The organism is Kitasatospora sp. NPDC085879 (genome assembly GCF_040686255.1).
GTDB lineage: Bacteria > Actinomycetota > Actinomycetes > Streptomycetales > Streptomycetaceae > Kitasatospora.
In genome coordinates this window covers 1-57,671 of the sequence record NZ_JBFBJZ010000030.1, presented here as the reverse complement: position 1 = coordinate 57,671, position 57,671 = coordinate 1, and the positions used below count along the sequence as shown (strand labels likewise).

At 73.9% G+C, this 57,671-nt stretch carries 42 protein-coding genes and 6 pseudogenes (1 of these 48 running past the window's edge); 14 read left to right on the top strand and 34 right to left on the bottom strand.

The window, feature by feature from the left end:
* Nucleotides 1-1,972 carry the 5' portion of a hypothetical protein gene (locus AB0P35_RS22870; protein ID WP_363513432.1) on the bottom strand. The gene continues 689 nt to the left of window position 1, outside the view, so the window shows 1,972 of its 2,661 coding nt (coding positions 1-1,972); its start codon is at nt 1,970-1,972; its stop codon lies beyond the left edge, outside the window.
* Nucleotides 1,973-2,342: 370 nt separating this feature from the next.
* Between AB0P35_RS22870 and AB0P35_RS22865 the strand changes: the two are divergent.
* Nucleotides 2,343-2,791: pseudogene (locus AB0P35_RS22865) on the top strand (IS5/IS1182 family transposase); the annotation flags it as partial.
* Between the two features lie 462 nt (nt 2,792-3,253).
* Here AB0P35_RS22865 and AB0P35_RS22860 read toward each other — a convergent pair.
* The 5 genes from AB0P35_RS22860 to AB0P35_RS22840 form a co-directional block, all read right to left on the bottom strand.
* Complete coding sequence (locus tag AB0P35_RS22860) at nt 3,254-3,559, bottom strand: protease inhibitor I42 family protein (protein WP_363513429.1); 306 nt, start codon at nt 3,557-3,559, stop codon at nt 3,254-3,256.
* Between the two features lie 466 nt (nt 3,560-4,025).
* Nucleotides 4,026-5,672, bottom strand: coding sequence for a C1 family peptidase (locus AB0P35_RS22855; protein WP_363513426.1), 1,647 nt, complete (start codon nt 5,670-5,672; stop codon nt 4,026-4,028).
* Between the two features lie 429 nt (nt 5,673-6,101).
* Entirely contained in the window at nt 6,102-7,373 is a 1,272-nt protein-coding gene (locus AB0P35_RS22850) for a sigma-70 family RNA polymerase sigma factor (protein WP_363513423.1), read from the bottom strand.
* Nucleotides 7,370-7,732: a YciI family protein gene (locus AB0P35_RS22845; RefSeq protein WP_095871101.1), complete on the bottom strand. Its 363-nt coding sequence runs from the start codon at nt 7,730-7,732 to the stop codon at nt 7,370-7,372. The genes AB0P35_RS22850 and AB0P35_RS22845 overlap by 4 nt, the downstream gene beginning before the upstream one ends.
* A gap of 114 nt (nt 7,733-7,846) precedes the next feature.
* Nucleotides 7,847-8,410 (bottom strand): TetR family transcriptional regulator C-terminal domain-containing protein, encoded by a 564-nt coding sequence (locus tag AB0P35_RS22840; protein WP_363513420.1) that lies wholly within the window; start codon nt 8,408-8,410, stop codon nt 7,847-7,849.
* 73 nt (nt 8,411-8,483) lie between these two features.
* On the opposite strand from AB0P35_RS22840, the gene AB0P35_RS22835 reads away from it, so the two are divergent.
* Both AB0P35_RS22835 and AB0P35_RS22830 read left to right on the top strand, forming a co-directional pair.
* A complete protein-coding gene (locus AB0P35_RS22835; RefSeq protein ID WP_363513417.1) occupies nt 8,484-9,641 on the top strand; it encodes an FAD-dependent monooxygenase in 1,158 nt (385 codons plus the stop codon).
* Nucleotides 9,642-9,761: 120 nt separating this feature from the next.
* Nucleotides 9,762-12,272, top strand: coding sequence for an ABC transporter substrate-binding protein (locus AB0P35_RS22830; RefSeq protein ID WP_363513414.1), 2,511 nt, complete (start codon nt 9,762-9,764; stop codon nt 12,270-12,272).
* On the opposite strand, the gene AB0P35_RS22825 is transcribed toward AB0P35_RS22830, so the two are convergent.
* Nucleotides 12,260-13,306 (bottom strand): serine hydrolase domain-containing protein, encoded by a 1,047-nt coding sequence (locus AB0P35_RS22825; protein ID WP_363513411.1) that lies wholly within the window; start codon nt 13,304-13,306, stop codon nt 12,260-12,262. The two genes, AB0P35_RS22830 and AB0P35_RS22825, sit on opposite strands and share 13 nt — an antisense overlap.
* 321 nt (nt 13,307-13,627) lie before the next feature.
* On the opposite strand from AB0P35_RS22825, the gene AB0P35_RS22820 reads away from it, so the two are divergent.
* The 3 genes and pseudogenes from AB0P35_RS22820 to AB0P35_RS22810 all read left to right on the top strand — a co-directional run bounded on the left by AB0P35_RS22820 (nt 13,628) and on the right by AB0P35_RS22810 (nt 14,640).
* A complete protein-coding gene (locus AB0P35_RS22820) occupies nt 13,628-13,903 on the top strand; it encodes a DUF6400 family protein (RefSeq protein ID WP_363513408.1) in 276 nt (91 codons plus the stop codon).
* Nucleotides 13,890-14,108, top strand: a pseudogene (locus AB0P35_RS22815) (hypothetical protein); the annotation flags it as partial. The gene AB0P35_RS22820 and the pseudogene AB0P35_RS22815, both read left to right, overlap by 14 nt.
* A 130-nt stretch (nt 14,109-14,238) precedes the next feature.
* Nucleotides 14,239-14,640: a PPOX class F420-dependent oxidoreductase gene (locus AB0P35_RS22810; protein WP_363513405.1), complete on the top strand. Its 402-nt coding sequence runs from the start codon at nt 14,239-14,241 to the stop codon at nt 14,638-14,640.
* A gap of 101 nt (nt 14,641-14,741) precedes the next feature.
* Here AB0P35_RS22810 and gap read toward each other — a convergent pair whose 3' ends face one another.
* From gap to AB0P35_RS22795, 3 genes are all read right to left on the bottom strand, one after another.
* Entirely contained in the window at nt 14,742-15,740 is a 999-nt protein-coding gene (gap, locus tag AB0P35_RS22805) for a type I glyceraldehyde-3-phosphate dehydrogenase (RefSeq protein WP_095871107.1), read from the bottom strand.
* A gap of 169 nt (nt 15,741-15,909) precedes the next feature.
* On the bottom strand, nt 15,910-16,857 hold the full coding sequence (locus AB0P35_RS22800) for a DJ-1/PfpI family protein (protein ID WP_363513402.1): 948 nt from the start codon (nt 16,855-16,857) through the stop codon (nt 15,910-15,912).
* Nucleotides 16,858-16,974: 117 nt separating this feature from the next.
* A complete protein-coding gene (locus AB0P35_RS22795; protein WP_363513399.1) occupies nt 16,975-17,883 on the bottom strand; it encodes an aldo/keto reductase in 909 nt (302 codons plus the stop codon).
* Between the two features lie 76 nt (nt 17,884-17,959).
* On the opposite strand from AB0P35_RS22795, the gene AB0P35_RS22790 reads away from it, so the two are divergent.
* Nucleotides 17,960-18,943, top strand: a complete 984-nt coding sequence (locus tag AB0P35_RS22790; RefSeq protein WP_363513396.1) for a helix-turn-helix domain-containing protein — start codon at nt 17,960-17,962, stop codon at nt 18,941-18,943.
* Nucleotides 18,944-19,090: 147 nt separating this feature from the next.
* Here AB0P35_RS22790 and AB0P35_RS22785 read toward each other — a convergent pair.
* Nucleotides 19,091-19,406 (bottom strand): annotated as a pseudogene (locus AB0P35_RS22785) (phosphoesterase); the annotation flags it as partial.
* Between the two features lie 228 nt (nt 19,407-19,634).
* Between AB0P35_RS22785 and AB0P35_RS22780 the strand changes: the two are divergent.
* A complete protein-coding gene (locus AB0P35_RS22780; protein ID WP_363513393.1) occupies nt 19,635-20,045 on the top strand; it encodes a VOC family protein in 411 nt (136 codons plus the stop codon).
* A 120-nt stretch (nt 20,046-20,165) separates the two neighbouring features.
* The gene (locus AB0P35_RS22775) at nt 20,166-22,568 is read left to right on the top strand and encodes an excinuclease ABC subunit UvrA (RefSeq protein ID WP_363513390.1); all 2,403 of its coding nucleotides are present in this window, start codon (nt 20,166-20,168) and stop codon (nt 22,566-22,568) included.
* 86 nt (nt 22,569-22,654) lie between these two features.
* Here AB0P35_RS22775 and AB0P35_RS22770 read toward each other — a convergent pair whose 3' ends face one another.
* Both AB0P35_RS22770 and AB0P35_RS22765 read right to left on the bottom strand, forming a co-directional pair.
* On the bottom strand, nt 22,655-23,398 hold the full coding sequence (locus AB0P35_RS22770; protein WP_363513387.1) for an SOS response-associated peptidase: 744 nt from the start codon (nt 23,396-23,398) through the stop codon (nt 22,655-22,657).
* A 95-nt stretch (nt 23,399-23,493) separates the two neighbouring features.
* Nucleotides 23,494-24,276, bottom strand: coding sequence for a polysaccharide deacetylase family protein (locus AB0P35_RS22765; protein ID WP_363513384.1), 783 nt, complete (start codon nt 24,274-24,276; stop codon nt 23,494-23,496).
* A gap of 217 nt (nt 24,277-24,493) precedes the next feature.
* Between AB0P35_RS22765 and AB0P35_RS22760 the strand changes: the two genes are divergently transcribed.
* Complete coding sequence (locus AB0P35_RS22760) at nt 24,494-24,937, top strand: nitroreductase family deazaflavin-dependent oxidoreductase (protein ID WP_363513381.1); 444 nt, start codon at nt 24,494-24,496, stop codon at nt 24,935-24,937.
* A 7-nt stretch (nt 24,938-24,944) separates the two neighbouring features.
* Here AB0P35_RS22760 and AB0P35_RS22755 read toward each other — a convergent pair whose 3' ends face one another.
* The gene (locus AB0P35_RS22755; protein WP_363513378.1) at nt 24,945-25,949 is read right to left on the bottom strand and encodes a YdcF family protein; all 1,005 of its coding nucleotides are present in this window, start codon (nt 25,947-25,949) and stop codon (nt 24,945-24,947) included.
* A 106-nt stretch (nt 25,950-26,055) separates the two neighbouring features.
* Nucleotides 26,056-27,264, bottom strand: coding sequence for an FAD-dependent monooxygenase (locus AB0P35_RS22750; RefSeq protein ID WP_363513375.1), 1,209 nt, complete (start codon nt 27,262-27,264; stop codon nt 26,056-26,058).
* A gap of 179 nt (nt 27,265-27,443) precedes the next feature.
* Between AB0P35_RS22750 and AB0P35_RS22745 the strand changes: the two genes are divergently transcribed.
* Nucleotides 27,444-28,442 (top strand): TetR/AcrR family transcriptional regulator C-terminal domain-containing protein, encoded by a 999-nt coding sequence (locus AB0P35_RS22745; protein WP_363513372.1) that lies wholly within the window; start codon nt 27,444-27,446, stop codon nt 28,440-28,442.
* A 125-nt stretch (nt 28,443-28,567) separates the two neighbouring features.
* Here AB0P35_RS22745 and AB0P35_RS22740 read toward each other — a convergent pair.
* The 19 genes and pseudogenes from AB0P35_RS22740 to AB0P35_RS22650 form a co-directional block, all read right to left on the bottom strand.
* Nucleotides 28,568-28,975: pseudogene (locus AB0P35_RS22740) on the bottom strand (cupin domain-containing protein); the annotation flags it as partial.
* A 55-nt stretch (nt 28,976-29,030) separates the two neighbouring features.
* The gene (locus AB0P35_RS22735; protein ID WP_363513369.1) at nt 29,031-29,489 is read right to left on the bottom strand and encodes a GreA/GreB family elongation factor; all 459 of its coding nucleotides are present in this window, start codon (nt 29,487-29,489) and stop codon (nt 29,031-29,033) included.
* 35 nt (nt 29,490-29,524) lie between these two features.
* Complete coding sequence (locus AB0P35_RS22730) at nt 29,525-30,322, bottom strand: family 1 encapsulin nanocompartment shell protein (RefSeq protein WP_363513572.1); 798 nt, start codon at nt 30,320-30,322, stop codon at nt 29,525-29,527.
* Nucleotides 30,323-30,345: 23 nt separating this feature from the next.
* Nucleotides 30,346-31,353, bottom strand: coding sequence for a Dyp-type peroxidase (locus tag AB0P35_RS22725; RefSeq protein WP_363513366.1), 1,008 nt, complete (start codon nt 31,351-31,353; stop codon nt 30,346-30,348).
* Between the two features lie 166 nt (nt 31,354-31,519).
* Nucleotides 31,520-32,155 carry a DUF1345 domain-containing protein gene (locus AB0P35_RS22720; protein WP_363513363.1) on the bottom strand — a complete coding sequence of 212 codons (636 nt, stop codon included), beginning with the start codon at nt 32,153-32,155 and terminating at the stop codon, nt 31,520-31,522.
* An 833-nt stretch (nt 32,156-32,988) separates the two neighbouring features.
* Nucleotides 32,989-33,198: a hypothetical protein gene (locus AB0P35_RS22715; RefSeq protein WP_363513360.1), complete on the bottom strand. Its 210-nt coding sequence runs from the start codon at nt 33,196-33,198 to the stop codon at nt 32,989-32,991.
* Between the two features lie 126 nt (nt 33,199-33,324).
* Nucleotides 33,325-33,948, bottom strand: a complete 624-nt coding sequence (locus AB0P35_RS22710; protein WP_363513357.1) for a LuxR C-terminal-related transcriptional regulator — start codon at nt 33,946-33,948, stop codon at nt 33,325-33,327.
* Nucleotides 33,945-34,568, bottom strand: a complete 624-nt coding sequence (locus tag AB0P35_RS22705) for a response regulator transcription factor (RefSeq protein WP_363513354.1) — start codon at nt 34,566-34,568, stop codon at nt 33,945-33,947. The genes AB0P35_RS22710 and AB0P35_RS22705 overlap by 4 nt, the downstream gene beginning before the upstream one ends.
* 176 nt (nt 34,569-34,744) lie before the next feature.
* Entirely contained in the window at nt 34,745-37,732 is a 2,988-nt protein-coding gene (locus tag AB0P35_RS22700) for an AAA family ATPase (protein ID WP_363513351.1), read from the bottom strand.
* A gap of 29 nt (nt 37,733-37,761) precedes the next feature.
* Complete coding sequence (locus tag AB0P35_RS22695; protein WP_363513348.1) at nt 37,762-37,956, bottom strand: hypothetical protein; 195 nt, start codon at nt 37,954-37,956, stop codon at nt 37,762-37,764.
* A 68-nt stretch (nt 37,957-38,024) separates the two neighbouring features.
* Nucleotides 38,025-41,018, bottom strand: coding sequence for a type 2 lanthipeptide synthetase LanM family protein (locus AB0P35_RS22690; protein ID WP_363513345.1), 2,994 nt, complete (start codon nt 41,016-41,018; stop codon nt 38,025-38,027).
* Nucleotides 41,019-41,236: 218 nt separating this feature from the next.
* Nucleotides 41,237-41,920 carry a response regulator gene (locus AB0P35_RS22685; RefSeq protein WP_363513342.1) on the bottom strand — a complete coding sequence of 228 codons (684 nt, stop codon included), beginning with the start codon at nt 41,918-41,920 and terminating at the stop codon, nt 41,237-41,239.
* Between the two features lie 89 nt (nt 41,921-42,009).
* Nucleotides 42,010-44,565: a sensor histidine kinase KdpD gene (locus AB0P35_RS22680; protein ID WP_363513339.1), complete on the bottom strand. Its 2,556-nt coding sequence runs from the start codon at nt 44,563-44,565 to the stop codon at nt 42,010-42,012.
* Nucleotides 44,566-45,114: 549 nt separating this feature from the next.
* Nucleotides 45,115-46,218 (bottom strand): aldose epimerase family protein, encoded by a 1,104-nt coding sequence (locus AB0P35_RS22675; protein WP_363513336.1) that lies wholly within the window; start codon nt 46,216-46,218, stop codon nt 45,115-45,117.
* A 39-nt stretch (nt 46,219-46,257) separates the two neighbouring features.
* Nucleotides 46,258-47,271, bottom strand: a complete 1,014-nt coding sequence (locus AB0P35_RS22670) for a LacI family DNA-binding transcriptional regulator (RefSeq protein ID WP_363513333.1) — start codon at nt 47,269-47,271, stop codon at nt 46,258-46,260.
* Between the two features lie 37 nt (nt 47,272-47,308).
* Nucleotides 47,309-48,360, bottom strand: a pseudogene (locus AB0P35_RS22665) (ABC transporter permease).
* Nucleotides 48,357-49,325, bottom strand: a complete 969-nt coding sequence (locus AB0P35_RS22660) for an ABC transporter permease (RefSeq protein WP_363513330.1) — start codon at nt 49,323-49,325, stop codon at nt 48,357-48,359. Before AB0P35_RS22660 ends, AB0P35_RS22665 begins: the two are co-directional and overlap by 4 nt.
* Nucleotides 49,322-50,951 (bottom strand): annotated as a pseudogene (locus AB0P35_RS22655) (sugar ABC transporter ATP-binding protein). Before AB0P35_RS22655 ends, AB0P35_RS22660 begins: the two are co-directional and overlap by 4 nt.
* Before the next feature lie 91 nt (nt 50,952-51,042).
* Nucleotides 51,043-52,131, bottom strand: a complete 1,089-nt coding sequence (locus AB0P35_RS22650; RefSeq protein WP_363513327.1) for an ABC transporter substrate-binding protein — start codon at nt 52,129-52,131, stop codon at nt 51,043-51,045.
* Nucleotides 52,132-52,552: 421 nt separating this feature from the next.
* Between AB0P35_RS22650 and mutA the strand changes: the two genes are divergently transcribed.
* The 3 genes from mutA to meaB are packed head-to-tail and all read left to right on the top strand — an operon-like array spanning nt 52,553 to nt 57,632.
* Nucleotides 52,553-54,436, top strand: coding sequence for a methylmalonyl-CoA mutase small subunit (gene mutA, locus AB0P35_RS22645; RefSeq protein WP_363513324.1), 1,884 nt, complete (start codon nt 52,553-52,555; stop codon nt 54,434-54,436).
* Nucleotides 54,433-56,631, top strand: coding sequence for a methylmalonyl-CoA mutase (gene scpA / locus AB0P35_RS22640; RefSeq protein WP_363513321.1), 2,199 nt, complete (start codon nt 54,433-54,435; stop codon nt 56,629-56,631). The genes mutA and scpA overlap by 4 nt, the downstream gene beginning before the upstream one ends.
* An 11-nt stretch (nt 56,632-56,642) precedes the next feature.
* Nucleotides 56,643-57,632, top strand: coding sequence for a methylmalonyl Co-A mutase-associated GTPase MeaB (gene meaB / locus AB0P35_RS22635; RefSeq protein WP_095871136.1), 990 nt, complete (start codon nt 56,643-56,645; stop codon nt 57,630-57,632).
* Nucleotides 57,633-57,671: the final 39 nt, after the last annotated feature.

The following is a 57,671-nucleotide window of genomic DNA, read 5'->3' as shown; positions in this document are numbered from 1 at the left end:
CGGCGGTGCGCACCAGGGCGTGGCAGCGTACGCAGAAGCGCCAGCCCGTGTCGTGCGGCGGTGTCTGCGGCGGGCTGTCGGGGTGCGGCAGCACCAGCCCCGGCGTGCCCGGGGCGGTCGGCTCGTGCGTGGCGCCGCCCGGGCACAGGCTAGTGCTGTCCCCGTTCCAGAAGAGCGTGGCGCACTTGCGGCAGCGGTGCCACTGTGCCTGGTGGTGCGCGTCTTCCGGGATACCGTGGGCCAGGCTGTAGTTCCGCAGGCCGTCGGAACGGTGCGGGCCCTGACCGGCCCAGCAGACTCCGTGCGCACCGGTGCCGTTGGTGTCGTGGAACAGTGCGGCGCACCGGACGCAATGACGCCAGTCCGATTCCCGGGGTACGCCGTCGGCGGCATCGTACGGCAGTGTGAAGGTGAAGCCCAGTGGCACGTGACTCTCCCGGGTACCGTCGCCGGGCCCGCGCGGACAGGCGCCGATCCGGGGGCTGAAGAGGAAGTCGGTGCGGTAGGGACCGGGCTGCCCAGGCCGGTCCTTGCTGATGAGATACGTGCCGTACGCGGGGTCTCCGGGGCGCGACTGCTCCGACCAGCGTTCCTGTGAAGCGTTCACGAAGACGTACATCCGGCCCTCGTGGCTGAACGCGCCTCCGGGGGTCTCCAGGCTCTTGGTGACGCCGACGGGCGGCTCGGCGGTGAGTGGGTCGAACTCCTTGTCGTTCCTCATGACCGGATGGAGCCGGAATCCTCCGGGTCTGGAAAGCGGACAGAGGCCTTGGTGGGCGCTGCCGTTCCAGAAGAGGCCGTGGCAGGTCGCGCAGTAGCGCCACTCGGGTTGTCCGGAGCTCGGGGACGCGCCTTGGACATCGTTGGGAAGGTAGAACATCCAGCTCTGCGGGTCGGCCGAGTGCGTTCCGCCCACGGGGCAGACGGTACCGGCGCCGCTGGCCCCGGGGGCGTGGAAGAGGCCGTGGCAGTTGCTGCAGTAGCGCCAGTCGGGCTGGCCGGTGGAGTCAGTGGCACCCTGGTGGTCGTTGGGGAGGAAGAACCGCCAGCTTTCCGGGTGATGGCGGTGCGGTCCTCCGGCAGGACACACGGATCCGCTGGTGGACCCGCCAGGAGCCCAGAACAGACCACCGCACTTGTCGCAGTAACGCCAGTCGGGCTGGCCGGTGGAGTCAGTGGCACCCTGGTGGTCGTTGGGCAGGATGAAGTTCCATCCGACAGCAGCGTGCCGCACGACACTGGACCGTTGTACGGCTGTGTCGTCGGTCCAGGCGACGAGGTCGGAGTTCCGGGGGTTGCCGCCGGGGCACACCGATCCAGCCGCACCACCGTTCGGTCCCCAGCCGAGGGAGTGGCACTTGCGGCAGAAGCGCCAGTCGGCCTGCCCGACGCCGGCGTGGCCGCCTTGCTGGTCGTTGGGTAGGACGAAGTTCCACCCCGCCGCGGCGTGCTCGCCGCCGGCCGGGCAGGCGCTGTCCGCGGTCGAGCCGTCGGGGGCCCGGAACAAACTGTGGCAGCGGTCGCAGAGGCGCCAGTCGGGCTGGCCGGTGGAGTCGGTCGCGCCCTGGTGGTCGTTGGGGAGGAAGAATCTCCAGCTTTCGGGGTGGTACCAGTGCTCACCGCCTTTGGCGCAGACGGAGCCGGCGGTGCTCCCGCCGCCGGCCCAGAAGAGGGTGTGGCAGCGGTCGCAGAAGCGCCAGTCGGGCTGGCCGGTGGAGTCAGTGGCACCCTGGTGGTCGTTGGGCAGGAAGAACGTCCAGCCTGCCCAGCGGTGTTCACCGTTGTCGGTGGTGGCGACATCGCCGAAGAAGAAGTAGAGACGGCCGTCACCGTGCTCGGCGTTGGCGCCGAGGTCGATACCCTCGACCGTCCAGCCGTCGGTGACGTTCGGTAAGGGCCAATCCTCGGGATCCCGGCTGCCGGTCAGTTGGGCGATTCGTTCGGTGTGGAGCCACTCCACGCGCTCTGCCATGGTTCCACGATGCCTCTGCCGCCCCACATCGGCACGCGGGCACGCGGGCACGCGGGCACGCGAAGTGGGACCCACAGGCGGGGGTTGCGTCCGAGGCTTCGAGACAGTGCTGCCATCGGCTTCCACGTGCCGTCAGAGGACGTTCGCATCGCTGGCGTGCAGGTTTGGGCGGTCTTGGCCTCCACCCGCGGAGTGCCCTCTTGAGGCTCTTGCCCGAGATGTCGCCGCCGCTCAAGTGTCGGCGCCTCTGCAGTTCATCCTGTTTCGACCTGAAGGCTCCTGTCCGGTTCGAAAAGGTCCCGCGAGTCCATCATCGGCCCACTCGACCGAGTGATAGCCAGGACCAACTCCCGGATGCACCGGTTCGGTTATGACGAACCTGCCGCAACGTAGGGCCTACCCGAGCGACCTGCCAGATGCCTGCCGGGTTCTGATGGAGCCGGTCCTGACCGCCTGGCCGGCCGAGTGCCAGAAGACCTCGCTGGGGTTCGGAGGGAAAGCCGCCGACCTACGGGAGTGATGAACGCGGTCCTGCACCGGGATCGCCTGACGCTACCTCACGGCGCAACCTCCCTCCCCGCGCCACCGTGTTCTCACACTTCAGCGCAAGGACTGCCGACGGCACGATCGAGAAGCTCGGCGTCCGACTGCACCGCTTGGCCCGAGAGAACGAAGGCCGGGATGCCGAGCCGACGGCCCGCGTGATCGACGCCCAGAGCGTGAAGGCCGAAGGCCGCACCTAACGTGCCCACCCAGACTCAGGGCATCGACGCCGGCAAGAAGATCGTCGGCCGCAAGCGCAGCATCGCTGTCGACACGCTCGAACTTCAGCCCCTCAACCAGGTCGCGCAGTTGCCGTGCGGTGACTTGGCCGAGACAGGGATACACCGGTCCGCACCAGGTCCGCAGATGTAGCACAGGATCCGGCGTCGGGCCGCAGCCACCAGGTGACGTCGACGGCCAGTACAAGCCGGTCGTCCACCGCGCGGAGCAGCCGCACCGCCGCAGCCCATCGGCGTCCAGGCAAGCAACCACAGGTCAGGGCGTCTTAGCGCCCGCCGCGGCATCGCCGATGCTCGCACACCAGGGAGAGTCCACCAGCGCAAGCAAGGACATCGTCGCGGAAGGCGCGGCCGGGAGTCTGGAGTCGCGGTCACCGTCCCGGTGACGGTCGCGGTCCTTGTCGCCGCCCACCTGGAGATCCACTGGGGTAGGCGCAGCCGGCCGGGGCAGCGGACCGATCCGGTGCCCCGGATTGACACGTGCGGGCGGCTGTCGGATTCAGTCAGCGAACATGACGACGACGGCTCGCCGTTCGATCGGTTCGGGATCCCATTGGCGTCGGAGTCCGAAACTGAGCCGAAGGGGCTCTGTGCCAAACAGGTCGAGGCGGAATATTCGCATTCCACCGCCACCTGCCAGCCGCTCGGCAGAGCGGATTTCTTCAAATAGCGATCCGGCTACGCGGGCGCGATCGTTTTCACCCTCGAGCTCCCATCGATATCCAGTTGTAGGCGATTCCGGTAGTACGATCTCAACCGATCCGTCGAACGCAGTTACTTCAGAGGTCGGGCCTTCGCGGGTCATCTTCTGTCTCCATCTGAGGCCTCATGCACCCTGCCTCCACTCGGGAGGTTCGCCGTGTTTCCGCATCATGAGACCGGTCGATCACTCGGTGACATCGCGGGGTGACACTCCTGTTGCGCTGTCACTTCAGGCACCTCGAACCTCTGATGTCGCGCCATCCGAGTACACCGCGTCCCCTGCACCGAATGGCCCCTGGGGCTGCAGTCCTTTAGGGAAGCCTACATCCGGCACTGCAACGCGTGCTTGCCCAGGGACTTCGAGACGGGCACCTACCCGGGTCCACCGGCCGAACGGCCGGCCCTTCTTCGTGGCACTCGGTCAGCGTTGCGTCGCGGTCAGGCATGAGGGCCTTGCCGGTCACCGATATGGATGTCGCAATCCACACCGGGCCGGAAGGCCCTCACTCATTTTCAAGACCTCAGACCCGGGATCCAAAATCGGTGGAGCACCTGGCCACAAGGCCGGATCACTGATACCAGAAGTTGTCTCTGACGGTTCCGTTGATGCCGGTCCACCACAGTTCCATGCTGTTGGGGATACGGGACACCGCCGAGACACCGCCGGTGAGCGAAGCGCTCCCCTCGGGAGCCAGCTCATAGCGCTGCCACTGGCCGCCGTCGTACCAGTACGCGGCCTGCACAGAGCCGTTCGCGCCCGTCCACCACAGCTCCATGCTGTTGGGGATGCGCGACACCGCCGAGATACCACCGGTCAGCGAGGCCGATCCGGCACCCGCCAGCTCGTAGCGCTGCCACTGGCCGCCGTCGTACCAGTACGCGGCCTGCACCGAACCGTTCGCGCCCGTCCACCACAGCTCCATGCTGTTGGGGATACGGGACACCGCCGAGACACCGCCGGTGAGCGAAGCGCTCCCCTCGGGAGCCAGCTCATAGCGCTGCCACTGACCGCCCTCGTACCAGTACGCGGCCTGCACCGAACCGTTCGCACCGACCCACCACAGCTCCATGCTGCCAGGAATACGGGATACCGCCGAAATACCACCGGTCGGCGAAGCACTCCCCGCGGGAGCCAGCTCATAGCGCTCCCACTGACCGCCCTCGTACCAGTACGCGGCCTGCACCGAACCGTTCGCACCGACCCACCACAGCTCCATGCTGCCTGCGATGCGCGACACCGCCGCGATACCACCGGTCAGCGAGGCCGATCCGGCACCCGCCAGCTCGAAGCCCTTCCAGCCGCCCGGAACGAGGACTCCCTCGATTCCGAACATCGGGAAGCGATTGAGTGAGCCGTCCGGGTCGCGGTCGCTGCTTGTTTCATCGATACCGCACTCGCCGTATCCGATCCGGAAGAACCCGTTGTCCCCCCAATTCGGGCCCCACGAGTTCTTTGCGATCCAACAGCGATCGGCGTCCGAATATCCCACAATCTCGACGCAGTGGTAGCCGGCGTGGTCGCCCGTCAGGTGCCGATAGACTTCGCCGTGAAGAGGGAAGAAGTCATCGTAGACATGAAAAACAGCGCACACGGGTCCACGCGACGCCAGCCACTGCTTCCGCTCTGCCATGGATGTCAACGTCGAGAATCCGCTGGGCCGGTACAGCTGCTGGTCACGGTTGGGGTGCACCCGGCAGCTCGGGTTGTCTGCGGCGTCGAACGCACTGGCGTAGGGGAAAAGCGCTTCTGTCGTGATGCCGCGGCGCTGTGCCTCACTAATGGCATCCGACGGCCACCAGCCCCCGCAGCTGGTCCCGTGCGAAGAACAGAAGTGAAGGTCGGCCTCGCTTAAGTCGACCACCTCGCCTGCCGCGATGGATACCAGCGACTCGGTGGTTGCACATACGCAGAAGGACACACACGAGCCGCAGTTGAGTTGATCCTTGACCGGGGAGACATGGTTTCGCCCGCCGACATTGCGCCAGTCAAAGGCAGAAGGAAGACCCGCGATCGCAGTAGTAGCACGTGGACGCGCGGCGATCTCGGCCAAGGCCTGCCGGTCGATTACCACGCCGAGCAGCTGCCTCCTGCTGTCGTCATCGAGGGATGTGATGTTGTTCTCGGCCACAGTCCAATTGGCACTTGATCCCTTGATCAGATTCCGCAGCTCTTTCAGATCAGGCACAGGCATGGAGACTCCCTGGAGATCGATCATTTCCCGACACATTCGAGTACCGGATGGGCGTGAAGCAGTGGTTCAACGCCCCGTTGGGCCGCTCGGCATCCCAGCCGTGAGATCGGGCCAGGCCCTAACAAAGAGGTCCGCAGACGACCCACTGGCCATGCTCAGCCGCGCAACGATCCCACGCCGCCTGGTTAGCCCAAGCAGGGCAGCGGCAGTTACGGCAAATGATCTCTTTCATCCTGGATTCTCCCAGGTCAGGAGAGTGTGGACGGCGCCAGTGGTCCGGCCGATCCGGTTGGTCGAGCACCGGGACCGCCGGGACTCGAGTCGGGCGAGTGCTCCCTCACCGGGGGTCGACGACGCCTTTGTACCTGTGTCCTCGCCGTGGCCGCTACGGCGCTTTCGCCCGCGCCTCGTCGTCGGCCCTGCCGAACGCGGCACTGCCCTGCACCGCTCGGATCACAGCTCTCGACGCGATCGGGCGAGCCGTTCCGTCAGGAACTCCTGCTCGGCACGGTTCTCGGTCAGCTCCAGCGCCCGGCGGTAGGCGATCGAGGCCTCCTCCGGGCGGCCGAGGCGGTGCAGCAGGTCCGCCTTGATCGCGGGCAGGTACTGGTAGCGCGCGAGCCGGCCGTCCTTCTCCAACTCCGCGACCTCTTCCAGGGCCTGCGCCGGCCCGGAGACCATCGACACCGCCACCGTGCGGTTCAGTGCCACCACCGGTGAGGGCCACACCGACATCAGCGCGTCGTACAGGGTCACGATCTGCGGCCAGTCCGTCCGGTCGAAGGACGGTGCCTCGGCGTAGAGGGAGGCGATCGCCGCCTGCAGGACGTAGCGGCCCGGTCGCCCGCCGCGCAGCCCGTCCACGATCAGGTCGTGTGCCTCGGCCAGTGCCGAGCGGTCCCAGAGCGATCGGTCCTGGTCCTCCAGTCGCAGCAGGCGACCGCCGGCGTCGACCCGGGTGGCGCGCCGGGCGTCGGCGACCAGCAGCAGGGCGAGCAGCCCCCGCACCTCCCGCTCGTCGGGCATCAGTTCACGCAGCATCCGGGCGAGCCGCAGCGACTCGTCCACCAGGTCGTTTCGCACCAGCGATGCGCCGGACGGCGCGGTGTGCCCGGCGGTGAACAGCAGATGGATCACCCCGAGCACCGCGCGCAGTCGATCCGGCAGCTCGGCCGCCCCCGGTATCCGGAAGGGGATCCGCGCGGCCGAGATCTTCTTCTTCGCCCGGGTCATCCGGGCGGCCATCGTCGACTCCGACACCAGGAGCGTCCGAGCGATGTCGGCGGTCGTCACCCCGCACACCAGCCGCAGCGTGAGCGCCACCTGTGCCTCCTGCGCCAACGCCGGATGGCAGCACATGAAGATCAGCCGCAGCCGCTCGTCCGGCACCACGTCCTCCGGGTCGTCGGCGGCCGGTTCGTCGTCGGCCTCGTCGTCCTCCGTCTCCTCGGGCTCCACCAGCAACGGGAGTTTCGAGCGGAGGGTCTGCTCGCGCCGCACCGCGTCCATCGCGCGGCGCTTGGCCGCGGTGACGAGCCAGGCCTCCGGATTGTTCGGGATCCCGTCGCCGGCCCAGCCCGCCAGGGCCGCGGCATAGGCCTCCTGCACGCACTCCTCGGCCAGGTCCAGGTCGCGCGCGACGCGCGCCGTCGCGGCGAGCACCAGGGCCCAGCCGCGACGGTGCGCGTCCGCCACCGCCGCCTCGACGTCTGCCGGGGGCGTCACGCCGCGCCGCGCCGATCCGCGACGAAGCCGCCTTCGAGGGGCCGCACCTCGACCCCGCCGCCCTGCTGCGTGGCGGGATTGGCCCGAGCGATCTCCAGAGCGGCGTCCAGGTCGGGCGCCTCGATGACGGCGAAGCCCGCGATGACCTCCTTCGCGTCGACGAACGGGCCGTCCGTCACCACGTCGCCACGGATCGAGGTCGCGGTGTCGGCGGCCGGCTGCAGCGCGAAAGCCGCAACCAGGGCGCCGGACTTCACCATGTCCTCGAAGTGGCGGTCATGGGCCTCACGCGCGCCGGGGACGGCCTCGGCCTCCTCGCCGGAGGCCTTCGCGTAGATGAGGATCGCGTACTGGGCCATGGTGGCCGTCCTTCCAGGTGGCTGTTGTTGTCCGACATCCTTACGTCGAACGGCCGACGCCGATTCGACAGCCCTCCGCGGGATTTCTTCGGCGGGTACCCCGCCGACCTGCCGTCACGCCTGGCGCAGGGCGGCGGCGACCAGGCCTTCGATCGCGTCGTGCGGCACGTCGCCGCCGCTCACCAGTCGGTCGAAGACCAGTCCGTCGATGCAGGTCAGCAGGGTGTGGGTACGGCTCTCGGGATCGGCCACGCCGTGGGTGGCGAGGAAGAGCCGGACGGCCTCGCGGCCGGCGTTGTCGCGGGGGACGAGGATCTCGCGCAGTTCCGGGTCGCGCACGCTCTCGACGGCGCAGGCGTGGCGGGCGAGCGAGCGGCGGCGGCCCTCGCCGGTGAGGCGTCGTTCGGTGAGCCGGGCGATGCCGGCCACCAGTTCTCCGGCGGTGCGGATGGGCGGGAACTGCTCGGCCGTCGCCTGCAGTTCGGCCTGGTCGAGGTGGACGAGGCGTGTGACGAGTCCGGTGAGCAGCGCGGCACGGGTGCGGAAGTACGCCGAGGTGGTGCCGATCGGCACGGCCGCACGGCGGTCGACCGCGCGGTGGGTGAGGCCGCGGATCCCTTCGTCGGCGAGTACGTCGAGTGCCGCGTCCGCGAGGAGGGTGCGCCGGTCCGTCGTCATGGCTCCTTTCTACACCTGTAGAGGTTCGGCTAGGGTCGGCCTTCTACAGATGTAGAAGAACTGGGGGTTCGGCATGGGCGGCACGGCAGTGGTCGTCGGTGGTGGCATCGGCGGGCTGGCCTCCGCGATCGGTCTGCGCCGCATCGGCTGGGAGGTGACGGTCGTCGAGCGCGCGTCCGTGCTCGACGACGCGGGCGCGGGCATCTCGCTCGCCGCGAACGGTCTGCGGGCGCTCGACGAACTCGGGGTGGGCGGGCCGGTCCGGGCGGCCTCGCGGGGCCAGTACAGCGGCGGCACCCGGACACCGCGGGGCGGTTGGCTGGCCCGGATGGACGGCACGGCGCTGGAGCGGGCGGTGGGCACGCCGATCATGGGCATCCCGCGGGCCACCCTGCACCGGCTGCTCCGCGAGGCGCTGCCCGCCGATTCCCTGCTGATCGGCGTGGAGGCCGGCCCGGTCCGGCAGCTCGGCCCCGGGACGGTCCGGGTCGAGTGCGGCGGCACGGCCCTGGACGCGGACCTGGTGGTGGCGGCCGACGGCATCGGCAGCAGGGTGCGCGGCCTGCTCTTCCCGCACCACCCGGGCCCTGTCCACAGCGGCTCGGCGGTGCTGCGCGCCGTCACCGAGCGGCCGGTCGACCTGCGCACCGACTTCGAGCTGACCTGGGGTCACGGCGCCGAGTTCGGCCACATCGCCTTCCGGGACGGGCGGGCCGAGTGGCACGCCGTCCTCGGTCTGCCCGCCGGGACGCGGTTCGCCGACCCGCTGGCCGAACTGGCCAGGCGGTTCCACGGCTGGCACGACCCGATCCCCGCCCTGCTCGACGCGACCCGGCCCGGCTCGGTGCTGCACCACGACGTCCGTGAACTCCGCACGCCGCTCGCCTCGTTCACGGTCGGCCGGATCGCGCTGCTCGGTGACGCGGCGCACGCCATGACCCCCGACCTGGGGCAGGGCGCCTGCCAGGCGCTGGAGGACGCCGTCACCCTGGCCGCCGCGCTCGCCGACGAGCGCACCGTCGAGGCCGCGCTCGCCCGGTACGACACCGAGCGCCGGCCGCGCAGCCAGGCGGTCGCGCGGGCCGCCCGGCAGGCCGGGCGGATGGGCCACCAGCTCTCCCGCCCGTCGGCGGTCGCCCTGCGGAACACAGTGATGCGGCTGACACCCTCCCGGGCCGCCGTGCGCATGATCCTCCGTCACCACGACTGGGTGCCGCCCCGGCTGGGCTGACCCGGCCGACCAGGGCGGCAGGCTGATCTGCGTGCCGTCCGTGTACGCCCGGGCGCAGATCGATCACAGCACGCGCAATCCCTTCCCGGGACCGCCACCGGGCCCCCTACAGTATGCGCCGTGACCCAGGACGACGCGGAACTCATCGCCGGCCGCTACGAGCTGATCGAACGGATCGGGCAGGGCGGCATGGGCCGCGTCTGGCGCGGGACGGACCGGCACCTGTTCGGTCGGGAGGTCGCCGTCAAGGAGATCCTCTTCCCGCCCGGACTGGAGGACAACGAGCGCGCCATGCTGCTCCGCCGGTTCACCGGTGAGGCGCGGGCCGCGGTGATCCTGAACCACCCCGGCATCATCACGATCCACGACGTGGTCGAGCACAACGGCTCACCGGCCATCGTCATGGAGTTCGTCCGCGGCCGCTCCCTCGCCGCCGAGATCCGCGAGCTGGGCCGGCTGCCGGTGCGGCGGGTCGCCGAGATCGGCGCGGCGATGCTCGGCGCGCTCGCCGAGGCGCACGGCGCCGGGATCGTGCACCGCGACATCAAGCCGGACAACGTCCTGCTGACGAAGGACCGGGTCGTCCTCACCGACTTCGGCATCGCGCACCTGGCGGACGCGACCACCAAGCTGAGCCACAGCGGCACCGTCATCGGCACCCCGCACTACATGCCACCGGAGCAGCTGGAGGGGAAGCGGCCGACCGCCGCCAACGACCTGTGGGCGCTCGGAGCCACGCTCTACCACGCGGTGGAGGGCCGGACGCCCTTCGAAGCCGAGGGCCTGCACGCCCTCGCCATCGCCATCTTCACCCAGCCGCACCGGCCGCCGGTCGTGGCCGGCCCGCTCGGCCCGGTGCTGGAGGCGCTGCTCGCCAAGGACCCGGCGGAGCGGGCGACCGTCGCGCGGGCCGAGGAACTGCTGGCGGCGGTGCTGCGGGGTGGCGACACCACGGCGGCGGCCGGGCCCGTGCCCGATCCGGCGCCGCCCGTACGGCGGACACCCACGACACTGGACTCCGTCCCCGGGCCGGCGGACCGTCAGCTGCCGCCCCCGTCCCACGAGGTGCCGGCGGCGGAGTCCGTCGAAGACGTCCCCGAGGAGCCTGCGGACGGGCCTGCCGGGGAGCCTGCCGCCGGGCCGGCCGTTCCCGCCCCGGCGCCGCCGAGCACTCCCCCGGCCGTGCCCCCGCACCTGCCGCGGGGCCGCCCGGTGCCGGACAACCCGTACGCCACTCCCCCGGCTGCCGAGCTTCCGCGGCAGGCCGGCGACAGCACGCCCGCCGACGGGATGCCGACCGAGACCCCGGAGGCGTACCGCTTCGAGGAGTCGCCGGCTGGGCGGCCGGTGCGGCGGTCGGCCGGCCGGAAGGCCACGGTGCTGGCGGTGGCGCTGGCGACCCTGGCCGTCGGCGGCATCCTCGCCTGGACCCTCACCCGGGACTCCGGCCGCGGCAGCGGCGGCAACGGCGGCAACAGTGCCGACGGCGGCCGCTCGTCGAACGACACCGCCACCACCACGGTGGTGATCGGCGTGGACGCACCGCTCACCGGCAGCCTCGCGAGCTTCGGCGCCGGGATCAGGAACTCGGCCGACCTCGCCGTCAGGACGGCGAACCGCCGCGCGTACGTGCCCGGTGTCACCTTCGAGCTGAAGGCGCTGGACGACCAGGCCCAGCCGCAGACGGGTCAGCAGAACGCCAATGCGTTCGTCTCCGACAGCCGGGTGCTCGGCGTGGTCGGCCCGCTGAACTCGAGCGTCGCGCAGTCGATGCTGCCCACGTTCTCGACGGCCGGGCTGGTCGACGTCTCGCCGGCCAACACCAACCCCGTGCTCACGCTGGGCAGCGACTGGCTGAAGGGCGCGAAGGCGCGCCCGTGCTCCGTCTACTACCGCACCACCACCACCGACGCCCTGCAGGGGCCGTTCGCCGCCCGGTACCTCGTGAAGGTCGCGAAGAAGACGAGGTTCTTCGTGATCGACGACAAGAAGACCTACGGCACCGGCCTCGCCGACGGGTTCACCGGCGAGGTCGCCGCGCTCGGCGGCACGGTCGTCGGCTCGGAGCACGTGGACCCGGGCGGCCACGACTACGGCACCCTGGCGGCGAAGGTCCGCGCCAGCGGCGCCGAGGCGGTGTACTACGGCGGCGAGTACCCGGACGCGGCCCCGCTCTCCCAGCAGCTCAAGGAGGGCGGCGCAACGGTGCCGCTGGTGGGCGGCGACGGCATCTTCGACACCGAGTACACCCGCCTGAACACCCGGGCCGAGGGCGACCTGGCCACCTCGGTGGGCGCCCCGACGACCGAGCTCAGCGGCGGGAACGCCTTCCTGACCGACTACCGGGCCGCCGGGTTCCCGGAGGAGGCCGGACAGTACGGCGCCTACGCGTACGACGCGGCCTGGGCCGTCATCGAGGCGGTCAAGTCCGCGGTGGAGGCGAACGGCGGCACCCTGCCGTCCGACGCCCGGTCCAAGGTGGTGGGTGCCATGGCGGGCGTCTCCTTCGACGGCATGACCGGACCGGTCGCCTTCGACGACTACGGCGACACGAAGAACCGGCAGCTCACCGTCTACACGGTGCAGGGCGGTGCCTGGCACTCCGTCAAGACCGACACCTACCTGCCCTGATCGGCCGCCCGGTCCTGCAGGGCGCGCAGCAGGGCCGCGGCGGGCCCGTCCACCGACCCGCTGGTGTTGCCGAGCACGGCGACGGCGACCCCGGTCTCCGGGTCGAAGCCGGTGTACGAGGCGAAGCCGCCCGTCCCGCCGTTGTGCCAGATCTGCAGCCGGCCGCCCTGGCGGGGGTGCAGCCGGTGCGCCATCCAGCCGAGGTGGGCCCAGGAGATCGGGCTGGTGCGGTGTTCCACCTGCCGGGTGAGGGCGATCGCCTCGGCGAGGCCGCCGGGGGCCCCGCCCAGCTGGGCGCGGAGGAAGGCGGCGAGGTCGGCGGCGGTGGAGCGCAGGGCCCCGGCGCCGGCCAGGTCGGCGAGGTGCCAGGGCGCGGCCGGGCGGCGGCGTGCGGTGTGGCCGCCGGCGAGCCGGCCGGACGCCTCCGGGCCGGGGGTGACGGCGGTGTCGGCGAGCCCGAGCGGCCGGCAGACCTCGCGGCGGACGAGCTCGCCGTAGTCGGTGCCCGCCCGCCGGGCGAGGGCGAGGCCGAGCAGCCCGACGCCGAGGTTGGAGTACCGGAAGGTGCGGCCGGGCACCGAGCGCAGCGTCGTCCGGGCGAGCCCGGCGAGCAGCCGCTCGGCGGTGCACCCGGCGTAGGGGTCGGCGGCGCGGGGGTTGAGCAGGGCGGGCAGCAGCATGCCCCGGGGCAGGCGCGGCAGGCCCGAGGTGTGGGTGGCCAGCTGCTGCAGGGTGATCGGCCGGCCGTCCCGCTCGGGGACGGTGCGGCCGGGCAGCAGCGCGGCGAGCGGTTCGTCCAGGGCGGCGGCGCCGGCGAGCACCGTGCGGGCCAGTACGAGCGAGGTGAAGACCTTGGTGACCGAGCCGATCTCGAAGACGGTGTCCGGCCCTGGTGCGCCCTGCAGCGCGCCGCCGGCCCGTCCGGCGCCGTGGATCTCCACCGAGCCGTCCGCGATGCCGACCACCACGGCGCCGACCTGCCGCTCCACCAGCCGGTCTGCGGTCCGCCGGACGAGGTCCCCGAGCTCTGCCATGTCCGCCACCCTATGCGGGGGCCGTCCGCCCACCGGTCCGCCGGTATGAGGAAGCTCACCCTCCCCCGTCGTCCGCCAGGCGTACACCTCCGGGCTGATCCGGCCCGCGGGCCGCTCCGACGAAGGACGGACCCGCCGCGACACCCTGAGGGGTCCTCACCTCGGCGGCCCGGTCGGTGGCCTGACGGACCGCCGCCCGACGGGACGACAGCCCCGACACTTCGCCCACGGAGCACCCGGCCGCGACGGGCGTCTCACCTGTTGAACAGGTGTGCACAGCACTCTTGACACGGAAGAAAGGGTTACCTAAGTTCTGCTGGCATGTCTCCGCAGTCTTCGCACCACACCGAGGACGCCGACCGCTCCGAGCCGTCGGTGGCCTTCGTCTTCGACATCACCGCCGACGAGATCCGCCGCCGGTCGCTGGCCGCCGCCTCCCTCGGCCCCACCCGGGACATCGCCGAGGAGGAGCGCCGCGAGGCCGAGGCCTACGCCCTGCTGTACTCCGGCCTCGACGCCGAGCAGCAGCGCCTCTACGACGACCTGGTCACGGCGGGGGTCCTGCCCATGGAGGAGCGGGCCGATGCTGCCCATTGACCCGCAGGCCGACATCGGTCGCCGCGCGTGGATCGCCTGCCCCGAGTGCGACGACGCCCGCGACTGCGTGCCCTGCGGGGAGCGCCGCTCCTGCTCCGAGCACTGGCGCTACCTGATCTCCAACACCGGGAGCCTGCTCCACCTGCAGTGCCCCGCGTGCACCCACGTGTGGGACCACGAGACGGGCTTCGGCGCGACCCGCTCCGCGCTCGGCCAGGTGCCCGGTCCGCGCCGGTCGGAGCCGGCCTCCGGCGTCCTGCCGGAGGAGGATCCCGGGGCGGCCGGCCGGCAGCCGTCCGACACACCGTGATCCACCGCGCTCTAGACTGCGCGGCATGAACGCCACGCCGGATGACCGGCTCGAACGCCTCGTCCGCCTCGCCTCCGGCAGCTACCTGCTGGTGACCACGTACAAGAAGGACGGCACGACCGTGCCCACCCCGGTCTGGGTGGTGCGTGACGGCGACGCCCTGGGCATCTGGACGGTCGCCGACTCCTGGAAGGTCCGCCGCATCCGCAACCGGGCCGACGTGCTGGTCGGCCCGTGCGACGTCCGCGGCCGGCCGACCGGCGAGCAGGTGCCCGGCACCGCCGAGATCTGCGGCCGGGAGAAGACCGCCGCCTACCGCACCCTGCTGCGCCAGAAGTACGGCCTGCTCGGTGTGCTCACCCTGCTCGGCAGCAAGGTGCGCCGCGGCGACCGCGGCACCGTCGGCATCCGGATCACGCTGACCTGAGCCGCACCGCCCCGAGCCGGGCGGCGGCACGCCGGAGGGGGTGACCGGGCGGCTCCCGGTCACCCCCTCCGCGGCATCGGCCGCCCGGCGTGCCTGCGAACTCAGTCGCGGGCGAGCAGCTCCAGGGTGTCGATCACCCGGTTGGAGAAGCCCCACTCGTTGTCGTACCAGGCGACCACCTTGACGTGCTTGCCGTCCACGCGGGTGAGCGCGGCGTCGAAGATCGACGAGGCGGGCTGGCCCGTGATGTCGCCGGAGACCAGCGGCTCGTCCGAGTAGTCGAGGATGCCCTTGAGCTTGCCGTCGGCGGCGGCGCGGTAGGCGGCGAGCACCTCCTCGCGGGTGACCTCGCGGGAGACCGTGGTGTTCAGCTCCACGATGGAGCCGACCGGGACGGGCACCCGGATCGAGTCGCCCGACAGCTTGCCGTCGAGCTGCGGCAGGACGAGGCCGATCGCCTTGGCGGCACCGGTGGTGGTGGGCACGATGTTCACACCGGCGGCGCGGGCACGGCGCATGTCGCGGTGCGGGCCGTCCTGGAGGTTCTGCTCCTGGGTGTAGGCGTGCACGGTGGTCATGAAGCCGTGTTCGATGCCGGCCAGCTCGTCCAGCACGGCCGCCAGCGGGGCCAGCGCGTTGGTGGTGCACGAGGCGTTCGAGACGATGACGTGCTCGGCGGGGTCGTAGGCCTCGGTGTTCACGCCGTAGGCCAGCGTGACGTCGGCACCGTCGGAGGGGGCGCTCACCAGGACGCGCTTGGCACCGGCCTTGATGTGCGCGCGGGCGGCGTCCGCCGCGGTGAACCGGCCGGTGGACTCCAGGACGATGTCGACACCGAGCTCCGCCCACGGCAGGTCGGCCGGCTCGCGCTCCGCGAGGACCTTGATCCGGCGGCCGTCGACCACCAGGTCGGTGCCGTCGATCTCGACCGGGCGGCCGAGCCGGCCCAGCGCACTGTCGTACTTGAGCAGGTGCGCGAGGGACTCGGGAGCGGTGAGGTCGTTGATGGCGACGATCTCGAGCTTGCTGTCGCGCTCCAGCAGCGCACGCAGGGTGTTGCGTCCGATGCGGCCGAATCCGTTGACGGCGATGCGAGTCATGGAGAGTCCTTTCGTTTCGTCCCGCCGTCCATGCTCGGCTTCCGGACGCCGCACGGACAGTGGCTCGGATGCCAGCGCACGCAAGGATCTCGCCAGAAGGTTCGCCAGCGACCGCAAGGATCCCGCCACGGCCGCCGCGCGGACGACCTCAGGCCGAGAAGCGGACGCCTCAGGCCGAGAAGGTGTGCCGGTACTCGGTCGGCGAGGTGCCGAGGATCCGCTGGAAGTGCAGCCGCAGGTTGGCGCCGGTGCCGAGGCCGACCCGGTCGGCGATCTGCTCCACCCCCAGGTCGGTGCGCTCCAGCAGCTCGCGGGCGAGGTCGACGCGGGCCCGCAGCACCCACTGCATCGGCGTGTAGCCGGTGTCCTCCACGAAGCGGCGCGAGAAGGTCCGTGCCGAGACCCGCGCGTTGCGGGCCAGCGCCTCCAGGGTCAGCGGTTCGGCGAGGTGCGCCAGCGCCCACTCGCGGGTGCTCGCGAAGACGTCCCCGAGCGGCTCGGGGACGCTCCGCGGCACGTACTGGGCCTGCCCGCCGCTGCGGTACGGCGCCGCCACCAGCCGGCGCGCCACGTGGTTGGAGAGCCCGACGCCGTGGTCGCGTCGCACCAGGTGCAGGCAGAGGTCGATGCCGGAGGCGGCGCCCGCCGAGGTGAGCACGTCGCCCTCGTCCACGAACAGCACGTTCTCGTCCACCCGCACCAGCGGATGCCGCGCGGCCAGTGCCTTGCTGTAGTGCCAGTGGGTGGTGGCCCGTTTGCCGTCGAGCAGGCCGGTCGCCGCCAGCGCGAACGCGCCGGTCGAGATCGCCGCGAGCCTGGTGCCCCGTGCGTGGGCGGCCGTCAGCGCGGCGACGACCTCGGCCGGCGGCTCGGTGGTGGCCGGCTCCCGGTAGCCGGGGATGAAGACCGTGTCCGCCTGCTCGAACGCCTCCAGGCCGTCCGCCACGTGGTACGAGAGGCCGTCCCCGCCGGTCACCAGCCCGGGCGCGGCGCCGCAGACCCGCACCTCGTACGGCATGCTCGGCCGGTTGGAGAACACCTGCGCGGGGATCCCCACGTCGAGCGGCTTCGCCCCCTCCAGCACCAGCACGGCGACATGGTGGTTCTTCCGGCCCATCGGAACTCCTCGTGCACACTCCGCGGCCACCGGTCGTCCGCTCCCCCGCCGGTGTCCCGAACACCAGCTGTCGCAAGCATCCTGCCACCCCCGTCCGCGGGCGGGCCCCGGCACGGCTCAGTCCGCCCGCCGGTGGAGGGCGTCGAGGACGGCCAGGTCGTCGGCGGTGAGGCGGAGAGCCGCCGCGGCCACGTTGGCGGTGAGGTGGTCCGGGTCGCCGGTGCCGGGGATGGCGAGGACGTGCGGTCCGCGGTGCAGAGTCCAGGCGATCCGCACCTGGGCGGGGCTCGCGCCGTGCCGACGGGCCACGGCCAGGACCTCGGGCGGCTCCTCGCCGGTGGCCCCGCCCTGGCGGCCGGCGCCGGCGATCGCGTAGAAGGGGACGAAGGCGATTCCCAGGTCGCCGCAGGCGCGGAGCAGGGCGTCCTGGTCGGGCGGGCCGCCGATGCCGTACGGGTTCTGCACGCAGACCACCGGCGCGATCGCCGTGGCCTCGGCGAGGTGGGCGGCGGTCACGTTGGACAGGCCCAGGTGGCGGACGAGCCCGGCCTCGCGGAGTTCGGCGAGGGCGCCGAAGCGCTCGGCGATCGGGTCGGTGCCGACGATCCGCAGGTTCACGACGTCCAGGTGCTCGCGGCCGAGTTGGCGCAGGTTCTGCTCGACCTGGCCGCGCAGCTGTTCCGGGCCGGCGTGCTTCTGCCAGCGGCCGGAGAGGTCGCGGCCGGGGCCGACCTTGGTGGTGATCACGAGGCCGTCCGGGTAGGGCGCCAGGGCGGTGTTGATCAGCTCGTTGGCCGAGCGGAGCGGCGAGAAGTAGAAGGCGGCGGTGTCGATGTGGTCGACGCCGAGGTCGACGGCGCGGCGCAGCACGGCGATCGCCTGCGCGCGGTCGCGCGGCACGGCGCCGGGTACGAGGGCGGCGCCGGTCTGCGGCAGGCGCATGGCGCCGAGGCCGAGGCGGTTGACCGTCAGGTCGCCGAGGGTCCAGGTGCCCGCCGCGGCCGCGGTGATGGTCTGTGAGGTCATGCCGGGCATCCTCCGCGGGGCCGTAGAGTGGCCGCCATTGATTCGGGCATAGCCGAATCCGGGGGTGGGGGTGCGGGTGGCGGAGGGCCTGGTCTTCTCGGTACGGGATCTGGCGCACATGCGGTTCGCCGTGTCGCCGATGTGGGAGGTCGGGCCGAGCCTTCGGCTGCTGCGCTCGGGGGTGGACCATCCGGTGCACCGGCGCTGGGTGGAGCAGGTGCGGCCCCGGCTGGCGGCCGTGGGCCTGGGGCGGCTCGCCGAGCTGGTCCCGCCGTCGGGCTACGTCCCGGACTTCCTCAACCCGACGCCCGTCGCGCCCTCCGCCGACCTGGCCGCGGAACTCGACGCCATCCTGGCCACCCCGGCGGAGCGGGTCCGCCGGGACCTGGACCGGCTGCGGCGCGAGCAGCGCGGGCTCGGCCCGCGCGCCGAGGCGCTGTACGCCCGGCCGGAGGCCCGGCTGGCCGGGGTCGCCGAGGAGATCCGGCTGTACTGGGAGCTGGCGCTGGCCCCGTACTGGGCGCGGATCCGCGCCGTGCTGGACGCCGACGTGGCGCACCGGGCGCGGCAGGTCGCGGAGCGCGGCGCGGCGCACCTGCTGGGCGGCCTGCACGCCTCGGTCCGCTGGGACGAGGACACCCTGCGGTTGCTGCGGCGCCCGGGTGCGCTCTCCCGGGCCACGGCCGGGCAGGGGTTGCTGCTGATCCCCTCGGTCTTCACGGGGCCGACTCCGTTCACCCGGGTGACCCCGCCGGACCCGCCGCAACTCGCCTATCCCGCACGGGGGATCGGGCACCTGTGGGAGACCGCGTCCGGCGCCGGCAGCGAGGCCCTCACCGCCGTCCTGGGCCGCACCCGCACCCGTCTGCTGGTCGAGCTGGACACCCCCGCCTCGACCACCGAGCTGGCCCGCCGCACGGGTATCTCCCCCGCCGCGGTCTCCGAGAACCTCACCGCCCTCCGCAACGCCGGCCTGGCCACCGCCCACCGCGCGGGCCGCTCCGTCCTCTACGCGCGCACCGCCACCGCCGACGCCCTCCTCACCGCTGCGACGGGCTGAGGCGGCACGGCCGCCGCGCTGCCTGCCGTGAGGCCGGTCGCGACGGCCGGCCCGCCGGCCCGCCGTCAAGGGACGGCCGGCCACCGGGCGCTCCCCGCACCGGATCCGGCGCTTTCTCACCGCTCGCGGCCCGGCACGGGCCTGCGCTCAGCCCCGGACGGACAGGAAGATCGGATTGGTGAGCGCCACCATCGGCCCGAACGGCAGCTCGGGGCCCATGGAGTTGCCCTTGCCGGGGCTGCCGTCCGCCCGGGGGTGCCGCACCTCGGCCCCGCACATAGCCGGCCAGGGAGGCGGTGGTCCGCCACCGCACGGTGCCGACGCCCGAGGCGGGCAGCGACGCCTGGTGCAACTGGCCCTCGTCGGTGAGCAACCGGACGGTGCCGCCGGGCACCCCGGAGACCGCGAGCCGGATGTCGACCGGGGTGTCGGCGGCCACCGTCAGCCGCTCCCCGACACCGGCCGCCCGCCCGCCCCCGGTCTCCTGCCCCTGCTGTGCCACGACCGTCCTCCGTCCGCCGAGGGTCCGTACCGGACACCTACCCGTCCGGGTGAACGCCGAGGACGACCGGACGAGCCGGCGGACCACCGCCGGATGACGATTCCGCGCGCCCGGGCCCGCCGGAGCGACTGCCGGACCGGTCAGGAACGGAGAAGCACCTGCCGGAGGGCCGGGGCTAGCGTGGCGGCCATGGACATCACCATTCACTGGACCTTCCTCCCGCACACCGACCCGGACGCCTCCGTGGCCTTCTACCGCGACCTCCTCGGCTTCGAGGTCCGCAACGACGTCGGCAACGGCGCGATGCGCTGGATCACGGTCGGCCCGGCCGGGCAGCCCGGCATGTCGATCGTCCTGGAGCCGCCCGGCATGGACCCCGGTATCACCGAGGACGAGCGCCGCACGATCACCGAGATGATGGCCAAGGGCACCTACGCCCGCATCACCCTCGCCACCTCCGACCTCGACGGTGTCTTCGACCGGCTGAAGTCCGGCGGCGCCGAGCTCGTCCAGGAGCCGACCGAGCAGCCCTACGGCGTCCGCGACTGCGCCTTCCGCGACCCGGCGGGCAACCTGGTCCGCTTCAACGAGGTCCGCTGAGGCAGCCTGCGAGCGAGCCCGGGAAAGAGCACCGGGCACCCGGCCCGAAGGTGATTGGATCGGGTCGGCCGACGACGGCGGGGACCGCTCCGGCGGTCCCCGCCCGACAGAGGGAGAGACATGAGCAAGGCCCCGAGGACGGACACGCAGCCGCCTGCGCAGCACGGTGCCGACAGCCACGACCTGATCCGCGTGCACGGCGCGCGCGAGAACAACCTCAAGGACGTCAGCATCGAGATCCCGAAGCGCCGGCTGACGGTGTTCACCGGCGTCTCCGGCTCGGGCAAGAGTTCGCTGGTGTTCAACACCATCGCGGCGGAGTCGCAGCGGCTGATCAACGAGACCTACAGCGCGTTCGTGCAGGGCTTCATGCCGACCCTGGCACGGCCCGAGGTCGACGTCCTCGACGGGCTGACCACCGTGATCACCGTCGACCAGCAGCGGATGGGCGCCGACCCCCGCTCCACGGTCGGCACCGCGACCGACGCCAACGCGATGCTGCGCATCCTGTTCAGCCGGCTCGGCACGCCGCACATCGGCCCGCCCAGCGCGTACGCCTTCAACGTGCCCTCCGTCCGGGCGAGCGGCGCGATCACCGTCGAGCGCGGCGCGCGGAAGGCCGTCAAGGCGACCTTCAACCGCACCGGCGGCATGTGCCCGCGCTGCGAGGGGCGCGGCGCGGTCTCCGACATCGACCTCGACCAGCTGTACGACGACTCCAAGTCGCTCGCCGACGGCGCGATCACCGTCCCCGGCTACAAGGCGGGCGGCTGGAACTACCGGCTGTACAGCGAGTCGGGCTTCTACGACCCGCAGAAGCCGATCCGCGAGTACACCGAGAAGGAGCTGCACGACTTCCTGCACCACGAGCCGGTCAGGATGAAGATCGCGGGCATCAACATGACCTACGAGGGCCTGATCCCGCGGATCCAGAAGTCGATGCTGGCCAAGGACCGCGAGGGGATGCAGCCGCACGTCCGGGAGTTCGTCGACCGTGCGGTCACCTTCACCACCTGCCCCGAGTGCGAGGGCACCCGGCTCAGCGAGGGCGCCAGGGCCTCCAAGATCGGGCGGATCAGCGTCGCCGACGCCTGCGCGATGGAGATCAGGGACCTGGCGGCCTGGGTCCGCGGACTCGACGAGCCCTCGGTGGCGCCGCTGCTCGCCTCGCTGCAGCAGACCCTCGACTCCTTCGTGGAGATCGGCCTCGGCTACCTCTCGCTCGACCGGGCGTCCGGCACGCTCTCCGGCGGCGAGGCGCAGCGGGTCAAGATGATCCGCCACCTCGGCTCCGCGCTGACCGACGTCACCTACGTCTTCGACGAGCCCACCGCGGGCCTGCACCCGCACGACATCCAGCGGATGAACGAGCTGCTGCTGCGGCTGCGGGACAAGGGAAACACGGTGCTCGTCGTGGAGCACAAGCCCGAGGTGATCGCGATCGCCGACCACGTCGTCGACCTCGGCCCGGGCGCCGGCACGGCGGGCGGCGCGGTCTGCTTCGAGGGGACGGTCGACGAGCTGCGGGCCGCCGACACCGTCACCGGCCGGCACCTCGACGACCGGGCCGGGCTCAAGGAATCGGTGCGCAAGCCGGCCGGCGCCCTGGAGATCCGCGGCGCCACGGCGAACAACCTGCGCGATGTCGACGTCGACATCCCGCTCGGGGTGCTGACGGTCGTCACGGGCGTGGCCGGCTCCGGCAAGAGCTCGCTGCTGCACGGCTCGCTGCCGAAGCAGGCGGGTGCCGCCGGCGCGGGTGTGGTGTCGGTCGACCAGGCCCCGATCCGCGGGTCGCGGCGGAGCAACCCGGCAACGTACAGCGGGCTGCTGGAGCCGATCCGCAAGGCGTTCGCGAAGGCGAACGGGGTGAAGCCGGCACTGTTCAGCGCCAACTCCGAGGGCGCCTGCCCGACCTGCAACGGCGCCGGCGTCGTCTACACCGACCTGGCGATGATGGCCGGTGTCGCCAGCACCTGCGAGGAGTGCGCAGGGAAGCGGTTCGACGCGTCGGTGCTGGAGTACCGCCTCGGCGGCCGCGACATCAGCGAGGTGCTGGCGATGTCGGTGGCCGAGGCCGAGGAGTTCTTCGGTGCCGGTGAGGCGCACACCCCGGCCGCGCACCGCATCCTGAGCCGGCTCTCCGACGTCGGGCTGGGCTACCTCACCATCGGGCAGCCGCTCACCACGCTCTCCGGCGGCGAGCGGCAGCGGCTCAAGCTGGCCGCCCGCATGGCCGAGAAGGGCGGCGTCTACGTGCTCGACGAGCCGACCAACGGCCTCCACCTCGCCGATGTCGAGCAGTTGCTCGGCCTGCTCGACCGGCTGGTCGACTCCGGCAAGTCGGTCGTCGTCATCGAGCACCACCAGGCGGTCATGGCGCACGCCGACTGGATCGTCGATCTGGGTCCGGGGGCCGGCCACGACGGCGGCCGGATCGTCTTCGAGGGGACGCCCGCCGACCTGGTCGCCGACCGCTCCACCCTGACGGGCGAGCACCTCGCGGCGTACGTCGGCACCTGACCGGGCGGCGGCCGGCACGGCCGGACGGCAGCGGCCGGTACGGGTGGAGGACGGTTGGGGTGGACGGCCCGGCGGGCCGCGCCGGGTCAGTCGGCGAGGCCGAGCGGGTCGTCCACCCGGTCGAGGAGTTCGGGGCCGTTCGACCGGACGCTGTTCACCGCGGTGGACACCGCCCGCACCGTCAGGTCGCCGCCCGCCGGGGTGTGCAGCAGGTGGTGCAGGTCGGCGGCGTCGGAACGGTCGGGGTCGAGCCAGGCGTCCAGATCGGCCGGGCCGATGGTCAGCGGCATCCGGTCGTGGACGCGGCCCGCGCTGTCGGTGGCGTCCGTGGTGATGACGGTGGTCGTGGTCAGCCATGCCGCCGGGTCGTCGTCCGGGACGGAGCGGTCACGCCAGAACTCGTACAGGCCGGCCATCAGCATCACCGAGCCGGTGCTGAGGTAGTACGGCTGCTTGAAGGCCTTCCGTCCGGCGGTGGCCACGACCGGCCGCCACTCGAAGTAGCCGTCCGCCGGGATGACGCAGCGGCGGGCGGCGAACGCCTTGCGGAAGGCCGGCTTCTCGTGGACGGTCTCCGACCTGGCGTTGATCATCCGGGCGCCGCCGGCCGGGTCCTTCGACCAGGACGGGACGAGGCCCCAGCGCAGCGGCCGCAGCTGCCGCACCACCTCGCCGGTCTCCCGGTCGACCCGCTCCAGCACCGCGGGCACCGGGTCGGTGGGTGCCACGTTCCAGCTCGGGGCGAGCGCCTCGGCCGGGTCCCAGCGCATCTCGCCGAGCAGCCCGACCAGGTCGGTGGGTGTGGTGGTGGAGACGAAACGGCCGCACATGCGTCCACCCTGCCACGCCGCTGCCGCCGAGGTGGGCAGCCCGGCCGAAGTCGGCCGCGGAGCCCGCATGTGGTCGCCCCTCTGCCGGCGGCCCGTCAGACGAGGGAGGCCAGGTCGATGACGGTGTAGCCGCGGTCCTCGACGGCGTCGATCACGGCGGGCAGGGCGCGGGAGTCCACGTTGGGGCCGGAGGTGTCGGTGGCGCCGAGGTGCATCTGGAGGATCGTGCCGGGCCCGATCGCCCGGACGGCCCGGTCGACGGCGTCCTCGACGGTGATGCCGCCGCCCTCGCCGAGGTAGCCGAGGGTGTCGTCGGTGAACTCGATGTCGGCGAAGCCGAGCGCGTTGACCTGGGCGACGGCGTCCGCGCTGGTCTCGCTGTAGGGGAAGCGGTAGAAGGGCAGCGGGTCGGTGCCGGTGGCCTCGCGGATCGCCCGGTCGGCGCGCTCCACCTGCTCGCGCAGTCCGGCCGCGTCGAGGTCGGCGAGTGCCGGGTGGTCGTACGAGTGGCTGGCGACGCCGTGCTCGGCGGCGAGCGCCTCGGCCGCCTCCGGGTTCGCCTCGGCGAACTGCCCGGTCAGGAAGAAGGTGGCGGGTGTGTCGCGGCTGCGCAGTACGTCGAGGACGGCGTCGATGCCGTCGTCGTTCCAGGCGGCGTTGAAGGTGAGGGCGACGACCGGGTCGTCGGTGGGGATCCGCCGGATCTCCTCGCCGAACAGGTCGGACAGCCCGCGGCGGCGCGGCGGAAGGCCTGTCGGCCCGGCGGGGTCGGGTGCGCGGAACCGCCGGAGGTCCGCCGCGCCGCCGAGCGGGAGGGCGAGGGCGGCGCCGGCCGCGAGGAAGGACCGCCGCCCGAGGCGTCGCTGATGGAGTGTCATCAGCGCAGTATCCGGTCGGCCCCGTGCCGGCCCCGGGACGACACACCGGCACCGTGCGGAGCTCCGCCGGCGGGTACGACACGCGGTGGCCGCCGCCCCGGGCGGGGCGTGACTCGACGCGCGGCGGATGGTAGGCCGGAGGGCGCGGGGAGCCGAGCGGCTTCCCCGACCGGGCGGCGGCCGCCGCCCGGGTCCGACGGCAGACGGGATGGCGGCCATGCCTCTCCAGGGCGAGTACGAGCCGAGTCCGGAGCAGTGGGTGCGGGACCAGGTGGAGCTGTACGAGAGCTCGGGCGGCAAGGAGGGCACGACGCTGCGGGGCATGCCGGTGGTCCTCCTCTCCACGCTCGGCGCGCGCAGCGGCAAGGTCCGGAAGATCCCGCTGATGCGGGTGGAGCACGACGGCCGGTACGCGGTGGTGGCCTCGATGGGCGGTGCGCCGCGGCACCCGGTCTGGTACCACAACGTGGTGGCGAACCCGCTGGTCGAGCTGCAGGACGGGCCGGTCCGGCAGGACATGGCCGCCCGGGAGCTCAGCGGCACGGAGAAGGCCGAGTGGTGGGACCGCGCGGTGGCGGCCTTCCCGGACTACGCGGCGTACCAGCAGCGGACGGACCGGGAGATCCCGGTCTTCGTGCTGGAGCCGGTGGGCGCCCGCTGATCCGGGTTCACGGCCGCCAGCCGGCCGTGGCGCCCAGGACGACCAGCAGCAGCACCGCCCCCGCGTTGGTCCGCGGGTAGCAGAGCAGCAGGGCGCCGAACTCCCGCAGCACGGCGCCGGGCCAGTAGGCCCCGGCGGTCGGCGCACCCACGACCTGCCCGGGCACGCCGGCCCGGCGGGCCTCGACGGCGGTGCGCAGCACATGGAAGTTGCTGGTGACGACGGTGCAGCGGTAGTCCGGGCGGCGGGCGCGCATCAGCCGGCCGCTGAACCGCAGGTTCTCCGCGGTGTTGCGGGAGCGGTCCTCCCGCAACACCGCGGCGGCGGGGACGCCGCGTTCGGCGGCGTACCGGGCCATCGCCTCCGCCTCGCTGAGCTGCTCGTCGCCGCCCTTGCCGCCGGAGACCACGAGCACGGGCGCAGGTCTGCCGTCGGCCTGCTCGGCGCGGAGTCCGAGCGCGCGGTCGAGCCGGGCGGCGAGCAGCGGGGACACCCGGTCGTCGTCGTCCAGCCCGGCGCCGAGCGCCACCACGAAGTCGACCTCGCGGGGCGGTGGGATCCGGCCGTACAGGGCGGAGTACCCGAGGAAGCAGAGCAGCAGGAAGGCGAGGTAGCCGGCCACCAGCAGGGCGCTCGCGGCGGCCGCGTGCAGCGGCCGGGAGTCGACCCGGGCCGCCGTCCACAGCAGGCCGATCAGGCAGATGCCGGCGAGCCCGGCGAGCAGCGGCAGCAGGAACACCGGACGTCGGCCCTCCCGGCGCACCATCAGCACCCCGTTGCCGACCAGCAGCACGGCGACGGCCAGCGCGGCGAGCACGGCGGCCACCGGCAGGGCGTCGGCGACGCCCCGGGCGGTGCCCGACGGCAGCCGGTCCAGGTCCCCGAGCAGCCCGGCCGCGGCGGCCGCCGCCGCGAGGCCCAGCAGCACCGCGTTGCTGAGCCGCCGCAGGTCGCGCGCGGCACCGATCCCGAACAGGGCCAGCAGAACGGCGGCGAGCAGATAGGCGACCATGCGGCGATCGTAGGCGCTGCCGCGGCCGGCCCGGCACGCCGCCACCGGCCGCTCGACGCCTACAGGGCCGGGAGTCAGGACTTGCGCCGCGCCCTGAGGACACGCCCTACCGGGCCACCGGCAGGCTGTACTCGGGCAGTTCGATGTCGCCCGCCTTCGCGAACTGGGCGGCGAGGAGCTGCCGCATCGGCCAGCGGTTCATCGACCGCATCGACATCGCCCGCAGGCGGATCGCCAGTGCGCTGTTCGGGGCGAATCCGCCGGCGCCGCCGGGCGGGAGTTCCTGTGCCTTGGCGACGTACGGGCGCATGACTCGGTCGTAGGCGCGGAAGGCGGCGGTGGGGTCGCCGTGCGCGGCGGCGAGCTCGCCGGCCAGGACGTAGGCGCCGACCAGGGCGAGGCTGGTGCCGAGGCCGGTGAGGGGTGACGGGCTGTAGCCCGCGTCGCCGAGCAGGGCGACCCGGCCGCGGGACCAGTCGTCCAGGTGGACCTGGCCGAGGGAGTCGAGGTGGAAGTCGGTGGATCGGTGCATGGCGTCGACCAGCCGGGGCGTCTCCCAGCCGACGCCGGCGAAGCGGCGGGCGACGGCCTCCTTCTGGGCGGCGATGTCCCTGCGGTCGAAGGTGAGCGGTGGCGAGCGGAAGGCGAGTCCGGCCTTGACCTCGCCCGGCAGTCGGCCCGGGCGGGCGGAGGCGACCAGCCCGCCGGGGGCGTTGTGCATCAGGTACCAGCCGTCGAGGTCCAGGTCGGTCTCGGCGGTGAACCAGGCGAGCTGGACGTCCAGCGGCCGGACGCACGACGACTCGGGGCCGAAGGCGAGGCCGCGGACCACGGAGTGCAGTCCGTCGGCGCCGATCACCGCGGCGAACCGCCGGGTGCCGGCCCGTTCGAAGTCGACGGTGACGCCGTCGCCGTCCTGCGCCAGGGCGGTGACGGTGTCGTCGAAGAGGTACTCGGTGTACGGCGCGGTGGACTCGTGGAGCAGGCCGGCGAGGTCGCCGCGGAGGATCTCGATCTCGGAGACGATGCCCTCGCCGCCGAAGGCGTCGGCGGGCAGCCGGGAGGTGATCCGGCCGGCGGCGTCGACGGTCGCGATGCCCTTCTGGTCGAGGCTCAGCTCGCGGGCCCGGGCCATCAGGCCCATGCGGGTGATGACGGTGCGTCCGGCGCCGCGCAGGTCGACGGTCTGGCCGCCCGGCCGTGGGGCCGGGGCGCGTTCGACGACGGTCGCGGTGAAGCCGGCCGCGTGCAGCCAGTGTGCGAGGGCCGGGCCGGCGATGCCGCCGCCGGAGATCAGGATGTCGGTGTTCCCCATGGCTCCGAATGTACGCTGTACGCAGCAGCCAGCGCAAGCCGCAAATCCCCTGCACACAAGGGAGATTGACGGTAGTGCACTAGTGCTCCTGGCGCTGGTGCACCACCGCCGGGGCCCTCCGGGGCCGGTGTGGCTAGGCTGACGGACAGAGCAAGGTGCACTAGTGCGGAGGGGATGCCGTGGACCGGACCGACGGAGCGCGCTACCGCCGGATCGTCGAGGAACTGCGCGGCCGGATCGAGCGGGGCGAGCTGGCCCCGGGCGACCGGGTGCCGTCCACCCGGGAGATCACCCGGCAGTGGGGGGTGGCGATGGCGACCGCGACCAAGGTGCTCACCGAGCTCCGCCACGCCGGGCTGGTCCGCGCCGTCCCGGGCGTCGGCACGGTGGTCGCGGGCCGCGAACGGCCACCCGCCGGCCGTCCACCCGCAGGCCACACCCCCGCAAGCCGTCCGGCCGCCGCGCGCGAGGGCGGGGCAGCGGCCCCTCCCCGCCGGGCCGGCCAGGAGTCCGCCCTCGCGGCGGACCGGATCGTGGCCGCCGCGGTGGCGGTCGCCGACGCCGAGGGCCTCGCCGCGCTCTCCATGCGGCGGGTCGCGGCCGACCTCGGGGTCGCCCCGATGTCGCTGTACCGGCACGTCGCGGACAAGGACGACCTGCTGCTGCGGATGATGGATGCCGTCTTCGCCGGCTGCTCCTTCCCCGAGGAACAGCCGGAGGGCTGGCGCGAACCTCTCGCGCTGGCCGCCCGGATGCTCTGGGCGGCCTTCCGCGCGCACCCCTGGCTGGCACCGGCACTCTCCATGACCCGGCCCCAGCTCGCCGTCAACGCCCTGCCGTTCACCGAATGGGTGCTCACCGCACTGGACGACCGCGGCCTCGACCCGTGGACGGTCTTCACCACCCATCTGACACTGCTCACCTACGTACGCGGCATCGCGATGAACGTCGAGAGCGAGAGCGCGGCGGAGGCGGACAGCGGCCTCGACGCCGAGGAGTGGATGGAAACCCAGGAACCGGCGCTGCGCGCGGTGCTGGCCGGCGGCCGGTTCCCGCTGCTGGCGCGGTACACCGTCGACGGGTACGACTTCGACCTGGACCGCCTCTTCGAGTTCGGCCTGGAACGCCTGCTCGACGGCATCGCCGTGCTGCTCGGCGAGACCCCGCCCCGGCCCTGAGAAGTGTTGGGTAATTGATCAGCTGCGTGGCGTGGTGCACTGGCGGTGATCTCCGCGGCCGACGTGTCCGCGGAGATCACCGGGAAGCGCTGCAGCAGGTCGTCCACCCGGCCGAGGGTCATGTCGGCGTGGTCGAACCCCGGCACCACCGCCTCGCTGATCAGCCCGTCGTCGCCGGAGATCAGGTGGGAGGCCTTCCAGACACCGCCGGGGACGGCCAGGGCGAGGAGCTGGCCCCGGGCCGGCTCCTGGCCGAGCACGGCGCTCTCCGAGCGGCCGTCCGGGTGGAGCAGGTGGTGGGTGATCGGGTCGCCGTGGTGGTGGAAGTGCAGGATGTCGGACTGGTTGAGGTGCCAGTGCCCGACCGGCGACCAGCGGGTCAGCAGGTAGTGGATGGAGGTGACGGTGTAGCGATCGCCGCCCGGCGTGGGGACCGGTGCGCGGTGGTCGGCCTGGAACGTCCGCAGCAAGTACCCTCCCTCGACGTGCGGTTCCAGGCCGAGCCACTCGATCCACTGCTGCGCCGTCGGCATGGCACCCTCCTCGCCCGGTGCTCCGATTCGCGCCCCCGCGCAGGGGCCTGCGCCGTCAGCTGATGGACTCCACCGTTGCGCTCGCGGAGCCCCCGGGGGTTTCGTAGTGGACGGTCTCGCCGGGGCGGCGGCCGAGGATCGCGCGGCCCAGGGGGCTGTCGGCGGTGACCGAGGTCCGTGCCAGCTCCCTGGCCACCTCGCCGATCCGGACCGTCTCGGTGGTGCCGTCGGCGAAGCGGACGGTGACGGTGCTGCCCACGCCGACCGCGTCGGTGCGGGGCCGGCCGGCGATGTCCGCCTGGTGGAGGCGGGTGGCGATCTCGGCGATCCGGGTGTCGAGGCGGGCCACCTCGCTGGCGCGCTGGAGTTCGTCGGCCTGGTCGGCCCGGTCCCCCGCCGAGTCGGTGACGTGGAGGGTCTCGGCGACGCTCTCGCGCTCCGCCTGCAGATCGCCGAGCTCCTGCGCGAGCGCCCGGCGTGCCTCGGGACCGATCGGTTCGGGTTCACCGTTCATTGCTGCTCCTGTGGTGGTGGCGGCCCGGACGAGGGTCACGCGGTCATCGCCACGACGGCCTCGTCGGTGTACGTGAGGAAGGTCAGGGTCTGACGGAAGTACAGCTCGATCTGCGCCGCGTCGTGGGCCGTGTACCCGATCGCCAGATCCTCGCCGAGCCGCAGTTCGTAGTCCCCGCCGCGGGTGGACAGCAGGAAGGCGCCCTCCAGCGCCGGCGCCCAGAGCAGGCGGCCGTCGAGCATGCGGTCGATGTGCGCCGCCACCGGATAGCCGTGGTCGGAGGTCTCGCTGACCGCGGTGTACGCGTCGGCGCCCAGCAGCAGCGCGTACGGGCCACCGACGCCGGCCAGGCGCAGCGTCGACAGGGCGTGGCTGACGGCGTCCGGGTAGTCGTGCGGCTCGGCCGGCAGCGTGAGCACCGGGTGGGAGCTGCGGCTGCGCAGGCCGTCGATGCCCGCGGCGGCGTAGCCGTCGAAGACGGCCCGGTCCTCGGCGAAGGCCATCGCCCGTGCCGCGTCCTTGACGGGCTGCCAGTCGGAGTCCTTGGAGCCGCGTTCGACGTCGTCGACAGCGTCCCGCGCGACCTTGAACGGCACCCGCAGTTCGACCAGCGGCTGAGCCCGGCGCAGCCGGGCCTCGACCCCGGGTGCGGGGGCCTCGACGGCGGTGAGGTGTCCGGTGCCGACCGCGGCGAGCCCGGGCCCGTCCGGTCCGGTGACGTCCACGGCGCGCCGGCCGGCGACGTGGCGTTCGAAGGTGCGGCGGGCCTCCTCCTCGATCTCGGACCATGCGGCGGGCGTGATCGGGGCGAGCTCGCGGTGCAGGTTGTTCATGCCGTCGGTCGAGGTCATGGCGGTCACGCTCCTTTGAGGCTGCCGATGCCGAGGGACCCTTCGGCCACGGAGGCCGCGGAGGTGGCCGCGGCGGCCGTGGCGGAGGGCGGCGCTGGCAGGTCGTCCAGGAAGTCGGCGCTGGGCACGTGGAAGAGACAGCCGGTGACCGCCGTCGAGAAGTCGAGGATGCGGTCGTGCAGTCCGGGCGGGTTCCCGAGGAACATGTTCCGCAGCATCTGCTCGGTCACCTCCGGAGTGCGCGCGTACCCGATGAAGTAGGTCCCGAACTCGCCGTTCGCGACGTTCCCGAAGGGCATGTTCTCGCGCACGATCTTCCGCTCGTCGCCGTTCTCATCGGTGACGGTGTTGAGGGCGACGTGCGAGTTCGCGGGCTTGACCTCGTCCGGCAGTTCGACGTTGGCCAGCTTGGTGCGCCCGATGGCCTGCTCCTGCTCGTGCTCGGGCAGCGCGTTCCAGGCGGCGAGGTCGTGGACGTACTTCTGGACCACCACGTAGCTCCCGCCGGCGAAGTCCGGGTCCTCGTCGCCGATGAAGACGGCGTCGACGGCGGCCCGCCCGTCGGGGTTCTCGGTGCCGTCGACGAAGCCGAGCAGGTCGCGCTCGTCGAAGTAGGTGAACCCGTGCACCTCGTCGACCACGGTGCCCGCGCCGACCAAGCGCTCGCCGATCAGCCGGGCCAGTTCGAAGCAGAGGTCGGTGCGGGCGGCCCGCAGGTGGAAGAGGAGGTCGCCGGGGGTGGCGGGCGCGCGGTGCCGCGGTCCCGACAGAGGTACGAAGGGGTGCAGGTCGCGCGGGCGCGGGCCGTCGAAGAGCCGGTCCCAGGCCGTGGACCCGATGCCCGCGACACAGCTGAGCCCGGCGCCCGGGTCACGGAAGCCGACCGACCGGCGTAAGCCCGCGAGGTCCTGGAGGAGGTCCCGGACGGCAGGCTCGCCGCCCGGTCCGACGGTGACCACGAGGAACATCGCGGCCCTGGCCGGCGGGGCGATCACTGGCTGCGGTTCGACCACGGAGCATGCCTCCTGGCTGCACGGCTGCGGCGGTACGCCCACAGGAACCGGGATGAAAGGCTGCACGAGGAAGCCTAGACCGCGAGCGGCGGCCGCGCCGCGCAGCGTCACGGCCCGTGGCGGCACGCGTACCGGTCGCCACGGGCCGTCGGGGCCGGCCCGGAGGTCAGCCGGTGACGATTCCCGTGACGAGGTTGATGGTGGTGGCCAGGATGCTCGTCCCGAACAGGTAGGAGAGCAGGCAGTGGCGCAGCACGACCGCGCGGACGGCCGAGGTGGTGACGCTGGTGTCGGACACCTGGTAGGTCATGCCGAGGTTGTAGCTGAAGTAGAGGAAGTCCTTGTAGCAGGGCGGCTCGTCGGAGTTGAAGTCGATCCCTCCCGTCGGCGGTGAGAGGTACAGCTCCGCGTAGCGGGCGGCGTACATCAGGTGCAGGGACGCCCAGCCCATGAAGACGCCGCCGAGCGCGGTCGCCGCGGCGCTGTGGCTGTCGCCGGAGTTGCCGAGCAGGAGCAGCAGCACGATGCCGGTGAGTCCGCCGACGGCCGCCGCGACGACGACGAACTCCTCCAGGACGGGCCGGAAGTCCTCGCGCCGGGCGTTGCGGCGGGTGGCTGCGGCGTCCATGGGCCACAGCACGATCCAGCCGGCCACGACGAAGAAGGTCTGGGCCGCGGTGATACCCGCGAGGACGCCCAGCGACAGGTCGCGCAGCAGCCAGACGACGATGCCCACCGCCGCTCCCGCGATCAGCGCTCCGTTCAGTCGCGGCAGGGCCGTCCGCAGTGACCACGGGTTCATGGGCCCTCACAGTAGCGGCCCCGCCGCGCCCGGTGGCCGACCGCTCTCCCTCCGGCGCGCGGCGCACCCCCTGCCGCAGGCGGTCGCGGGCCGCCGACGCCGGGGTCGGCGAGTAGCGCCAGCAGCCGGCTCCGGCCGGGTGCCCGATCGGTCTCGGGTTGCTGCTGCCTGGACGGTCGGGGTCCGCCTGCGCCCGGCAGCTGCCAGTGCACCCAGGGCTGAGCGCGCCACAGCAGCGGTTCGGCGCCGGTGAGCCCGGTCCGCGCGACCCCGGCCGGGTCGTCCCACCACTCGACCGGCCAGCTGTCCGCGACCGACTCCAGGACGTCCACCCAGTGCTCACCGTCCCGGATATGGGCCCGCAGGGCCTCCCGGGCCGCGACCGACCCGAGGACGGCGAGCAGTTCCAGCACCCGGGTGGCCCGCTCGCAGCGTCCTCGTCGCCGCCGAGCAGTGCCGCCACCGGTGCGGTCGACAGCTCCAGGTCCCGTACAAGCCGGGCCGGATACAGGTGGCGGTCGTTCACCTGCGGGTCCCATCGCCGGTCGTGCCGGACGCTGTCGTACACCGGCTCACCGACCGCGGCCCGGCCCTCCGCCACGGCCCGCCGTGCCCCCAGACCCCGTCCGCGTTCCAGCAGCCCGCGCCCGACCGCGGCGGACGGCCTCGGCGGTGGCGACCACGGCCTCGTCCTGGCCGACCACGCGGTCGTGCAGGGCGTCCTCCAGTTTGAGCAGCTTCGCCTTCTCGTTCTCGGTCAGCTGACCGGGCGGCGTTCGCTCGGTGTCCCGACTCCGACGCCGGGTCAGGCACACGCCTGGACGCGAACCTCGTCAGACTCCTGCAGGACCGGCCGCGGAGAAGGTGAGACCCCCGGCGGACAGCGGACGGCGTTCGGGCGCGGGCTCCGGCTCCTGGCCGGGCGGCGGCAGGAAGAGGGCGCGGTCGACGGCGGGCAGCGGCCGGCGGTCCGGCGCGACCGGCGCGTCGGTGTCCGGCGCGGAGAACACGGGCAGGCCCAGCGGGCGGCGATCATCGTTCACGAGTGGCAGCCTGGCCCATCGGCGGCGCGGCAGGCAACGCAATTGCCCGCCGGCCCCGCGCAGATGCTGTGAAGAAGCCCCGGGCTCCGCGTGGCTCGGGACCACCCGCGGCGCACCCGGCGGCGCTCAGATCAGGCCCGCGCGGACGGCGCGGGCCACGGCGTGGGCACGGTTGCGGGCCTGGAGACGGGCCATCAGGTCGTAGACGACGTTCTTCACTGTGTGTTCGGAGCAGGAGAGGGCGGCGGCGATCGCCACGTTGCCGTGACCCTCGGCGATCAGGGTGAGGACCGCGGTCTGGCGGGCGGTCAGCGGGGAGGGCGCGGCGGCGGGCCGCGGGGCGGCGGGCGGGCCGCCGATCAGGCGGGCCAGCACCTCGTACGGCATCCGCCCGTCGCCGCGCCCGGCCGAACGGACGGCGGCCGCCAGCCGGACCGGGGTGGCCTGCGGCGCGGGCAGCAGCACCCGGGCGCCGAGCCGCACCGCGCGCCGCACCCCCTCGGGCGGGAAGCTGTCGGCGACGATCATCAGCCGGTAGCCGCCGCCACAGAAGTCCGGCGGACAGGCTTCGAGTGCCTCGTCGACCGTGCCGGCGGCGGCCAGCAGGACGGCTCCGGGCCGCCGGTCGGGCTCCGGTACCAGGTCGATGCCGGCCCGTCGCAGCGCGGCCGCGACGCTGTCCCGCACGCCGCCGTCCGCCGCGTTCAGGTGCACCCGCAGCCGTTCCGCGACGGCCGTCCCCGCGCTCACAGCAGGCCCGCCCGGAGCGCGTAGGCGACCGCGTGGGCGCGGTTGCGCAGCCGGAGGCGCTGCGTGATGTCGTGCAGGACGCCGGCCACGGTGCGGGCCGAGTAGGAGAGTTCGCGGGCGATCTCGTCGGTGTCCCGGCCGTCGGCGACCAGCCGCAGGACGTCGCGCTCGCGGTTGCTGAGGCCGGTGCCGGGCCAGGAGGCGGGGGCGCCGAAGGGCGGGCCGCCGCCGGCGGCCTGTTCGAGCAGGCCGTCGAGCAGGTCGGGGGGCACGGTGCAGTCGCCCCCGGCGGCGGCGAGCACGGTACGGGCCAGCCGGGCGGCTCCGGCCTCGTGCCGGCGCAGCAGTCCGCGGGCGCCGGCGGCGATGGCGTGCATCGCCTCGGCCGGGGCGAGCTCGGCGGCGACCAGCACCACCTCCGGGCGGTGCCGGGCGGCCCGGACCGTCCGTACGGTGTGCAGCACCTGCTCGGTCACCCCGTCGACGATCACGACCGTGACCCGGGCGGCCTCCTCGGCCGGCACGACGCAGACGTCCGGGCAGCCGTGCAGTGCGCTCCTGACGCCGGCCTCCGGCAGTGGGTCCAGCGCGACGACGTTGACGCGCAGCGGCTCCCCCATCCAGGTCCTCCTCGGTCGGGCGGATGCACCGGGCGTATGCGCACCTCTCTGCCGAGCAGTATTCAGCGGCCCGCGCACCCCGCACATGGGTGCCGGGCCCCCATATTCCGCCCCCATGGTCCTCACACCTTTCCCCGGCGCGCCCGCGCAGCTCCCCCGGTGCGGGACGGCGGCGCTCAGCCGGCGACGGCGAGTGCGAGGGCGAGGTCTCGCAGGCCGTCGCGGCCGGGCCGGCCGGTCTTCCGGATCAGCCCGGCCACGTGCTTCTCCACGGTGCGCGGGGAGATGGAGAGCCGGCGGGCGATCTCCTGGTTGCCGGGCCGTTCGGCGAGCAGGACGAGGACCTCGAACTCGCGCAGCGTCACCCCGAGCACCCGCAGGTCGGCGGGGACCTGGTCGCGGCCGGTGCGGCGCTGCGCGACCCCGGCGCCGGCCCGCCGGAGCAGTCCGCGGCAGGCGCCGGCCACCGCCGGCACGTCCAGGCCGTGGAAGTACTCCTCGGCGGTGCGCAGCCACGTGGTGGGGTCGCCCCAGCCGTCGGCGAGCGCGGCCTCGGCGGCCAGCCGCAGGCCGAGGTGGTAGCCGGTCGGGAAGAGGCCGGCGGCGTCCCGCCGGACCTCGTCGACGGTGCGGGCGGCCCGGTCGGCGTGGCCCTCGCGGCCGAGCAGCACGGCGTCGGCGAGCCGCAGGAACTGCCGGTTCCAGGCGAGTTCGGCGGCGGGCGCGGCGGCGCAGGCCGCCAGACGGGCCCGGTCGGCGCGGCCGGCGACGGTGTCGAGCAGCGGGCGCAGCCCGTAGCGGCCGGAGAGGTAGAACACGCTGGGGTGGTCGTCCTCCCAGGCGGCCGCGGCGGCGAGTTCGGCCTCGGCGCCGGCCCGGTCCTCCTCCAGCAGGGCGCAGACCGCCCGGCAGAGGCCGAACAGGACGGGGGTGAGGAAGGACGCCTCCTCGCCGCCGGCCCGGTCGAAGCGCTGCAGTTCGCGTTCCATGTCGCGGCGGCGGCCGCGGTGCGCGGCGAGGGTGGCGGCGGTGAGCAGCAGGTACCGGTGGGTGGCGAGGTTGCGGAGCCGGGCGGAGGCGTCGAGGCTGCGGTCGACGATCGCGGTGGCGGCGGCGTGGTCGCCGCGCAGGACGGCCTGCATGGCGAGCAGGCCGTCGGTGGTCTGGGTCTGCAGCAGGGCGCCGAGGCCGCCGGCGATGTCCCGGGCCTGTTCGAGGCGGCGTGAACTCCCGGTCCGCATGAAGGCGTTGACCCCGAGCCGGACGAGGGCCTCGACCCGCCAGACCGGCAGGGCGTGCTGCTCGGCGACGGCGAGCATCCGCTCCAGGCAGGCGTCGGCGTGGTCGAAGCCGCGTTCGCGGCCCAGCAGCGCGAGCAGTTGCCAGGCCTGGCAGGCGACGACGGGCAGGGGTGCCCGCTCGGCGGTCTCGGCGGCCTCCCGGGCGAGGCGTTCGGCCTGTTCGGGGGGCGGCAGCTGGCCGTCCGGGCCGGGCAGCAGGGTGAGGTGGCCCTCGACGACGGCGAGGGCGGCGCGCTGGTCGGCCGGCGGCGTCGCGGCGGCCGCGGGGCCGGCCGGGGTGGGACCGACGGGGGTGGGGTCGGCCGGGGCGGGGTCGGTGAGCAGGGCCCGGGCGGCGGCGAGTTGGGTGAGCGAGTCGGCGCGCCGTTCGGCCATGACGGCCTCCCAGGCGAGCCGGGTGTGCAGGGCGATCCGGCGGTCGGTACCGAGGGCGGAGGGCACCGCGAGGTCCGGGGAGTCGGCGACGGCGAGGGCCCGGTCGAGCTGGCCGGCCTCGGCGAGGGCCAGGGCTAGCGACTCGGCGACGCCGGTGCGGTCGGGCGGGGCGGCGAGCCGATGGGCGTGCTCCAGCAGGGCGACGGCGGAGGCGCTGGCGCCGCTCTCGCGGGCCCGCCGGCCGGCCTCGGCGTAGCGGAGGGCGGCGGCGGCCGGGTCGCCGGCGGCGGCGAGCAGCCGGGCGACCAGGCGGCACTGCTCGTCGTCGCCGAGCGCGGGGTCTGCGGCCTCCAGCGCGGCGGCCGCGGACCGGGCGAGGGCCGCGCGTTCGGCGGGCGGGAGGGTGGCGAGGACGGCCTCGCCGGTGAGGGCGTGGCGGAAGGCGTACTGGTCGTGCCGGGTGCCGTCGGGCCGGACGAAGCCCGCCTCGGTGGCGGCGCGCAGCCCGGCGAAGAGTTCGGGTTCGGCGCTGCCGGTGGCCGTCCGCAGGGTGGTGAGGGAGAACCGGGTGCCCAGCGCGGCCGCGGCCTGCAGCAGGCCGCGGACGGGCGGGTCGAGGACGGCGAGCCGGTGGCCGTAGGCCTGGACGACGGCGTCCGGGACGCTCGCGGCGGGCTCGCCGACCAGCTGCCAGCCGTCCGGGCCGCGCAGCAGGGCGCCGGAGCGGACCAGGTCGGCGAGCAGTTCCTCGACCAGGTACGGGTTGCCCTCGCCGCCGCCGTACAGCCGGGCGGCCAGGTCGTCGGGGACGCCCTCGGGTGTGGTCTCCAGGCAGCCCGCCGCGATCGCCCGGACGTCGGCGGCCTCCAGCGGTCCGAGCGCGACCACGGAGGCGACCCGGCGGCGGGCGGCCGACCGGGCGAGGTCGAGTGCCGGGCCGGTCTCCGGGCGCAGGGTCGCCACCAGCAGGACGGGCAGGTCGGCCAGGTTGTCCACCAGGTAGTCGAGGACGGCGAGGGTCTCCGAGTCGGCGGCGTGGAGGTCCTCCAGCAGCACGGCGCAGCCGGTGCCGCGGGCGAGGACGGCGAGCAGCCGCAGGACGGCCTCGGCGAGTTCGACGACGCTCTCCGGGTAGCCGGGCCCGCCGGGGTCGCGCCACTCGGGGACGAGTCTGGCCAGCGCGGGCCGGTAGGGGGCGAGTTCCGGGCCGGTCGGCAGGCCGGCTCCGCGGGAGAGCGAGGACAGCGCCTCGATCAGGGGACGGAAGGGCGCGGTGAGGCCCGTGGCCCCGGCCCGGCCGCGCAGCACCGGGACGCCGAGCGCGCCGGCCAGGGCGGCGCACTCGGCGACCAGGCGGGACTTGCCGATCCCGGCCTCGCCCAGCAGGACGAGGCCGCGGCCGGCGCCCTTCCGGGCGTCCGTCAGCAGCTGCCGGGCGAGGTCGAGTTCGGCGTGCCGGCCGACGGTGGTCGGAGAGCTGATGCGCATGGGATGTCGGTTCGGTACGGGCGGTGCGGTCAGAACGGGAGGGTCTGGGTGGTGAACGGCGCGGTGGTGTCGTTCAGCGACAGGCTCTGCCCGGACAGCAGCTCGGCGCGGCGGCCGAGGCCGGCACCGAGCGTCAGCCGGATCTCGCCGGCCGGGTGGTCGGCTGCGGGTTCCGGGCGGGTGGCGGGGCGGTGCTGGGGGCGGGTGCGGTCGGTGGTGTGCATGGTTGTGCGGTTCCCTTCGTGAGGTGTGCGCCGGGTCCCGGGTGCGGGACGGTCCGGCGTTCGGTGGGTCAGCCCGTCCGTGGCGGCTCCAGGAGCAGCACCGACGGGATGCGGTCGGCGCAGCCCAGTCGCAGCAGCCCGTGGCCGATGCCGGCCAGGCCGTTCAGCAGGCTCGGGCAGGGGACGGCGCCGGGTGTGCCGCAGACCGGCCCGTCCCGGTCGAGGTCTCCGAGGAGCAGATCGGTGCGCCGGGCCAGGACGGCGACGGCCTCCGATACGGCGGCTGCTTCGGTGGCGGCGGCTGCTTCGGCGGTCGCGGTGGCGAGGACGTCGAGCACCCCGAGCTCGCCGTGGCAGAGGCTGTGGTCGGCCGACGAACGTGTCCGGGCCAGTGCCCGCACCGCGGCCGCAGCGTCATCGCCCGGTCGGCCCCGGGCGGCGGCGACGAGCCCGGCCAGGCCGTGGCACCAGCGGGCGTCGCCGTCCTGGACGGCCGAGGCGTCGAGGGAGCCCGGCAGCCCACCCGGCCGGACAGCTGACGTGGCGTCGGACCGTCCCGGCGCGCCGCGCAGGCGGTCGAGGGCCCAGGTGACACCGGCGCGCCCGAGGGCGAGGCCGGTCCCGGCCGGTGGCGTGGCCACGGCCAGCCGCGCCGCGCAGGCTTCGGCGGCGTGGAGTGCGGCGGGTGCCCCGGTGGCCTCGTGGACGGCGAGGAGGGCGGCGAGGCCGCCGGCGGTGCCGTCGAGGACCGCGGCACCGCTCTCGGCGGCGGCCGCGGCGGCGGTCAGCTCGACGGCGGTGGGAAGGAGGGCGCGCAGGTCGGCGTCGTCGAGCTCGGCGGCGAGGTGGGCGAGGGCGTAGCTGATGCCCCCGAGGCCGGCGAAGGCGCCGGAGCCGACGGCGCCGAGGTCCTCGGGGGCGCCCGCGAGGCGGTCGAGCAGCGTGGGCAGCGGCCGCAGCGCGCGGTGGGCGGCCTCGGCGTAGCGGGTGTCACCGGTGATCCGGGCCAGCTGTGCGAGGAAGAGCGCGACCCCGGTGTAGCCCGTGCCCAGGTCGGCGCCGAGCGGCTGCAGCCGCCAGTACCGCTCGCCGAGTACCCCGAGCCCCAGCCAGTTGGTGCGCCCGCCGCCGGTCAGGCCGAGGTCGAGCACCCGCTCCCCCACGGCCCGCGCCGCGTCCAGCAGCCGCCCCGGGTCGATCGGCCGACGGCCTGACGCCGCACCCTGGGCACCTCCCGGGCGGTGGGGGTCGGGGCGCTGCGGGTCGGGGCAATGGGGGTCAGGGCGATGCGGGTCCGCGGTCGAGCGGGCGGCCATGGCGGCGCGGATGGTCCACTCCTGACGGGCGGTGTCCGCCGTGTCGAGGGCGCGGACCCTGGTGAGGACGCGGTCCAGGGCTGTCCGGTCGAGGGCGGCGGGGATGCGGTGGCCGGTGGCGTTCCAGACGTCGACGGTGCCGGGGCGGGTGGTGAAGAAGGGGACGTCGCCGGCGCGCAGGTCGGCGAGTTCGTCGGCGAGGAGCAGGGGGTGGGCGGGGCCGCCGAGGTCCTCGGTGCGCAGCAGGTCGAGGACCCGGTCGCGGTCGGCGGCGTGCCGGAGCAGGTCGGGGTGGGTGGACTCGTCGAGCAGCAGCGCGTAGACGCGTGTGGCGCGGGCCACCAGCCGGGTCTCGTCGGCGGCGAAGCGGCGGAGCGGTCCGTGCGGTCCGGTGAGGTGCTCGCTGTGCCGGGCGAGGGTGTGGTGGGCGGCGCGGAAGCCGGCGACCAGGTCCTCGGTGTGGCGGGCGGGGTCGGCGGGGGTGCCGTGCAGGTGGGGCCGGTTGGCGGCGCCGGGGAGGACGGCGGTGCGGCGGACGAGCCGCATCCGGTCGGTGCCGGGCTCGGCCCAGTCGACGGCCCGGGCGGGGCCGGGGGCGCCGGCGTCGCCGCCGAGGCCGGAGGCGTCGACGGCGGTGGTCTCACCGACCATCAGGACGGGCAGCAGGCCGATGCGGTGGACGGAGGCGTCCAGGGCCGCCCGCGCGGGGTCGTCGCGGGCGTCCGCCGGGGCGGGCGGGTGGAAGAGCGTCTCCACGTCGACGGGGACGGGTTGGTCCCGGCAGGCGATCAGGTTCTCGCAGTGCAGGTCGGTGGCGTCCACGGCGTGCAGCAGCGCGAGCAGGGCGCCCTGGCGGCGGTAGAAGCGGCGGACCTCGTCCTCGCTGCGGCAGTCGGCGGGTGCGATGTGCTCCGTCCAGCCGTACCGGCCGCGGTCGAGGACGGCGGGGACGCGCAGGCCGGGCGAGCCGGGGGTGGTGTCGAACCAGCGGACGAGCTCGCCGAAGTGCCGGTCGACGGCGAGCGGCCGCGGCTTGTAGACCACCCGGGCGCCGTCGGCGAAGCGGAGGACGGCGACACTGCGGCCGCGCCGGTGCCGGTCCCCGGCGGCGGTGTCGATGCGGGTCAGCGGGCCGGGGTCGGTGCCGCCGAGCAGGGTGGATGTGATCGCCGCCCGGTCGGCGGCGAATCGGTCGAGCAGTTCGGTGAGGGCGGCGCGGGCGTGCAGCGCGGCCTGGCCGAGCAGGCGGCCGAGCACGGGGTAGCGGGTGACGAGGGCGTGGGCGCCGCTGCGGCCGGCGGTGAGGGCGACGAAGTCGTCGAAGCGTTCGGCGGAGGTGGCGCCGGCGAGCCGGCCGGCGTCCCGGGCGCTGTGCAGTTCCAGCACGAGGGTGCGGGCGGCGATCCGGGTGAGCGTGTCGGTGAGGGTGGCGGTGAACCGGGCGCGGACGGCGGGCAGGTCGACGCGGGCGGCGGGCGGCGGGGCCGGCAGTCGGGCGGCGGCCGACTCGGCGAACGGGGCGAGGACGGGGGCCAGCGCTCCCGCGCCGGGCGGTGCGGCGACGGTCGGCCCTCCCGCTCCGTGCGGCCGGTGGTACCGGGGCGCGGCGGTGAGCGCCGCGTCGACGAAGACCGCCCAGTCCGGGGCGGGGCCGCCGGACGGCTCGGCGGCCGAGACCGCTCGCCGCCACCAACCGCCCTCACCGGCGGCGGCCTTACCGGCCGCCGTGGTCCGACCACCGCTCACGACGTGAGCCTGTCATTTCACGAGTCCGCCAGACAAGAGTGCTATTCGGCCACTCTCTTCACCGGATTTCTACACGTACGGTACCCAGAGCGATCGGCCCGCTCGTCGGAATCTGGGTGCCCCCGGCGGGAAACCGGGGGCCGATCGGACCTTTCGATGGCATGTTTTCAGCCACGCGAGGCCGGCCGGCGCCCATCGGACAGGCTGGCGGGCCGGGGCTACGGCTCGAAGCGGTAGCCCATACCCGGCTCGGTGACGAAGTGCCGCGGGTCGGACGGGTCGTCCTCCAGCTTCCGGCGCAGCTGCGCCATGTAGACCCGCAGGTAGTTGGTCTCGGTGCGGTAGGCCGGACCCCAGACCTCCTGCAGCAGCTGCTTCTGGCTGACCAGTCGGCCGGCGTTGCGGACGAGGACCTCCAGCAGGTGCCACTCGGTGGGGGTGAGTCGGACGTCGGCGCCGCCGCGGTTGACCTTCTTGGCGGCGAGGTCGACGGTGAACGAGCCGGTGCTGAGCACGGCCTCGGTGCCGCCGGCGGCCATCGGTTCGGCGCGGCGGACGGCGGCGCGCAGCCGGGCGAGGAACTCGTCCATGCCGAAGGGCTTGGTGACGTAGTCGTCGGCGCCGGCGTCCAGCGCCTCGACCTTCTCGTCGGAGGCCTGGCGGGCGGAGAGCACGATGATCGGCACCCTGGTCCAGCCGCGCAGGCCGCGGATCACCTCGGTGCCGTCCATGTCGGGCAGGCCGAGGTCGAGGACGACGACGTCCGGGGGCCTGGCGGCGGCCGCGGCGAGGGCGGAGGCACCGTCGTGGGCGGCGTCCACCTCGTACTTCCGTGCCTTGAGGTTGATCACCAGGGCGCGGACGAGCTGGGGTTCGTCGTCGACCACGAGGACCCGGGTCATGGATGTGCGCCGCCTTTCTGCGGTTGCCTCGGCGATCGCCTCTGCGGCTGCCTCTGCGGTGGCCCCGGCCGTTGCCGGGGTGGTCGTGGTCACGGGGTGCTCGCCGAGGGCGCGGGGGCCTCGTGGGCGGTGCGGGCGGCGGCGGGCAGGGCGACCACCATGGTGAGGCCGCCGCCGGGGGTGTCCTCCGCGGTGAGCCGGCCGCCCATGGCCTCGGCGAAGCCGCGGGCGACGGCGAGGCCGAGGCCGACGCCGTTGCCGCGCGGGGCGTCGCCGTGGCGCTGGAACGGCGCGAAGATCCGTTCCCGGGCCTCCTCGGGGACGCCCGGGCCGCGGTCGACGACGCGCAGTTCGACGCGGTCGCCGCCGGGCAGCCGGAGGGCGTCGGCGCGGACGGTGACCTGGAGGTCGGGCGGGCTGTACTTGACGGCGTTCTCCACCAGGTTTGCGACGACCCGTTCGAGCAGTCCGGCGTCGGCGCGGACCAGCGGCAGGTCCTCGGGGACGTCGAGCCGGACCGTCCCGGCCGGCACGCCGGCGAGGGCGAGCGGGACGACCTCGTCCAGGTCGACGTCCCGCTGCAGCGGGTTGACGCTGCCGGTCTGCAGCCGGCTCATGTCGAGCAGGTTGTTGATCAGCTGGTTCAGCCGGTCGGCGCCCTCCTCGATGCCTTCGAGGAGTTCGGCCTCGTCCTCGGGGCTCCAGGCGACGTCCTCGGAGCGCAGCGAGGTGACGGCTGCCTTGATGCCGGCGAGCGGGGTGCGCAGGTCGTGCGAGACGGCGGCGAGCAGGGCGGTGCGGATGCGGTTGGAGTCGGCGAGCCGGCGGGCCTCGGCGGCCTCCTCGGCGAGCCGCTTCCGCTCCAGGACGGCGACGGCCTGGGCGGCGAAGGCGCCGAGCACCCGGCGGTCGCCGGCGGGCAGCACCCGGCCGGTGAGGACGAGGGCGAGCCGGTCGCCGACGGGCACGTCGACGGTGGCGTCCTCGGGGCGGCCGGCCGGGCGGTGGCCGACCGCGGCGCGGGTCTGCCAGGGGCCGCGGTCGCCCGGGCGCTCCAGCAGCGCGACGGACTCCATCTGGAAGGTCTCCCGGACGCGTTCCAGGAGGTCCTCCGGCCCGTCCTGGCCGCGCAGCGCGCTGCCCGCGAGGAAGGCCAGGGTCTCGGCCTCGGCCCGGCTGCGGGCGGCCTGCTGGGATCGGCGGGCGGCGAGGTCGACGACCGAGGCGACGGCGATGCCGACGCCGACGAAGACGCCGAGGGCGAGGATGTTGGCCCGGTCGGTGATGGTGAAGGTGTGGGTCGGCGGGGCGAAGTAGTAGTTCAGCAGCAGGCTGCCGACCAGGGCGGAGGCGATCGCCGGGAAGACGCCGCCGACCAGCGCCGCGCCCACGGTGAGGGTGAGGAAGAGCAGGACGGCGGTGGGCAGGCCGACGCCCGGGCCGAGGGCGAGCAGCAGCAGGGTGAGCAGCACCGGGCCGATGCAGCCGAGCAGCCAGCCCGCGACGGTGCGCAGCCGACCGAGTTTGACGGGCAGTCGGCCGGGCAGGCCGGGGCGGCCGCGGGCGGCGTGCTCGTGGGTGACGACGTGCACGTCGACGTCGCCGGACTCGCGGATGACGGTGGCGCCGACGCCGGGGTCGAGCAGCGAGCGCCAGGCACGGCGGCGGCTGATGCCGACGACGAGCTGGGTGGCGTTGACGCCGCGGGCGAAGTCGAGCAGGCCGGCGGGGACGTCCTCGGCGAGCACCGCGTGGTAGGTGCCGCCGAGCTCCTCGACCAGGCGGCGCTGGGCGGCGAGTTCGCCGGGCGCGGCGAGCACGCCCGGGCCTTCGGGGCGGACGATGTGGACGGCGAGCAGTTCGCTGCCGGAGCCCCTGGCGGCGATCCGGGCGGCGCGGCGGATCAGCGTGCCGCCCTCGGGGCCGCCGGTGAGGCCGACGACGATCCGCTCGCGGGCCTGCCAGGTGGCGGCGATGCCCTGTTCGGTGCGGTAGCGCTGGAGGTACTCGTCGACCCGGTCGGCCGTCCAGAGCAGGGCGAGTTCGCGCAGGGCGGTGAGGTTGCCGGGGCGGAAGTAGTGGGAGAGGGCGGCGTCGGCCCGGTCGGGCGGGTAGACGTTGCCGTGGGCGAGGCGGCGGCGCAGCGCCTGCGGCGACATGTCGACCAGTTCGATCTGGTCGGCGCGGCGGACGACCTCGTCGGGCACGGTCTCGCGCTGGCGGACGCCGGTGATGCCCTCGACGACGTCGCCGAGCGACTCCAGGTGCTGGATGTTGACGGTGGAGACGACGTCGATGCCGGCGGCGAGCAGCACCTCGACGTCCTCCCAGCGCTTGGCGTGCCGGCCGCCGGGGACGTTGGTGTGGGCGAGCTCGTCGACCAGTGCGACCTCGGGGCGGCGGGCGAGCACCGCGTCGAGGTCCATCTCGGTGAAGCGGGCGCCGCGGTACTCGACGGGGCGGCGCGGGACGGTCTCCAGGCCGGCCACGAGTTCGGCGGTGCGGGCGCGGCCGTGGTCCTCCACGAGCGCGATCACCACGTCGGTGCCGCGGGCGGCCCTGCGGTGGGCCTCACCGAGCATGGCGTACGTCTTCCCGACCCCGGGGGCCGCCCCGAGGTAGATCCGAAGCCTGCCGCGTGCCATGTGCACCATTCTCGTTCCGCCGTCGCGCCCGACCCTGCTTCGGACGCCTGTTCGCGCCTCCGAGCCTAGATCCACGCTCGGGCGAGGTGCCCCGTTTGTCCGCTTCGCGGGGAGGATCCTGGCGCTTTCTTGACGCAGAGGGCGCACCGGGGCGAGCAATTGCACATAACTTGCAAGAAAGAAGGCTGTGCATCAGGATGATGAGCGCGAGGTCGGCCGGTCGGCCGTCCGGGGCGCCCTGCGTCCTTCCTGACCGACGATCGTCTTCCCAACCGGCGCCCGCCGGGACGCGGCCGACCCCGCGTGACGCCGTGCGCCCGAGGACCGCCGGCCGGCGGAACCCCGCGGGTGGGTGGGGCCCGCCGGCCGGCGCTCGCACGCCACGGAAACCTCGCCGGAGTGCAGGTTGCGGATCCGGAAGGCGGCGCCGGAGGCCGCCCAGGGCGTGCCGTCCGGGCCGGCGGTCGGGACGGCAGAGATCCGCAGCCGGGCGGCGGCCGTTCTGGACGGCGGCCGCGGACGACCGCCGGGAGCGCTCCAGACGATCAGTCAATTCCATGACGTGAAGCGGAACTCGGTGCTGCTGCGGAAGATCTCGCCGGGTCGAAGCACGGTGCTCGGGTACTCCGGGCGGTTGGGCGAGTCCGGCAGGTGCTGGGTCTCCAGGCAGATTCCGGCGTGCCGTGGCAGCGGCCTCCCGTCGGCGCCGGGCAGGGTGCCGTCCAGGTTGTTGCCGGTGTACACCTGCACGCCGGGCTCGGTCGTCCACACCTCCATCCGGCGGCCGGCGGCGGGCCCGGCGAGGGTCGCCGCGTGCCGCAGCTCTCCTGGCCCGGCAGGGCGCAGCAGCCAGCAGTGGTCGAGCCCGCCCGCGGCGCGGACCTGCGGGTGGTCGGCGGCGATCCGCTCGCCGAGCCGTGCGGGCCGTCCGAAGTCGAAGGGGGTCCCGGCGACCGGCTCGGCGGGCCCGTGCGGGATGCCCCGGTCGGTGACCGGCAGGTAGTGGTCGGCGGACAGCTCCAGCACGTGGTCGTGGACGGTGCCGTGGCCGGCCAGGTTGAAGTAGGCGTGGTTGGTCGGGTTGACCACGGTGGGCCGGTCGGTGACGGCCCGGTAGTCGATCGCCAGCGTGCCCGGCTCCGCCAGCCGGTAGGTGGCGGTGAGGTCGAGCGCGCCGGGGAAGCCCATGTCGCCGTGCGGGCTGTGCAGACGCAGCTCGACCCCGGTGCCGTCCTCGGTCGGCGCGGCCTGCCAGACCCGCCGGTGGAAGCCGTCCGGCCCGCCGTGCAGCGCGTGGCCGCGGTCGTTCACCGGGACGCGGTGGTCCGTCCCGTCCAGGGTGAAGCGGCCGTGCGCGATGCGGTTGGCGTACCGGCCGACGACCGGCCCGAGGTAGGGGTGGTCGCCGGCCCTGGCGTGCAGCGAGGGCAGGCCGAGCACCACCGGCCCCGGCGCCGCGCGCGGGGCGGGGGCGGTCAGCGCGGCCAGTGCGGCACCGAGGGTGAGCACGGTGGCGTGCACCCCGCCGGGGGCCGTCAGGGTCCAGGCGTGCACCGCCCGGCCGTCGGGGGTCGTGCCGTACGCGCTGCGCCGGACGGTGGGGGGCCGGACGGTGGGGGGCCGGACGGTGGGGGGCCGGACGGTGGGGGGCATGCCTCGCTCCTGCGGCGGGCGGGCGGCGGGCCGGTGTGCTCACCGGGGCCGCCCTGCGGTGGATTCGCGCACGACCAGGCGGTGGCCGGGGCGGGCCCGGCGCGGTTCGGTCGCGGCGGCGCCGGCCAGCCGGTCGACCAGGCAGTCGACGGCGAGCCGGGCGATCGCCTCCTTGTCGGGGGCGATGGTGGTGAGCGGGGTGTGGGCGAAGCGGCTCTCGTCGATGTCGTCGAAGCCGACCACGGCGACGTCCTCCGGCACCCGCAGCCCGCGGTCGGCGAGGGTGCGCAGCGCGCCGACGGCGACGGTGTCGTTGTAGGCGAACACGGCGTCCGGCTGCGGGCCGCGGTCCAGCAGGGCGGCCATGGCGCGGGCGCCGTCCTCCCGGCCGTAGGCCTCGGTGGCGACGACCAGGGCGTCGTCGGCGGGCAGGCCGGCCTCGGCCAGCTCCTCCCGCCAGCCGCGCAGCCGCAGGTGGGCGGGGGGCCGGGCGCTCTCCTGGCGGGCGCCGAGGAAGGCGATCCGGCGCCGGCCGGTGTCGATCAGGTGCCGGACGGCGAGTCTCGCGGCGGCGATGTTGTCGATCGCGATGTGGTCGTACGGCGCGTCGTACTCGCGCTCGCCGAGCAGCACCAGCGGGGAGGTGTCGGTGCGGGCGAGCAGGTCCTCCGACTCGAGCTCGATCGGGCTGAGGATCAGCCCGTCCATGACGTGCGCCCGGAAGCCCTGGCAGACCAGCAGTTCCTGGTCGCGGCGGCCGCCGGTGTGGTCGAGCAGGACGGTGTAGTCGTGCCGGGCGGCGGCGTCGATGACCGCGCCGGCGAGCTCGGCGAAGTACGGGTTGCCGAGCTCGGGCACGGCCAGCGCGATGATCCCGGTGCGGCCCTTGCGCAGGTGGCGCGCGGTCAGGTTGGGCCGGTAGCCGAGCTCGTCGATCGCGCGCTGCACGCGTTCGCGCATCGCCGGGGTGACGTGCTGGTAGCCGTTCACCACATTGGAGACGGTCTTGATCGACACTCCGGCGCGCTGCGCGACGTCCTTCAGACTGACCACGGTGTTCCCTCTCGGCCGACTGTTTGTCGGGTCATTTCTACGGGGTGGGACGCGAGCGGAAGAGGTACCGCTGCGCGAGGACGACCACGATCAGGAAACCGCCGCTGACCACGGACTGGTAGGAGGAGTTCAGCGAGCCGATCTGGTTGATCAGATTCTGGATGACGGCGAGGAGCAGGACACCCCACAGCGTGCCGCCGACCGTGCCGGCGCCGCCGGGGTCAGCAGGGTGCCGCCGATCACCACCGCGGCGATCGCGTCGAGCTCCATGCCGACGCCGACGATGGTGACCCCGGAGGACAGCCGGGCGGCGTTCAGCGCCCCGGCGAGCCCGGCGAGCAGGCCGCTCAGCAGGTAGACCAGCACCCGGGTGCGGGCCACCGGCAGCCCCATCAGGGTGGCGGCGTCGCCGCTGCCGCCGATCGCGAACACGCTCTGGCCGAACGGCGTGCGCTGGAGCAGCACCCCGCCGAGGCCGAACAGGGCCAGTGCAATCAGCACCGGGTGGCCGAAGCCCCACACGGTGCCCTGGCCGAGTTCGGCGAACGCGGATCCCCGGGGCACCAGGTAGGTGGTGGCGCCCTCGTGGGTGACGGCGAGCAAAAGGCCGCGGGCGGCGAGCAGGGTGGCCAGGGTGACGATGAACGGCGCCATCCCGGCGCGGGCGACCAACAGGCCGTTGATCGCGCCGATCCTGCCGCAGACCGCGAGCGGCAGCAGCAGCGCCGGGACGACCCCCCACTGCGAGGCCCAGGCGGCCAGCACGCCGCCGAGCGCGAAGACCGAGCCGACCGACAGGTCGATCCCGCCGGTGAGGATCACCAGCGTCATGCCGAGCGCGACGATCGCGAGGAAGGAGGTCTGCACGGTGATGCTGCGGGCTTTGTCCAGCGTTCCGAAGGACGGGAACAGCACGGAGGAGACCAGCACCAGCAGGGCGAGCACGGCCGGGACGGCCTGCCGCTGGAGACGGCCGAGCAGCCGGCCGGGGAGGGCCCCCGGGCCGGGGGCGGGACCGGTGGTGGCGACGGGGGCGGGGCCGGCGGGCACGACGGCCGGCGCGGACGGCAGCAGAACGGGCTTCTTCATCGGGACCGACGCTCCCGGGCGGCGTACACGGCGGCCAGGATGATGGCCGCCTGGGCGATCTGGGCGGTGGAGTCGGGCAGGTCGTGCTTGACGAGGGTGGCGCGCAGCAGCTGCATCAGCAGGGCGCCGGTGACGGTGCCGAGGACGCGGACGGAGCCGCCGGTCAGCGGGGTGCCGCCGACCACCACCGCGGTGATGGCGGAGAGCTCCATCAGGGTGCCGAGCGCGGAGGGGTCGCTGGCGGAGAGCCGGGCGGTGGCCAGCACACCGGCGAGGGCGGCGAACACCCCGCAGAGCACGTACACCCCGGTCAGCACCCGACGCACGGGCAGGCCGGCCAGGGCGGCGGCGGTGCGGTTGCCGCCGATCGCGACCAGCCGGCGGCCGAAAGTGGTGCGGTGCACGAGGCCGGCGACGAGCAGGGCGAGCACCGCGGCGATCAGCACCGTCCACGGGACGCCGAGCAGGCTGTCGGCGCCGAGGGCGAGCAGGTCGGGGTTGGCGATCTGCTTGAGCTGCCCGTCGGCGACGACCAGTGCGAGGCCGCGGCCGCCGACGAACAGCGCCAGGGTGGCGACGATCGGCTGCAGTCCGACCACGGAGACCAACGTGCCGTTGACCAGGCCGACGGCGACGCCGGCCAGCAGGGCGATCAGCAGCGCGGGCAGCAGCCCGTAGCCGAGGTAGAGCGGCAGCAGGGCGCCGGCCAGGGCCATGGTGGAGCCGACCGACAGGTCGACGCCCTCGGTGCCGATGACCAGGGCCATGCCGAGCGCGACGATCACCACGGGGGCGACCTGGACGAGCCGGGTGCGCAGGTTGTCGACGGTCAGGAAGTGCTCGGTGAAGAGCGCGTTGAACAGCAGCAGGACGGCGACCGCGAGGTACACGCCGTACTTCTGCAGCCGGGCGGCGTCCGGCAGCCGCAGCGCGGCGGGGCGCCCGGCGAGGGCGGGCTGGGTCATCGCTTCTCCTCGTGGGCCGGTGGTGCCGGGGCGGCTGGCTCGGCGGCCGGGCGGGATGCGGGCGCGGCGGCCGATGCGGGCGCGGCCCGGTCGGCGAGCAGGGCGAGCAGCTCGGACTCGGTGACGTGCTCGCCGGTGAGTTCGCCCGCGACGGCACCGGCGTGCAGCACGGTGATCCGGTCGGCGCCCTCGACGAGCTCCTCGATGTCGGAGGAGATCAGCAGCACGGCCAGCCCCTCCCGGGCGAGTTCGTCGATCAGCGCCTGCACCTCGGCCTTGGCGCCGACGTCGATGCCGCGGGTGGGCTCGTCGAGCAGCAGCACCCGGGGTTCCAGACAGAGCCAGCGGGCGAGCAGCACCTTCTGCTGGTTACCGCCGGAGAGTTCGCCGATCTTCTGCTCGGGGCTGGAGGCCTTGATCCGCAGCCGCTTCATGAAGACCTCGACCAGCCGGTCCTGGCGGCGCCGGGAGACCAGGCCGAAGCGGGAGAGCCGGGGCATCGCGGCGAGCACGATGTTCTCCCGGACGGACAGCTCGGGGACGACCCCTTCGGCCTTGCGGTCCTCCGGCAGCAGGCTGATGCCCGCCCGGATCGCGGCCGCCGGGGAGCGCCGGCCGAGCCGCCTCGACGCTGCCGGAGTCCAACGGCAGCGCGCCGGCCAGCGCCTTGGCGGTCTCGCTGCGGCCGGATCCCAGCAGGCCGCCGAGGCCGAGCACCTCGCCGGGGCGCAGCTCCAGGCCGACGCCGTGCAGCTGGTGGCGCCTGGTCAGCCCGCGGGCGGTGAGCACGGGTTCGCGGTCGGCGCGGTGGCTCTCGCCGAAGCCGGTGACGCCGTGCCGGCGGACCTCGGCGACGTCCCGACCGAGCATCATCGAGACCAGGTCGAGGCGGTCCAGGGCGCCCAGCTCGCCGGTGTGCACCAGGCGGCCGTCGCGCAGCACGGTGACCCGGTCGCACAGCCGGTAGAGCTCGTCCATCCGGTGGCTGACGTAGAGGACGGCGATGCCCTGGGCGTGCAGCTCGCCGACCACCCGGAAGAGCGTCTCCACCTCGCGCGGCTCCAGGGCGGAGGTGGGCTCGTCCATCACCACCACGCGGGAGTCCACGGACACCGCCCGGGCGAGGGCGACCATCTGCTGGGCGCCGATGCCGAGGCTGTTCAGCGGGCGGCGCGGGTCGACAAGGACGCCGAGTCCGACCAGCAACTCGGCGCTCTCGGCGTGCATCCGGGCGAAGTCGATCAGGCCGAACCGGGTGCGCGGCTCGCGGCCGAGGAAGACGTTGCGGGCCACGCTTATCAGCGGGACGAGGTTGACCTCCTGGTAGATCGTCGACACCCCGGCCTGCTGGGCGTCGAACGGCCGGTGCAGCGTGACGGGGCGCCCGGCGATCCGCAGCTCGCCGGCGTCCGGGCGGTGCACGCCGGTGAGGACCTTGATCAGGGTGGACTTGCCTGCGCCGTTCTCCCCCACCAGGGCGTGGATCTCGCCCGGGCGCAGGGTGAGCGAGACGTCGTCGAGGGCGACGACGCCGGAGAAGCGCTTGGCCACGCCGACGGCCTCCAGCGCGGGCGGCGGCGCGGTGCCGTCCGCGGGCGGGACGGCCACCGGGTCGGGTGGGGCCATGGGTGGGACCTCCGGGGCAGCGGTGCGGGGGGAGACGGCGAGGGGGACGGTCCGCGCGCGGCCGGGGACGATCGGCCGGGCGCCGCCGGGGTCAGTACGCGCCGGAGACCGAGGCGGCGGCGTTGCCCGGGTCGTAGGCGCGGTCGGTGATGATCACGCTGTCGGCGACGGGCTCGCCGGAGAGGAACTTCTGCAGGGTCTCGAAGGCCAGCGGGCCGAACCGCGGGTTGGACTCGATGACGCCGTTGTAGTCGCCGGCGGCGAGCGCCTGGACGGCGTTGCGGGTGCCGTCGATGGAGACGATCTTGACGTCCCTGCCGGGCTTGCGGCCGGCGCTCTTCAGAGCGGTGACGGCGCCCAGGCCCATCTCGTCGTTCTCCGCGTAGACGGCGGTGATCTCCGGCTTGGACTGGATCAGCTGCTCCATCACCTGCTGGCCCTTGTCCCGGGCGAACTCGCCGGTCTGCTGAGCGACGATCTCCATGCCCGGGGCCTTGGCCTTCAGCTGGTCGACGAAGCCGTTGGTGCGGTCGGTGGTGACGTTGTTGCCGGACGAGCCGAGCAGGATCGCGACCTTGCCGGTGCCGCCGGTGGCCTGGATCGGCGCGTCGGCGGCCCGCTTGCCCTGCTCGACGAAGTTCGAGCCGATGAAGGTCAGGTAGTCCTTGCAGGCGGTGGCGTTGACCTTGCGGTCGACAGTGATCACCGGGACGTGCTTGGCGGCCGCGGCGTCGAGGGCCGGCTGCAGGCCGTCGGAGTTCAGCGGGGCGACGACGAGCAGTTGCGCGCCCTGGTTGAGCATGTCCTGGATGTCGCTGATCTGCTTGGACAGCTGGGACTGCGCGTTGGTGGTGAGCAGCTTCTTGACGCCGAGCTCGGCGGCCTCGTCCTTGATGGACTGGGTCTCGGCGATGCGGAAGGGGTTGGCCTCCTTCTCCGACTGGGAGAAGCCGACCACGGCGTCCTTGAGGTCCATCTTGGGGGTGCCGGTGCCCTGCAGGGTGCAGCCGGCGCCGGCGGCCGGGGCGGAGCCGGCCGCGCGGGTCGCGGCCTGGGCCGCCTGCCCGTCGCCGGAGCCGGCGGACGGGGCCTCCTCTTTGGCGCAGCCGGTGAGGACGAGGGCGGCGGAGGCGAGCAGCGCGGCGGAGGCGAGCAGGCGGGATCTGCGGATGCTGGCCATGCGACGACGCTCCTTGACGGGTGGGGCGGCACCGGGCCGTGGCGGTTCCGGACGCGCCGTGGCGGTCCGGGGCGCACCCGGGCACGCCGGGACGCACCGGTGGCGGCCGGATCGGGGAGGCGGAGGGAAGCTTCGCTGACGTGCGGGAAGAGCGGCCCGCGGTGGAGATCGCGCTCTCCAGCGGGCGTTTACAACGTTATACAACCGGCGCCGCAAGGCCGACAAGGGTCGCGGCACGCATGGTCGAAACCGGCATCGACGCCGTGCCCGGCCGAACTGACGGACCGGCACCTGGGGCGTCCGGCGTCCGCCGCGGCCGCCGTCCGGGCCGCTGCACTCCCCGTCACCTGGAGTGCAGCGAGGGAAAGGTCACACTGGATTGATCTGCTGCCGACCTGCTAACGGGCACTAACCTGCACACATGACGGTCCAGCCTGAAGGGCTTCCCCTGGCCGCCGAGTTCCCGGATGCGACCCGCGAGCAGTGGCAGCGCCTCGTCGAAGGCGTGCTGCGCAAGTCGGGTGTGCAGGACGCGAGCGGCGTGCAGGCGGAGGAAGCGCTCACCACGAAGCTCCAGGACGGGCTCAGCGCCCGCCCGCTGTACACCGCCGAGGACGCCCCGGCGGACGCCGGCCTCCCCGGCTTCGCGCCGTATCTGCGGGGTGGTCGGCCGAACGGCTCGGCCGTCTCCGGCTGGGACGTACGGCAGCGGCACGCCGACCCGGACACCGTCCGGGCCAACGAGGCGATCCTCGCGGACCTCGAGAACGGCGTCACCTCGCTCTGGCTGACCGTCGGCGAGGGCGGCCTGCCCATTGCCTCGCTGCCCGCCGCACTGCAGGGCGTCTACCTCGACCTGGCCTCGGTCGTGCTCGACGCGGGCGCCGAATTCCGGCCCGCCGCCGAGCAGTTGTTCGCACTGCTGGCCGAGCGCGCGGTCCCCGCGGACGTCGCCTCCGGCAACCTCGGCGCCGACCCGCTCGGCCTGCTCGCCCGCACCGGCGACGACACCGCCACCACCACGCAGCTCGCCGAGGCCGCCGACCTCGCCGCGCACTGCGGCCGCACCTACCCGAACCTGCGTGCCCTGGCCGTCGACGCCCTCGTCTTCCACGACGCCGGCGCCTCGGCCGCCCAGGAGCTCGGCTGCTCGCTGGCCGCCGGCGTCGCCTACCTGCGCGCGCTGACCGCCGCCGGCCTGAGCGTCGACGAGGCCGCCGGCCAGCTGGAGTTCCGCTACGCGGCCACCGAGGAGCAGTTCCTCGGCATCGCCAAGTTCCGTGCCGCGCGCCGCCTGTGGGCCCGCGTCGCCGAGGTCTCCGGGGTGACCGGCCCGGCCGCCGCGCAGCGCCAGCACGCCGTCACCTCCTCGGTGATGATGACCGCCCGCGACCCGTGGGTGAACATGCTGCGCACCACCGTCGCCTGCCTGGCCGCCGGCGTCGGCGGCGCGGACGCCGTCACGGTGCAGCCCTTCGACGCCGCGGCCGGCCTGCCGGACGCCTTCGCCCGCCGGATCGCCCGCAACACCCAGTCGATCCTGCTGGAGGAGTCGAACCTGGCGAAGGTCATCGACCCGGCCGGCGGCTCCTGGTACGTCGAGACGCTCACCGACGAGCTGGCACAGGCCGCCTGGGCCTGGTTCCAGGAGATCGAGCGGGCCGGTGGCCTGCGCGAGGCCCTCGCCTCCGGCCTGGTCGGCGAGCGGATCGCCGCGACCTGGGCCGAGCGCACCGCCAGGCTCGCCGAGCGACGCGAGCCGGTCACCGGCGTCAGCGAGTTCCCCAACCTCGGCGAGCAGCCGCTGGTCCGCGAGAGCGCGCCCGCCCGTCGCGGCGGCGGCCTGCCGCAGGTCCGCCGCGCCGAGGCCTACGAGGCGCTGCGCGACCGCTCGGACGCGCACCTGGCCGCCACCGGCGCCCGGCCGCGGCTGTTCCTGGCCTCGCTCGGCACCGCCGCGGCGCACACCGCCCGCACCACCTTCGCCGCCAACCTCTTCCAGGCCGGCGGCATCGAGACGGTCGGTGGCGAGGGCAGCGACACAGCCTCGCTGGCCGAGGCCTTCGCCGCGAGCGGCGCGACCGTGGCCTGCCTGTGCTCCAGCGACGCGCTGTACGAGGAGCACGGCGAGGCGGTCGCCAAGGCGCTGAAGACCGCAGGAGCCGCCCAGGTGCTGCTGGCCGGACGCCCCGGCGAGCTGCGCGAGGCTTTCCAGCGGGCGGGAGTGGACTCCTTCGTGTTCGCGGGCTGCGACGCGGTGGAGGTCCTCACCTCCCTCCTCGACACGATCGGAGTGGCCCGATGATCCCCGACTTCACCACCATCGGGCTGGGCTCCGGCGAAGCCGCCGGCGACAGCGCCCAGTGGCGCGCCGCCTGGCAGCAGGCCACCGGCAAGGACGTCGAGGAGCAGCTCTGGGAGACCCCGGAGGGCATCGGCGTCAAGCCGCTGTACACCGCGGACGACCTGGCGGGCCTGGACTTCCTCGGCACCTACCCGGGCATGGCCCCGTTCCTGCGCGGCCCCTACCCGACGATGTACGTCAACCAGCCGTGGACGGTCCGCCAGTACGCGGGCTTCTCCACCGCCGAGGAGTCCAACGCCTTCTACCGCCGCAACCTCGCGGCCGGCCAGAAGGGCCTCTCGGTCGCCTTCGACCTGCCGACCCACCGCGGCTACGACAGCGACCACCCGCGGGTCACCGGCGACGTCGGCATGGCCGGCGTGGCCATCGACTCCATCTACGACATGCGCCAGCTCTTCGACGGCATCCCGCTCGACAAGATGTCCGTTTCGATGACCATGAACGGCGCGGTGCTGCCCGTGCTGGCGCTGTACATCGTGGCCGCCGAGGAGCAGGGGGTGCCGCCGGAGAAGCTGGCGGGGACCATCCAGAACGACATCCTCAAGGAGTTCATGGTCCGCAACACGTACATCTACCCGCCGCAGCCCTCGATGCGGATCATCTCGGACATCTTCGCGTACACCTCGCAGAAGATGCCGCGGTACAACTCGATCTCCATCTCGGGCTACCACATCCAGGAGGCCGGTGCCACGGCCGACCTGGAGCTGGCGTACACCCTCGCGGACGGTGTGGAGTACCTGCGGGCCGGCCTCGGCGCCGGCCTGGACGTGGACGCCTTCGCGCCCCGGCTGTCGTTCTTCTGGGCGATCGGCATGAACTTCTTCATGGAGGTCGCCAAGCTGCGCGCGGCCCGCCTGCTCTGGGCCAAGCTGGTCAAGCAGTTCGACCCGCAGAACGCCAAGTCGCTGTCGCTGCGCACCCATTCGCAGACCTCCGGCTGGTCGCTGACCGCCCAGGACGTGTTCAACAACGTCACCCGCACCTGCGTGGAGGCGATGGCCGCGACCCAGGGCCACACCCAGTCGCTGCACACCAACGCCCTGGACGAGGCGCTCGCGCTGCCGACCGACTTCTCCGCCCGGATCGCCCGCAACACCCAGCTGATGCTGCAGCAGGAGTCCGGCACCTGCCGGGTCATCGACCCGTGGGGCGGCTCGGCGTACGTCGAGAAGCTCACCCACGACCTGGCTCGCCGCGCCTGGCAGCACATCCAGGAGGTCGAGGCGGCCGGCGGCATGGCCAAGGCGATCGACGCGGGCATCCCCAAGCTGCGCGTCGAGGAGGCGGCCGCCCGCACCCAGGCGCGGATCGACTCCGGCCGCCAGCCGGTGATCGGCGTCAACAAGTACCGGGTCGCCAACGACGAGCAGATCGACGTCCTCAAGGTCGACAACTCCTCGGTCCGCGCCCAGCAGGTCGAGAAGCTGCGCCGACTGCGCGCCGAGCGGGACGAGCAGGCCTGCCAGGACGCCCTGCACGCGCTCACCCGGGCCGCCGAGGCCGGCCCGCAGGGCGCCTCGCTGGACGGCAACCTGCTGGCGCTCGCGGTGATCGCCGCCCGCGCCAAGGCCACCGTCGGCGAGATCTCCGACGCACTCGAGAAGGTGTACGGCCGGCATTCCGGCCAGATCCGTACCATCTCCGGTGTGTACCGAGACGAAGCAGGCCCGTCCACCTCCCTGCAGCGCACCCGCGACCTGGTCGAGCGCTTCGAGGAGGCCGAGGGCCGCCGCCCCCGCATCCTGGTCGCCAAGATGGGCCAGGACGGCCACGACCGCGGCCAGAAGGTGATCGCCACCGCCTTCGCCGACCTCGGCTTCACGGTCGACGTCGGCCCGCTGTTCCAGACCCCGGCGGAGGTCGCCCGGCAGGCCGTCGAGGCCGACGTGCACATCGTCGGCGTCTCCTCGCTGGCGGCCGGCCACCTCACCCTGGTGCCGGCACTGAAGGCCGAACTCGCCGAGGCCGGACGCGAGGACATCACCATCGTGGTCGGCGGTGTCATCCCGCCGCAGGACATCCCGACGCTCCTCGACATGGGTGCCGCCGCGGTCTTCCCGCCCGGCACGGTGATCCCGGACGCCGCGCACGACCTGCTCACCTCGCTCGCCGCCGACCTCGGCCACGAGCTGTGAGCCGCTGAGCCGTGGCCCGGACGATCGACCTCGACCAGTACCGGCAGGGTGTCCTGGACGGCTCGCGCGCCTGGATCGCGCGGGCCATCACCCTCGTCGAGTCCACCCGGCCCGACCACCGCGAGCTCGCCCAGCGGCTGCTGGTCGACCTGCTGCCGCACTCCGGCAGGGCGGTCCGGGTCGGCATCACCGGCGTGCCCGGGGTGGGCAAGTCGACCTTCATCGAGGCCCTCGGCACCATGCTCACCGGCCTCGGCCACCGGGTCGCGGTGCTCGCCGTCGACCCGACCTCCAGCCGCACCGGCGGCTCCATCCTCGGCGACAAGACGCGGATGGAGAAGCTCGCCGTCGACCCGAACGCCTTCGTCCGGCCCTCCCCCACCTCCGGGACGCTCGGCGGCGTGGCCCGCGCCACCCGCGAGTCCATGGTGGTGATGGAGGCGGCCGGCTACGACGTCGTCCTGGTGGAGACGGTCGGCGTCGGCCAGTCGGAGACCACCGTCGCGGGCATGGTGGACTCCTTCCTGCTGCTCACCCTCGCGCGCACCGGCGACCAGCTCCAGGGCATCAAGAAGGGCGTCCTGGAACTGGCCGACCTGGTCGCCGTCAACAAGGCGGACGGCCCGCACGAACGGGACGCCCTGGCGGCCGCCCGCGAACTGGCCGGCGCCCTGCGGCTGCTCCAGCCGCCGGACGCCGCCTGGACACCGCCGGTGCTCACCTGCAGCGGCCTCGCCGGCGGCGGGCTGGACGTGATCTGGGAGCGCCTCCGGCAGCACCGCACCCTGCTCGACGCCACCGGCGCGCTGGACGCCAAGCGGCGCGACCAGCAGGTCGACTGGACCTGGGCGATGGTCCACGACCAGCTGCTCGCCCGGCTCCGCGAGCACCCGGAGGTGCGGCGGCTGGTCCCCGTCGTCGAGGACCAGGTCCGGCAGGGCACGCTGACCGCCACCCTGGCCGCCCAGCGCATCCTGGACGGCTTCGGCACGGCGAACTGACCCCGCGGCGACGGCCGGTGGGGGCGCGGCGACCGCGCC

Bases quoted from the DNA above. Each gene is read 5' to 3' on its own strand.
- AB0P35_RS22860 (WP_363513429.1), bottom strand. From the start codon at position 3,559: ATGACCCGCGAAGGCCCGACCTCTGAAGTAACTGCGTTCGACGGATCG.
- AB0P35_RS22855 (WP_363513426.1), bottom strand. From the start codon at position 5,672: ATGATCGATCTCCAGGGAGTCTCCATGCCTGTGCCTGATCTGAAAGAG.
- AB0P35_RS22845 (WP_095871101.1), bottom strand. From the start codon at position 7,732: ATGGCCCAGTACGCGATCCTCATCTACGCGAAGGCCTCCGGCGAGGAG.
- AB0P35_RS22840 (WP_363513420.1), bottom strand. From the start codon at position 8,410: ATGACGACGGACCGGCGCACCCTCCTCGCGGACGCGGCACTCGACGTA.
- AB0P35_RS22835 (WP_363513417.1), top strand. From the start codon at position 8,484: ATGGGCGGCACGGCAGTGGTCGTCGGTGGTGGCATCGGCGGGCTGGCC.
- AB0P35_RS22825 (WP_363513411.1), bottom strand. From the start codon at position 13,306: ATGGCAGAGCTCGGGGACCTCGTCCGGCGGACCGCAGACCGGCTGGTG.
- AB0P35_RS22820 (WP_363513408.1), top strand. From the start codon at position 13,628: ATGTCTCCGCAGTCTTCGCACCACACCGAGGACGCCGACCGCTCCGAG.
- AB0P35_RS22810 (WP_363513405.1), top strand. From the start codon at position 14,239: ATGAACGCCACGCCGGATGACCGGCTCGAACGCCTCGTCCGCCTCGCC.
- gap (WP_095871107.1), bottom strand. From the start codon at position 15,740: ATGACTCGCATCGCCGTCAACGGATTCGGCCGCATCGGACGCAACACC.
- AB0P35_RS22800 (WP_363513402.1), bottom strand. From the start codon at position 16,857: ATGGGCCGGAAGAACCACCATGTCGCCGTGCTGGTGCTGGAGGGGGCG.
- AB0P35_RS22795 (WP_363513399.1), bottom strand. From the start codon at position 17,883: ATGACCTCACAGACCATCACCGCGGCCGCGGCGGGCACCTGGACCCTC.
- AB0P35_RS22780 (WP_363513393.1), top strand. From the start codon at position 19,635: ATGGACATCACCATTCACTGGACCTTCCTCCCGCACACCGACCCGGAC.
- AB0P35_RS22775 (WP_363513390.1), top strand. From the start codon at position 20,166: ATGAGCAAGGCCCCGAGGACGGACACGCAGCCGCCTGCGCAGCACGGT.
- AB0P35_RS22770 (WP_363513387.1), bottom strand. From the start codon at position 23,398: ATGTGCGGCCGTTTCGTCTCCACCACCACACCCACCGACCTGGTCGGG.
- AB0P35_RS22765 (WP_363513384.1), bottom strand. From the start codon at position 24,276: ATGACACTCCATCAGCGACGCCTCGGGCGGCGGTCCTTCCTCGCGGCC.
- AB0P35_RS22760 (WP_363513381.1), top strand. From the start codon at position 24,494: ATGCCTCTCCAGGGCGAGTACGAGCCGAGTCCGGAGCAGTGGGTGCGG.
- AB0P35_RS22755 (WP_363513378.1), bottom strand. From the start codon at position 25,949: ATGGTCGCCTATCTGCTCGCCGCCGTTCTGCTGGCCCTGTTCGGGATC.
- AB0P35_RS22750 (WP_363513375.1), bottom strand. From the start codon at position 27,264: ATGGGGAACACCGACATCCTGATCTCCGGCGGCGGCATCGCCGGCCCG.
- AB0P35_RS22735 (WP_363513369.1), bottom strand. From the start codon at position 29,489: ATGAACGGTGAACCCGAACCGATCGGTCCCGAGGCACGCCGGGCGCTC.
- AB0P35_RS22730 (WP_363513572.1), bottom strand. From the start codon at position 30,322: ATGAACAACCTGCACCGCGAGCTCGCCCCGATCACGCCCGCCGCATGG.
- AB0P35_RS22720 (WP_363513363.1), bottom strand. From the start codon at position 32,155: ATGAACCCGTGGTCACTGCGGACGGCCCTGCCGCGACTGAACGGAGCG.
- AB0P35_RS22705 (WP_363513354.1), bottom strand. From the start codon at position 34,568: ATGGGGGAGCCGCTGCGCGTCAACGTCGTCGCGCTGGACCCACTGCCG.
- AB0P35_RS22700 (WP_363513351.1), bottom strand. From the start codon at position 37,732: ATGCGCATCAGCTCTCCGACCACCGTCGGCCGGCACGCCGAACTCGAC.
- AB0P35_RS22695 (WP_363513348.1), bottom strand. From the start codon at position 37,956: ATGCACACCACCGACCGCACCCGCCCCCAGCACCGCCCCGCCACCCGC.
- AB0P35_RS22685 (WP_363513342.1), bottom strand. From the start codon at position 41,920: ATGACCCGGGTCCTCGTGGTCGACGACGAACCCCAGCTCGTCCGCGCC.
- AB0P35_RS22680 (WP_363513339.1), bottom strand. From the start codon at position 44,565: ATGGCACGCGGCAGGCTTCGGATCTACCTCGGGGCGGCCCCCGGGGTC.
- AB0P35_RS22675 (WP_363513336.1), bottom strand. From the start codon at position 46,218: ATGCCCCCCACCGTCCGGCCCCCCACCGTCCGGCCCCCCACCGTCCGG.
- AB0P35_RS22660 (WP_363513330.1), bottom strand. From the start codon at position 49,325: ATGACCCAGCCCGCCCTCGCCGGGCGCCCCGCCGCGCTGCGGCTGCCG.
- AB0P35_RS22650 (WP_363513327.1), bottom strand. From the start codon at position 52,131: ATGGCCAGCATCCGCAGATCCCGCCTGCTCGCCTCCGCCGCGCTGCTC.
- mutA (WP_363513324.1), top strand. From the start codon at position 52,553: ATGACGGTCCAGCCTGAAGGGCTTCCCCTGGCCGCCGAGTTCCCGGAT.
- scpA (WP_363513321.1), top strand. From the start codon at position 54,433: ATGATCCCCGACTTCACCACCATCGGGCTGGGCTCCGGCGAAGCCGCC.